Origin of the sequence: Paenibacillus sp. FSL R5-0912 (assembly GCF_000758605.1) — a bacterium.
Taxonomy (GTDB): Bacteria; Bacillota; Bacilli; order Paenibacillales; family Paenibacillaceae; genus Paenibacillus_AQ.
In genome coordinates, this window is sequence record NZ_CP009282.1 from 6,111,663 (window position 1) to 6,169,333 (window position 57,671).

The following is a 57,671-nucleotide window of genomic DNA, read 5'->3' on the forward strand; positions in this document are numbered from 1 at the left end:
AAACACCTGCGGATCCAAATGACATTTTATTCGCTGATTTTATGCTTGAATGGCTGGAAATTGTAAAGCCAAGTATCGAACTTACCACTTACATTTCTTACACCAATGCTGTTCGGGTTAGAATCGTTCCTTATTTCCAAGAGACAGGAGTCTCACTTTTAAGTCTCAAGCCATATCATATACAGGATTTTTATCAGTATGCCTTAAATGAATTGAACGTCAAAGCTAATACTGTTATTCATTATCATGCCAACATTCGTTCCGCACTTCAATATGCTTTTGTAACAGAACGAATCTTCTCTAATCCGGCGGATAAAGTACTTCGGCCAAAGAAAGAACTCTTCATCGGTAGCTCTTATACTGCTGCAGAAGTAAATCATCTATTGGAGATAGTGCAAGGCACCAAAATTGAGCTTTCAATAATCCTGGCCGCATTTTACGGAATGCGGAGAAGTGAAGCACTAGGAATAAAATGGGCAGCAATTGATATGGTTAACCGTACAATTACTGTTAAGCACACTGTAACCGCAGCGTCTCTTAATGGGAAGCTAATTACCATTGCAAAAGACAATACAAAGAACAAACCAAGTCGACGTACCCTTCCCCTTGTAGACGCGTTCTATGACCTCCTAGTGCGTCTTAAACGACAGCAAGAGGTAAATAGGCAGTTATGTGGTGGTTCATACTGTACAGAGTATCTTGACTATATTAACGTCGATGAGATGGGCTATCTTATCAAGCCAAATTATATAACTCAACACTTTGCACTAGTGCTTAGAAAGAATGGTCTGCGACATATTCGTTATCATGATCTTCGGCATAGTTGCGCAACACTATTGTTGGCCAATGGAGTTAGCATGAAAGAAGTACAAGAATGGCTAGGCCACAGTGATTACTCCACTACAGCAAATATTTATGCACACTTGGAGTACAGTTCGAAATTGTCTTCAGCCAATACTATGAACCAAATCATAAAAATAAAAGACAGTTCATTAGAATAATATCTAATGAACTGTCTCAGCTACAGTATACCGGCGAGAGGACTCGAACCTCCACGGTTTCCCAAACGATTTTGAGTCGTTCGCGTCTGCCATTCCGCCACGCCGGCAAATTATTAGTTCTCCATAACTCCTCTGGATAAAGGAGAGAACTGAAGGAGAGAACTTTCGAAACACCTTATAAAAAAATCAGTCATACCAAGACTTTAGCGGTAAATTCTTTGACCCACGTACTCGATTTTGAGTCGAGCGCGTCTGCCATTCCGCCACGCCGGCAAATTATAAGTATAAATCCATTACGGACACTTTGATTATTCAATAAGTAAATATGGCGCGCCCTGAGAGATTCGAACTCCCGACCTTTTGATTCGTAGTCAAACGCTCTATCCAGCTGAGCTAAGGGCGCAAAATATGGAGCGGACGACGGGAATCGAACCCGCGACCCTCGCCTTGGCAAGGCGATGCTCTACCGCTGAGCCACGTCCGCACACGGTATGTATTCAATATGTTACTTAAGTAATAATGGCGGAACCGACGGGATTCGAACCCGCGATCTCCTGCGTGACAGGCAGGCATGTTAGGCCAACTACACCACGGTTCCAAATTAATTGCGGGGGCAGGATTTGAACCTGCGGCCTTCGGGTTATGAGCCCGACGAGCTACCGGGCTGCTCCACCCCGCGTCAGTAATAAATGTATTCTCTTCTATCTTGCAAGTCTCCATGGTGGAGGCTGAGGGGTTCGAACCCCCGACCCTCTGCTTGTAAGGCAGATGCTCTCCCAGCTGAGCTAAGCCTCCATCGAAGAAGCAACTTAATGATCATAACACATTCTCATGAGATATACAATCATTATTTATTTCAACCTTAGAGATTGAAGAAGAATATGGTGACTCGTATGGGATTCGAACCCATGTTACCTCCGTGAAAGGGAGGTGTCTTAACCCCTTGACCAACGAGCCATATCAACAAACAATCTTTCGACAACAAAAAATATTATATCAAATATATTAGTATAGTGCAATAGAAAACACAATAATTATTAAAATCTATTATCCTTCCACTTCAACACTAATCTGAACCGCCATTGCAGATCCCCCTTTTCTATTCCCCGGTCTCCAACAGAGACATAATAATTCCAGCTACCCCTGGAATGGATATCTGCTCAGTGTCCACATAACACTCAAAGACCTTGTTCTCCAGCCCTGTAAGACATCTCTCCATCTGTACAGCAGCCCAGGATCCCCTGCCTTCACCACGGCCCTTCAGTCTGCTATGCAGGGCCTCAGGGGAAGCAGTCAACGTGAAATGACGAACTACTATCCCTTCGTTTCTTAGTCTGCCCACAATCTGCATAAAGTAGTCTGGATCTACTAGGGTCATAGGTACAATAATCGTTCCATTATACTCTGAATCTATGTATCTAAGCATTGAATACGTGAGCTCACGCCAGAGCGGATGGCTCTGAAAATCGTTTTTTGACATGCCTGCTGGAAGGTTCTCACGGATATAAAAGCCTGCATTCTCCGGATCGAAAATATACGAATGTGGAATACTCTGGTGGAGCTCAATTGCCGTTTGCGTTTATCCTGAACCAAAGGCTCCATTCAGCCAGATAATCACATAGATACCTCCCTGTTATATATCCCAACTATAGTCTATACACAAAAAACTATATAACCCTGAGCTCATAAGTTTCGTTTTTGTTTAGGATAAACTGTTGTACATATTACAACTTCACTTCTTGGATTCATAGGAGATCGTACAGATTGTTGTATGAAATACAACAATTGTTACGTTGAAGGTGCTTAGAGGAGGGAATATGCTGTTTTTCATACAACAATTTTGGATTATAGCTGAAATCATGAGGAGAATGTTGTATTATGTGCAGGATTATTGAAAGGCAATCAGATTTTCACCTTAAGACGCAAGCTAAAATCGTGAGCTTCTTGCATTCTCAACAGAAAAAAGTCCACTCTTTACCGTGATGAACGTTAAGTTTTATGTGAATCTTTTTGTTCGGCATATCTAAAACAAAAAACCACCGTTGCTAATCAACAGTGGTCTTAAGTGCTTGGCGGCGTCCTACTCTCCCAGGACCCTTCGGTCCAAGTACCATCGGCGCTGGAGGGCTTAACGGTCGTGTTCGGGATGGGTACGTGTGGAACCCCTCCGCTATCGCCACCAAACGGGCATTTGATATACAAATGCTATGATTCAGGTGTCAGCATCGCCAAATGCTGAAAACAAATTTTCTCTATAGAACTGCTTGAGCTCTATAAATTACAATTTGATTCCTGAAAACTGAATCCGAAACGAATCTGCGCTCTAAGAAATTTGGATAAGCCCTCGACCGATTAGTATTGGTCAGCTCCGTGCATTGCTGCACTTCCACCTCCAACCTATCTACCTCGTCGTCTTCAAGGGGTCTTACTAGTTGGGAAATCTCATCTTGAGGGGGGCTTCACGCTTAGATGCTTTCAGCGCTTATCCCGTCCGTACGTAGCTACTCAGCCATGCTCCTGGCGGAACAACTGATGCACCAGCGGTACGTCCATCCCGGTCCTCTCGTACTAAGGACAGCTCCTCTCAAATTTCCTGCGCCCACGACAGATAGGGACCGAACTGTCTCACGACGTTCTGAACCCAGCTCGCGTACCGCTTTAATGGGCGAACAGCCCAACCCTTGGGACCTACTTCAGCCCCAGGATGCGATGAGCCGACATCGAGGTGCCAAACCTCCCCGTCGATGTGGACTCTTGGGGGAGATAAGCCTGTTATCCCCAGGGTAGCTTTTATCCGTTGAGCGATGGCCCTTCCATGCGGTACCACCGGATCACTAAGTCCGACTTTCGTCCCTGCTCGACTTGTAGGTCTCGCAGTCAAGCTCCCTTATGCCTTTGCACTCTGCGAATGATTTCCAACCATTCTGAGGGAACCTTTGAACGCCTCCGTTACTCTTTAGGAGGCGACCGCCCCAGTCAAACTGCCCGCCTGACACGGTCCCCGTACCCGCTTAGGGTACTAGGTTAGAACCTAGATACGATCAGGGTGGTATCCCAACGGCGCCTCCGCAGAAGCTTGCGCTCCTGCCTCTACGGCTCCCACCTATCCTGTACAGATCGTACCCAAATTCAATATCAAGCTGCAGTAAAGCTCCATGGGGTCTTTCCGTCTTGTCGCGGGTAACCTGCATCTTCACAGGTATTAAAATTTCACCGGATCTCTCGTTGAGACAGCGCCCAAGTCGTTACGCCATTCGTGCGGGTCAGAATTTACCTGACAAGGAATTTCGCTACCTTAGGACCGTTATAGTTACGGCCGCCGTTTACTGGGGCTTCGGTTCACAGCTTCGGGTTGCCCCTAACCACTCCCCTTAACCTTCCAGCACCGGGCAGGCGTCAGCCCGTATACTTCGCCTTGCGGCTTCGCACAGACCTGTGTTTTTGCTAAACAGTCGCTTGGGCCTTTTCACTGCGGCCCCCTCGGGCTATTCACCCTACCGAGGCACCTCTTCTCCCGAAGTTACGAGGTCATTTTGCCGAGTTCCTTAACGAGAGTTCTTCCGCGCGCCTTAGAATTCTCTTCTCGCCTACCTGTGTCGGTTTGCGGTACGGGCACCTTCTCCTGGCTAGAGGCTTTTCTTGGCAGTGTGAGATCATGACCTTCGCTACTACAATTTTCGCTCCCCATCACAGCCCAGCCTTATTGATGTGCGGATTTGCCTACACATCAGCCTCACTGCTTAGACGGACATATCCATCAGTCCGCGTCACTACCCTCCTGCGTCACCCCATCGCTCATAGCGGATTACGGTGGTACAGTAATTTCAAACTGTTGTCCTTCGACTACGCCTTTCGGCCTCGCCTTAGGTCCCGACTTACCCTGAGCGGACGAGCCTTCCTCAGGAAACCTTGGGCTTTCGGCGGATCAGATTCTCACTGATCTTTTCGTTACTCATACCGGCATTCTCACTTGTATGCTGTCCAGCGCTCCTTACGGTACACCTTCAACCCACATACAACGCTCCCCTACCCCAGATACAAAGTATCTAGCCATAGCTTCGGTGGTGTGTTTAGCCCCGTTACATTTTCGGCGCAGAGTCACTCGACCAGTGAGCTATTACGCACTCTTTCAATGGTGGCTGCTTCTAAGCCAACATCCTGGTTGTCTGTGCAACTCCACATCCTTTCCCACTTAACACACACTTGGGGACCTTAGCTGATGGTCTGGGCTGTTTCCCTTTTGACAATGGATCTTAGCACTCACTGTCTGACTCCCGGCAAGAAGTTAATGGCATTCGGAGTTTGACTGAGCTTGGTAACCCTTGCGGGCCCCGCACCCAATCAGTGCTCTACCTCCACCACTCCATTCACCGAGGCTAGCCCTAAAGCTATTTCGGGGAGAACCAGCTATCTCCGAGTTCGATTGGAATTTCTCCGCTACCCCCACCTCATCCCCGCATTTTTCAACATGCGTGGGTTCGGGCCTCCAGTGCGTGTTACCGCACCTTCACCCTGGACAGGGGTAGATCACACGGTTTCGGGTCTACGTCCACATACTTAATCGCCCTATTCAGACTCGCTTTCGCTGCGGCTCCGTCTTCTCGACTTAACCTTGCATGTTAAACGTAACTCGCCGGTTCATTCTACAAAAGGCACGCCATCACCCAGTAATAGGGCTCTGACTTTTTGTAAGCACACGGTTTCAGGTTCTATTTCACTCCCCTTCCGGGGTGCTTTTCACCTTTCCCTCACGGTACTGTTTCACTATCGGTCGCCAGGTAGTATTTAGCCTTAGCAGATGGTCCTGCTGGATTCATACGGGGTTTCACGTGCCCCGCACTACTCGGGATCCGTCTCGGAGAGAACACAGTTTAGGCTACAGGGCTTTTACCTCTATCGCGGGCCTTTCCAGACCTCTTCACCTACCATATTCCTTTGTAACTCCATGTGAGACGTCCCACAACCCCAAGGGGCAAGCCCCTTGGTTTAGGCTGTTCCGCGTTCGCTCGCCGCTACTGACGGAATCACTATTGTTTTCTCTTCCTCAGGGTACTTAGATGTTTCAGTTCCCCTGGTCTGCCTCTGCGTATCCTATGTATTCAGATACGAGTAACTGCGAATTACCACAGCTGGGTTTCCCCATTCGGACACCCCCGGATCAAAGCTTGCTTACAGCTCCCCGAGGCAGTTTCGTTGTTCGCCACGTCCTTCGTCGGCTCCTGGCGCCTAGGCATCCTCCGTGTGCTCTTATTAGCTTAACCGTCACTCCGGTGTTTCGCTTGCTTGCTCATCTTGTTTTGAATGCTGCTCATGGATTACTCCATTCACCAACACATTCAAAGCCAAAGGTCGCTGCACAATCGAAAACCTTCGTTCTGCACTAATAACTATTTCAACTTGCTTACACAAGTTTCAGCTAAAAGATGTTCTAAAACGCAAATTCGTTTCGGTATCCAGTTTTCAAGGATCAAGGTGCTGAAATTTCGGGACAATCACGACTGTGATGTTCGAAAATTCAGACAGTTTAAAGATGAGAGCTTAAACTCTCAAAACTGACCAACGAGTGAGTGTTTGAACCCTAAGGTTCATTGTGGAAGCTTTAGCTTCCGATTTGAATGTTTCCGTTGCAGGAAACGATTCTCCATAGAAAGGAGGTGATCCAGCCGCACCTTCCGATACGGCTACCTTGTTACGACTTCACCCCAATCATCTACCCCACCTTCGGCGGCTGGCTCCCTTGCGGGTTACCCCACCGACTTCGGGTGTTGTAAACTCTCGTGGTGTGACGGGCGGTGTGTACAAGACCCGGGAACGTATTCACCGCGGCATGCTGATCCGCGATTACTAGCAATTCCGACTTCATGCAGGCGAGTTGCAGCCTGCAATCCGAACTGAGACCGGCTTTGCTGGGATTGGCTCCACCTCACGGTTTCGCTTCCCGTTGTACCGGCCATTGTAGTACGTGTGTAGCCCAGGTCATAAGGGGCATGATGATTTGACGTCATCCCCACCTTCCTCCGGTTTGTCACCGGCAGTCACTCTAGAGTGCCCAGCCTTACCTGCTGGCAACTAAAGTCAAGGGTTGCGCTCGTTGCGGGACTTAACCCAACATCTCACGACACGAGCTGACGACAACCATGCACCACCTGTCTCCGATGCTCCGAAGAGGGGCACTATCTCTAATGCTTTCATCGGGATGTCAAGACCTGGTAAGGTTCTTCGCGTTGCTTCGAATTAAACCACATACTCCACTGCTTGTGCGGGTCCCCGTCAATTCCTTTGAGTTTCAGTCTTGCGACCGTACTCCCCAGGCGGAGTGCTTACTGTGTTAACTTCGGCACCAAGGGTATCGAAACCCCTAACACCTAGCACTCATCGTTTACGGCGTGGACTACCAGGGTATCTAATCCTGTTTGCTCCCCACGCTTTCGCGCCTCAGCGTCAGTTACAGCCCAGAAAGTCGCCTTCGCCACTGGTGTTCCTCCACATATCTACGCATTTCACCGCTACACGTGGAATTCCACTTTCCTCTTCTGTACTCAAGTCACCCAGTTTCCAGTGCGACCCCAGGTTGAGCCCAAGGTTTAAACACCAGACTTAAATGACCGCCTGCGCGCGCTTTACGCCCAATAATTCCGGACAACGCTTGCCCCCTACGTATTACCGCGGCTGCTGGCACGTAGTTAGCCGGGGCTTTCTTCTCAGGTACCGTCACTCCGGCAGCAGTTACTCTACCGGACGTTCTTCCCTGGCAACAGAGCTTTACGATCCGAAAACCTTCATCACTCACGCGGCATTGCTCCGTCAGGCTTTCGCCCATTGCGGAAGATTCCCTACTGCTGCCTCCCGTAGGAGTCTGGGCCGTGTCTCAGTCCCAGTGTGGCCGTTCACCCTCTCAGGTCGGCTACGCATCGTCGCCTTGGTGAGCCATTACCCCACCAACTAGCTAATGCGCCGCAGGCCCATCCCCAAGTGGCAGATTGCTCCGCCTTTCATTCTCTCTTCAGGAGAGGAAAGAAATTATCCGGTATTAGCTACCGTTTCCGGTAGTTATCCCAGTCTTGAGGGCAGGTTGCCTACGTGTTACTCACCCGTCCGCCGCTAAATTCATTTAAAAGCAAGCTTTCAAATGAACTCCGCTCGACTTGCATGTATTAGGCATGCCGCCAGCGTTCGTCCTGAGCCAGGATCAAACTCTCCAAATTGGTTTTAGAAAGAGCCATTGCTCATTTTGAAACATCTGACGAGAATTTTCATTCTCTTTTTTGGATCTCGCCGAAGCGATCTCCCACTCACTCGTTGTTCAGTTTTCAAAGATCAAGCTCGTTGTCAGCGACGACTACCGCGTCACCAGCAACTCTTATAATATATCATATTCATCATCTGGATGCAACACTTATTTTTCAGAAGCTGTTTGCATACTCTTGAGAGAAATATGTCCAATCTTGTGAAAAGGCTTTCGCCCTGTGACTGGATTTATAATATACCACGCATTCATTACTAAAGACAACCCTCAATATTTACCATTTTGATGATGGTTCTATAGAACTCCATAGTTATACTATACGAGTCTTTGTACCTGCAAAACTCTAAAAAAGTGCAGCAAGCCCGCATCCTATGCGTGACCTGCATGCACTCCATAATCGATCGTTTCAGACTTAGTTAGATATCCATGGATTCTTTTTCTTTTTGGCTGTACTTGAACGTTCATTTGAGCTTGAACCTGTTTTGGAAGAAGTCTTAGCTTTGGCTGTGGTTGTCTGGCTGGAAGTTTTCACTTTTCCCCCTGCCGCTTTGGAAGCTCCGCCCTTGGAATTCTTAACCGACTGTGCTTCGGCGCGTCCTGCTTCAGGAGCCTCTGCCGCTTCCTGTCCTGCAAGCTCCGGCACCTGGATTTCCGGCACACGATTATGGGCATAGTTCTCCATACCAGGGTAGGACGGATAAGGTGGGATATTCGATACCATCGGCTGATCGTACATCGGCGACACTGCATTAGGCATTGAATTCATTCCCGCTGAATACGGTGAACCCATCATTCCCGGCTGCGGCATGCCATACATCGGATACATATTGTACATTGGCTGCATCGCCTGTTCATACGAATATGGCTGAATGGACATTCCGCCGCAGCCGCAGGAAGGCCAAGGAAGATTGACCGGCTGGCCGCTATACTGCGGAGAAACAAAAGTGGCATTATCACTGGCCGGACTCACTGCGGACATAACGGCGTTATTATAGTCTGGCGAAGCATTAGGGTACCAGCCTCCGGGATATTCATTCGCAGGATAGATACTGGCAGGATAAGCATAGGACGGCGGGCAATCCGGCATAAAAGCCGCAGGCTGAATGTAGTTAGGTGCAGCGTTTATATCCATCATCCCCATTGGCTCATACACAGGATACACTGGCGGACAATTCACGAAATACGGGTTCTCATTCAGACCGGGATAACCTTCGGTCTGGTCGCAGGGAGAGACTTTACCATCGTTCCATGCCGCTGGCTGAACCTCAGTTTTATGTGCTTCTTTGGGCATCTCATATGTGATGGCTTCTTGTGCCGGAACTGAGATCTGTACATATAAGCTTTGTTTCTCATGAACGATTTCCTGAATCGGCATCACTTCGGGGGCTTTATTGGGTGCAGGATTAGGTGCCGGTACATGAGCAGCAATGGGAACCGGGACTGCTTCTGCGGCAGGGGACACGACAGGAGCCGGCTTTTCTATGGGCCCAGTATAGGTTTTTCCGCCAATAGCTGTTTTGTCTACGACTGCAGGTGCTGTAGATTGTGCCTGAATGGGAGTAGTATTAGCTTTTGCCGGAGAGACAGACTGAGCCTGAATAGGAGAAGCAGCATTAGCTTTCTTAGGGATATTTACAACTTCCCCAGTCATCAGAACATTGGGATTCTTAAGCTGGGGGTTGGCATCAATCATGTCCTTCAGCGTAATTCCCCATGCTTTGGAGAGCTTCCACAAGGTGTCGCCTTGCTTGACGGTATGCTTGTAGTAGACCTCACTGTTATCTGGTACAGGTATCGGGGCTGCCGGTATTTTGACTTTATCTCCGACAGCAAGCACATCTGGATTCGTGATTTGCGGATTGGCCTCGATTATTTTTTGCAGCGGCACTCCATACTTCTGCGATAACGCAAACAGCGAATCGCCTTGCTTAACAATGTGTATTTTCACGCAGCATTTACCTCCTAATAATTATCTGTTATCGACGTTGCCCCTAGTTCAGGGATTACTGCACTCCAGCATGGTATATGCGGTACAGCCGCCTCCTTCGTTACTACATCTTATGCAGCCCATGGGCGAATGACATCCCTAATACAAAAAAAATCCTCCCATGGCTCCATGGGAGGATTGCTGCTATGTTCATTCATTGGTTTGCGGAATAACTATTAATGGACTATTCCCACACCTTATAACCGTCTTTATCCACAACATTGCGGAATTCTTCAAGCAGCTGCAGGGTAATCGGGCCGGCGTGACCAGAACCGATAATCCGGCCGTCGATTTCACGGGCTGCAATAACTTCGGCTGCAGTACCGGTGAAGAAGACTTCATCGGCAATATATACATCATGCATTGTGAACGGCTCTTCCTTCAGCGGCAAGCCCAATTTCTCACATAGCTCAATAATCGCCAGACGGGTAATTCCTTCAAGCGCGCCCAAATAGCAGGGAGGTGTGTAGACTACTCCTCTTTTGATAATGAAGATGTTGTCGCCTGATCCTTCGGTTACATATCCTTGCGCATTCATCATAATCGCTTCATCGGCTTCCGCCAGATTAGACTGGATCTTCACCAGAATGTTGTTGAGATAGTTCAGCGATTTGATCTTCGGATTCAGCGCATCCGGGATGTTACGGCGCTGGGATACCGATACGGCACGGAGTCCGTTCAGATAAGCCTGTTCCGGGTAGATCGCCAGCTGCTCTACAATAATAATGACACTCGCTTTGGGACAGCGGCGCGGATCAAGCCCCAGGTTACCAGGACCGCGCGAAACGATCAGACGGATATACCCGTTGCGCATTTCATTAAGACGGATTGTCTCAGCCATAGCCGCCAGCATCTCATCATAGGTCAGCGGAATCTCCAGCATAATCGATTTGGCCGAATCATACAGCCTGTCCAGATGGCCTTTGCATTTGAAAATGTTGCCGTTATATATACGGATTCCTTCGAAAATACCGTCTCCATATAAAAAGCCGTGATCAAATACCGATACCTTAGCATTGTCCTTCGTTACATGTTGTCCATCCAGATAGATCCATTGTTCAGCCATGAACTTACTGCACCTCCGCTTTCTCTTCCTCATAGGTGTATGTGGGATAGGACCCCAGAATCCGTACCTGACAGCCCAAGGCCTTGATCTCTTCAATTGCCCCCGGGAGCAGTACCGACTCTATCGGTTCCAGCACATCAATATAGAAATAATAAGTACCCAGTTTCTTCTTGGTCGGCCGTGATTCAATCCGCGACAGATTCAGCTTCCGCCAGGAAAATGCAGCCAGCACCTGATGCAGCGCACCAGGGAAATCCTCAGGCAGCGTCACAAGAATACTCGTCTTGTCTCCACTGCTCTCTAGCGGGAGCTCCAGCTTCTCCTGGCCAACAAGTACAAAACGCGTGTAATTGTTATTATGGTCTGTAACCTGCCGCTCCACAATCTCCAGCCCGTGCGTAGCTGCCCCCAGTGATGTACCGATGGCGGCCCAGCCCTTGCCGGGATTATTCTTTACAATTTCAACAGCTTCGGAAGTACTGCCTACCGATTCCAGCTCCGCCCACGGTGCGGCTTTGCGGATGAACTGCAGACATTGTGCCATAGCAACCGGATGGGACAGGATTTTGACAATCTTCGTATAATCCTTATGCCCGCTCCCATCCGTGAATTCCTGCGGATTACCGATCAGGTTCTGCACCGACGGAAAAATCCACTCCGCCTGCATCGGCAGATTCACCTCATTAATGAGCCAGTCAATATGCAGGCTGACCGAGCCTTCAATCGTATTCTCAATCGGAATCACACTGTAATCCGTAACTCCGTTCGCCGTAGACAGAAAGACATCGGATATCAGCTTATGATGCTCAATATTTACCGGGTTACCCCCAAATAAATGCAGCAGCGCTTCATGTGACACCGAGCCCTGCGGCAATACCGCTATTGATTTCATGACTGTAATTCTCCTTTTATCATATCCAAAAATGATCCGTTTTGCATCCCGTTTCTTTCAAGCAGCTCCGTAGTAACACCTGAAGTACATGGCGACAGCCATACAGTCCGGGAAGGAATCCCATTCTCCTGCATCGTCTCTGTCAGGAAATGCTCCAGCTCCTGCTTCTTATCGCTGCTGCGGTCCACCATACATAACAATGTAGGGCCTGCGCCGCTTAGCGCAATCCCCAGAGCACCACGCCCGGGCGCCTCAGCAAGCAGCTTCTCCATCCCAGGCACCATGGGTGCACGGTACGGCTGATGCAGGCGGTCCTGCATCGCTCTGCCAATCATATCGAGCCGGCCGGCGGATAGTGCTGCAGTTAACAGCGAGGTACGGCTGATATTATGGACTGCATCGCCCATTGTAACTTCGGCAGGCAGTAGTCCCCTTGCTTTGACTGTCTCCAGCTCAAATTCAGGAATAACCACCAGCACTTCCAGCGCCTGTGGAGGCTCTATCCGGATATAATCGGCATGTTGCCCATCCCATGCTGCTGTGATAATCCCCCCGAAGATGGAGGCTCCAACATTATCTGGATGCTTCTCAAGCGCTGTAGCCATATCAAACAGCTTCGCAGACCCAAGCGGTGAACCAATCATAGCATTCGCTGCGGCCAATGCGCCAACAATCGCGGAAGCACTGCTGCCGAGACCCCGGGTAAGCGGAATTTCTGAATACATCGAGATGGATAGTTCGGGGACCGAAACCCCGGCTTCTGCAAACACCATCTGAGCTACCTTGTACAGCAGATTGCTTTTGTCACAGGCGATACCCTTCATCTCATCACCATAAAGGTGAAAAACCGTTTCTGCCGCCTCTTCCATCTCAATCCAGGCATACAGTGACAGTGCCATGCCCAGTGTATCGAATCCCGGACCGAGATTGGCGGTGCTGGCAGGGACTTTTACTCTAGACCTTCCGTAAATACTCATGGCGTGGGAAATCTCCTTCGTTATATTTGCGCGCAGCCGATGAATCTCGGAATGCGGTACTCAGCCTTCTACACGATAATGGCTTTTGATGCGGTGAATGACATTCAATTGCTCTAAATGCCGCAATACTTTATTCATACTCGCCTTGCTGGCATTGTGCGTTACAATAATGATTTCTGCATCCGGGTTATTGGCATTAGCCTGCTGTACAACGGAATCCAGACTGACATCATATTCGGCAAACACTTGAGTAATCTTCGCCAGCACACCCGCTTTGTCATCTACGTGCAGGAGGAGGAAGTTCTTGTAGAAGATATCTTCATCGCTCTTCAGCTTCTTCTGCTTATAGGGGACAATCTGCTTGAGTCCGTTCACACCCAGCTTCAGATTCTTGATCACAGCTACAAGATCTGCCACAATCGAGGTTGCGGTAGGCATCGCGCCTGCTCCGGCACCATAAAACATCGTTTCCCCTACGGCTTGACCATACACATATACCGCATTATACACTCCGTTCACGGATGCAATCGGATGGCTCGCACGGATCATCGTAGGCTGCACACTGATGCTGAATTCTTCATCCTGCCGTTCGGCAATGCCGAGCAGCTTCATCTCGTATCCCAGCCGTTTGGCAAAAGCAATATCTTCTTTGCTCACGCCGGAAATGCCACTCACACTGACATCGCTCAGTTCAACGTTGGTCCGGAAGCCAAGGGTACCCAGGATAGCCATCTTACGTGCTGCATCCAGCCCCTCCACGTCTGAAGTAGGATCCGATTCAGCATACCCGAGTTCCTGCGCTTCCTTCAGCACATCCAGATAAGACGCGCCTTCCTGGCTCATTTTGCTAAGTATGTAGTTAGTTGTCCCGTTAACGATACCCATAATCTTCATAATCTTGTCGGAGGAGAATCCTTCAATCAGTGTACGGATAATCGGAATGCCTCCCGCCACGCTGGCCTCATAGAACACATCGCACTGCTTCTCCTGAGCTTTGGCGAGAATCTCCGAGCCATGCAGGGCCATCAGGTCCTTGTTGGCTGTAACGATATGTTTGCCGCGCTCCAGTGCCTCTAGAATGTACTCTTTCGTTCCCGCAATACCGCCCATGACCTCGACAATGACATCAATTTCCGGGTCGCGGATAACCTCCCAAGGGTCATCGGTGATCTTGGATGGATCGACTTCAATTTCCCGCGGCTTCTCCGTATTCTTCACGGCTATACGTTCAATCAGGATCGGCGAGCCTACCTGGCTGCTCAAATCCTCCTGATTCCCTTCAACGATACGGACTACACCCGTACCTACTGTACCTAAACCCAGTAATCCCACTTTAACCGGCTTCATTTGCATCCTCCTAAAAGTTTTGCGAGCGTCTGCTCCTTATATTCACTTCAAGCAAAACTCACTTCGTAAGCATAGGCTTAAGTTTTATGAAGCAATACTAGCCCTGTCCGATAATTAACGCCCGTTTCACACCCGAGATTGCCTTTAGACTATCCAGTAAATCGCCTAATTCTTCATTTAAATGAGAAATTTCGACAGAGATGACCACGTTGGCCCGCCCCTGCAGCGGAATACTCTGGTGAATCGTCAGCACGTTGGCCCCGTGGACAGCTACAGAACCCAGCACTTTAGAGAGCATACCTGATTCGTGCTCCAGATCTATCGAGATGGTTACTATACGCTCACGTTCCAGCTGATGAATTAAATGAATTCCATCTTTGTATTTATAAAAAGCGCTGCGGCTAAGTCCAACCTGCTCCACGCCCTCGTGTACCGTTTTGGCATCTCCTGCTTCCAGCAGCTGCTTGACCTGCATGGTCTTCAGTACAGCATCGGGCAATATGTCCTCCCGGACCAAATAATAGCGTTCTTTCACGAACGTCCTCACCCCAAAGACTTTTGTATGTACATAGTGGACATTATACGGGATTGAAGACTTAAATTGCAACACTTTTTCCTCTGAAGGCAAGTGACCTTCAATTTTCAAAAAAGGCTATTCCGCCCGTTAATCAGGAGGAACAGCCTTATCTTAACTGTAAGAGACGGTCGTACCGCAGTAGTCACAGCTCTTGGACTGGAGAGGGGAGACGGTATTCTGCGCACCACAGCCAGGGCAGCGTATGGCCTTCGGCTGCTGCTGCGGTCTTGGCGGCTGATACACCGTTTGTCCGCCCGGGGAAGAAAAGGGCGATGAGTCCGCTTGATTAACCGGAGCATCAGGCTCAGTATCCGCGCCCTCACTGAAGAGCAGCCCGGAGTCCAGCACCCCATACTTCTTGAGGTAGATCAGATCCCTAGTCACATCCCCCTCACTTTGCCCGGTACGGTCAGCCAGATTTCCAATATAACGCACTCTGCCGGCAGTGATTAGCTGCACATATTGATTGGCGAGCTGGGAGAAACGGAATCTGGCTTTGGCCGCCCTTTTGGCAAAAGCTGACGCGGGCAGGAGCAGAACAACAGCAAAGAGGATTAACAGTATAATTAGCGTCATGACATCGATCCCGTCGTCACTATATATCGAATAAAGGATAAAGCCCATCATCTGCACAAATCCCCCTACAAAAACATGATACAGCAGGCTGTAGTTGACGGGTTTGCGGTAATTTTTGTAATGTGTTCCAAAGAAGCGGATCAAAGCCAGCACAAGCCCGAGCGGCATCACAAGGTAGCCCACTCCGATAGTTACATAGTCAAATGTTGTTCGCTCATATTTGGGCAGACCGTCAGACGGCTGGCCTTCCCGGCCCGGCAGCAGTCCCTCTAGCTCATTCACGATACCCATTCCGTAATTTTCCTCCTATTTAAGTGCCGCCAGCTCCCGGTTACGCCGCTGGAGCGTGCCGGCAATACTATCCGCCAATTCCTGTGTTTCCGCTTTCCAGCCGGCTGGCAGCTCCTTCAGTACAAGCAATAAGGCAACATGATCATGAAGCAGAGAAATCTGCTGGCTTATCATATCCTCGGTTGCGGCCAATTCCGGATTCGAAACCGGATCACTGTACTGGAACTTATCCTCCAGGGAACCCACCAGTTCAGTCAAACGAATGGATTCCGGATGCTTCCAGCTCCCCGCAAGCGCTCTAATCTCACGCAGCTCCTGCCGGTAACTCCGCAGATTCCTTGAGGCATCGGCATCCCTCTGTTCCTGCGACGCTGCATTCCGGCCATATAACCTTATCGCTTCAAGAACAGACACAGCAGTAACTAACATGATTAGCTGCACTCCCGCATACCAGAGCGGGCTCAGTTCCAGAATCCAGTCAAGCAGCACAGCTAACGCAATTACCACAGATACATATAGGGCAATAATCCAAGCCCCGCTCAGGAGTAGCGGTGAAGTCCTGCTGACATCAGGAGCGGAACGCAGCCAAAATACGCAATAGCCATATACGGCAGTCTCAGCAATGCATACGGCAAGCAGGGTCACTATGAAACGCACCAGCGACTCAGAGAATCCAAGCATGAAGAAGGAGAAAACAGTGACCGCCAGAACAGCAACATAAATGACAGTGATAAGCCCTGTGTAAGACCTCTGTTTATTCATCCGGCTCACCCATTAGCCGCCCTTGTTCCGCATTCCGCGCAGAATTTCTGGCCGGGCTGCAGTTCATGCCCGCAACCCGTGCATTTGATGATCAGACTCTCCCCGCAATGCGGACAGAATTTGGCGCCGGGAATTACCGGCTTGCCGCAGCTGTGGCAAGTACTGCTAGCTGCTGCCGGCACCGGCTGCAGGCTCTGACCACAGCCGATACAGAACCGCGCATCTGCCGGGTTAAGCGTTCCACAGCCTGCACAGGATTTGGAACTTGCTCCCGGTGCTGCCGCCGTACCGCCGTCCAGTGACATGCCGCGTGTCATCCTGTTCATCATATCAGTCGCAGGTCCGGCAAGGCCAAAGCCCATACCGAGCCCCAGGCCGGTATTCATCATCCCGGCGCCTAAATTACCCGGATTTCCTGCGGCTTCCTCCATGGTATTGAAGCTGCGTTCCTGCTGATAAGTGAAGCCGATGATGTCCATCTCTGCTTTTTTGGCTAAAGCCTCTTTCAAGCGGAGTATGGCCGGATCATTATCAGGTATGTTAATGGAATCAATAAAGAAGTTATTCAGCTCGATCCCGCTATCCAGGAAGGACGACGCCAGACGGCCTTGGATATGCTTCGAAATTTCTACGACATAGGCATTGATCTCCAGAATGCTGATTTTTTTGTGCACCAGATAAGAAGAGATCAGTTCATTAATATTGGACATCAGCAGCCCGCGGAAATAACTCACCATAGTGTCCTGATCAAATAGCGGCAGCGTCCCCACCAGCTTCAGCAGGAATTTGCGGGGATCCTCAATCTTGACTCCGAATTGGCCGAAGGCGCGGACAGAGATCATGATTTGGTATTTGGGATCCTGTAGCTGCAGCGGCGAGCTTGTCCCCCACTTGACGTTCATAGAGTTCATCTTGTTCACGAACCATACTTCCGCTGTAAACGGTGATTTGCCGCCGAACGGCAGATTCACTACATTCGACAGAATCGGGATGTTCGCCGTGCTGAGCGTGTGACGTCCTGCTGTGAAGGAATCGAGTGCCTCACCGCCTTTGAACAGAATCGCCTCCTGGGATTCATTCACAATCAGCTGTGTCCATGTCCCCAGCTCCTGATTAGGATATTTCCAGGCGAAGACGCCTGCAGGCCCGTCATATTTGACTACTTCAATAATTGCCATCTGCCTATTCCCTCTTTCATGACAGGTATGTATTTATATTATCGGTTGGTTCAGCTGGAAATTAGTGCACACATATGATTGTAGTAAATTTAGCCAAATATTTAAAGCAGACTTTATACAAAGCCGTTCTTTTATGCCCTGTCTATTAAAAAAGCCGGCTGTGTCCCCTCACGGGAAACACAGCCGGCATATTCGAAGCTGCTTGACAACGCTCAGCAGCAAGCGCAGATATTTAATAGTAGCTGCTGTTCTCAACAAACTCGAATTCAAAATCAGCAATGCGCACAATGGTGCCTTCTACAGCACCGCGCTTGCGCAGTTCGGCATCCACACCCATGTGACGCAAGGTACGGGCCAGCTTGAGGATAGCATCATGTGTACTGAGCTGCATCCGCTTCAGCATCCGCTCAATACGCGGACTGGTGACCACAAATGCTTCATTGTCGCGGGTAATGGTGAAGGAATTATCTTCTTCCGCTTCCAGCTTATACACCTTGCGCTCAGTAGTTTCAGCCACTTCTTCAACGACCGGTGCGACAGGAATACTATCCAGTACGTCCGTTGCCCGGTAGAGCAGTTCCTGCACTCCCTGACGGGTAAGCGAGGAGATCGGCATGATTTCAAGATCCGGACGAAGCTCCGCCACACGCTCACGGAAGGCCGCAAGATTCTCTTCGGAATCAGGCATGTCCATCTTGTTCGCCGCAACAATCTGCGGACGGTCAATCAGGGCAGCGTTGTATTGCCTCAGCTCGTCATTAATCATCACCCAATCCTCGAAGGGATCACGACCTTCAGAACCGGACATATCCACGACATGAATGATGATACGTGTACGTTCAACGTGGCGCAGGAACTCATGTCCAAGCCCCACACCTTCACTCGCACCTTCAATCAGGCCCGGCAGATCCGCCATAACAAAGCTGCGGCCATCCCCAACGTCAACTACACCAAGGTTTGGTGTAATTGTTGTGAAGTGATAGGCACCAATCTTCGGCTGGGCAGCAGATACTACCGACAGCAATGTAGATTTACCCACACTCGGGAATCCTACCAGACCTACGTCTGCCATTACCTTCAGTTCCATTACGATATAACGCTCCTGGCCTTCTTCGCCGTTCTCGGCTAGCTCTGGCGCAGTATTGTTTGCCGTCGCAAACCGGGTATTCCCCCGGCCGCCACGACCGCCGCGTGCCACAACGACCTGTTGTCCATGACGGGTCATATCGGCAATGATCTCCTGGGTATCATCATCGATCAGCACAGTTCCCGGAGGAATGCGCACGATCATGTGATCGGCGTTAGCCCCGTGCTGGCTCTTATTGCGTCCCTTAATTCCCTTATCGGCCTTGAAATGTCGCTGATAACGGAAATCCATCAGTGTACGCAAGCCTTCATCTACCCGGAAAATCACATCTCCGCCGCGGCCGCCATCTCCGCCGGCAGGACCGCCCTCCGGCACATACTTCTCACGGCGAAACGCCACGAGACCATCTCCGCCGTCGCCGCCCTTAACATAAATCTTAGCTTTATCTACGAACATTAATGTTCACCTTCCTTACATCTCCAGCGGTAAACGCAGTTCTACAGAGCTTGTGCTCGGCTGAAACTGCTCCGCCTTCATGATTTTTCCTTGTACTATATTATAAATTTGCCCCTGCAGCAGTTCAGGATTGCCATGATCTCCTTCACCTTCGAAAGAGATAAGAATGTCTCTTCCCTCCTGTGAAAATCCGAGCCGAAGCTTCCGCGCTTCTCCTTGCGGAACAAGTCCGCTGTACTGATACGCCCTTATGGTCTGCATAATCACAGATGTCAGCTCATCACCTGTTTCGGGAGTCAGCTTGTCCTCCAGCTGCAGCCCTTCCTCCACTTCGATCTCCAGCTCCAGGCTGCTTCTGTAGGTACGGAAGGATTGCAGGTAGAATACCAGTGAAGGAACCCCCAGCTTGGCGATACGGCTGTCCAGCGCGATACGCTCCTTTATTCTTTCCACACATAACACGGATTTATCAGGCTTGCCCAGCTGGATATATCCGTAAAGTACTTGCAGATCGTTCATCCAATCATGACGATGGTGATTCAGTGTCCGGTTTGCCGCCTGCTGCAGAGTCTTCTCCTGTATACGCAGTTCCTCTTCATAATGACGCCGGTTGTAAAGAAAGCTGAATGCAAGCACTGCCGCTACCCATACACCGAGCAGCAGGCATGTGAAAAGGGAGGGTTGCCAATACACGAGACCTAAAGGAAGCACTGCGGATAACATGACAGCCCAGACGATACTTTTCCAGGATTTCATTCTTTCTCCCCGTCCCTCGGTTCGCAAAATTGATTCCAATGTCGCTATTGCTCATCTTGCTCGATATTTTCCATTTTCCAGTATAACACAGGCTTTCTCTGCAATCACCAGCATTCCTGCCGGGCGTTTGACTTGAATTCTATAGGTGCGAATATTTTCAAAAAAAGCCCCCGGCACTCATGCCGGAGGCTTCTCATCTAAATAGGTTCCGAAAGCTTACGCTTCCAGTGCCGCTGCTACCGGAGCGACATCAACCGGGTACACGCTCACTTTTTTGCGATCGCGGCCCCAACGTTCGAACTTCACTACGCCGTCCACAAGTGCGAACAGTGTATCATCCTTACCGATGCCCACGTTAGTGCCCGGGTGGATTTTTGTTCCGCGTTGACGAACCAAGATGTTGCCGCCGGTTACTGCTTGACCGTCAGCACGTTTCACGCCAAGACGTTTAGAGTGGGAATCACGTCCGTTCTTTGTGGAACCTACACCTTTTTTCGATGCGAATAATTGAAGATCCAATTTCAACATGTTGTCAACCTCCTTCTTCAAATAATGACTTCCTGTATCTGAACAAATTTTCTGTAAGATTTAGCGATATCTTTGAGCATCAGCACCATGGATTCCAGCAGAAGCTGCACCTTGGCGGAGACTTCAGGATCATTCACGGGAACCAGGGTTCCACTCAGAAATCCATCCTTCATCGAAGTATCCAGGACTACACCGGTCAGGCTTTCAATCGCATTCACTGTTCCAACCGTAACGGTCGAAACGCCCGCGCAGACGATGTCTTTACCATTCCTTGCGTATTCCGCATGCCCTTTGACGGCAAAACCGACAATGACACCTTGAGCAGAAGCCCGTGTAATCCGCACGTTAATCATTAACGCACCTTCTTACGCCTGAATCTTCTCGATAGTTACTTTGGTGTACGGTTGACGATGGCCTTGTTTCTTGTGGTAGTTCTTCTTAGGTTTGTATTTGTAAACTACAACCTTATGACCTTTACCATGTTTCTCGACTTTGGCTGTTACAGACGCGCCGCTTACCAGCGGAGTTCCTGCAGTCAAACCACCTTCGTTAGAAACAGCCAAGACACGGTCAAACGTTACGCTTGCGCCGTCTTCAGCTTCCAGCTTCTCAATGAACAACACGTCGCCCTCTTGGACTTTGTATTGTTTACCGCCAGTTTCGATAATTGCATACATTGTACTTGCACCTCCTCATGTCTCAGACTCGCCTAGTCTAGGTGGCAACCCCCGGAGGAATTACACTTGATATACCCGATCGGAGCGGTTACAGCATGTGCAGGAATATAATAACCAAACACATACTTGAAGATATTATCATACTTATTAGTCCAAGTCAAGTAGAAAGCGGCTTTATCATCCTTTTAACAGACGGTACCCTCTTAGCGTGAAAAACTGGCCTACTCCAGCCATGTCCCTACTTTGCCAGTCCCGCCGCAGCATTGACAGATCACCGGAGCAAATCCGGCCGAATCATGCCTTGCCTTCTTGCGGGTCATTTCCAGCAGGCCCAGATGGGTCCAGCCGAGAATATGCGTCTTGGTGCGGTCACGGCTGATGATGCTCTCCAGCTTCGCGATGACCTGCTTCCGGTGTTCCTCCCGCTCCATGTCAATGAAATCAACGATAATAATGCCGCCCGTATCCCGCAGACGGACAAGCCGCCCGATCTCTTCCGCCGCCAGCAGATTGGTCCGTGTTACCGTATCCTCGAGGTTTGTCCCGCCGGTGTACTGAGCCGTATTCACATCAATAACGGTGAGCGCCTCTGTCTCATCCCAAATGAGCGTAGCCCCGCCTTCAAGGATGATTTTGCGGCTGAAGCTCTTATGGAGCTGATCCCCTACACCATATGCCGAGAAGATGGACTCTTGTCCACGGTAGAATCCTACAGGCTTGTACCCTTCGGGAGCCATATCTGTAAGGAATGCTTCCGCCTCTTTAACCGCCTTGCCCGAATCAATCATCAGCTCATCACGCTGCGGGTTGAAGGCATCCCGGATAAACCGCTGAACGATGCTCAGATCACAATGCAGCAACGCCGGCGCTTCCAGTTCCTTGACCCGCCGGGTAATTACTTCCCACTGGGCCCGCAAAAAGGCCAGATCCCCTTCAACAGCCTCCACAGGCTCGTCCTCGGAGACTGTACGCATAATGATTCCTTCTTCACCCTGACGCAACCGTTCGCCGATTCCTTTAAGCCGGCTGCGCTCGGATTCGCGGCTAATTTTTTTGGAAACCCCGACATACTCGGCAAAAGGCATATACACCATCCAGCGTCCGGGCAAGGTATAATGAGTAGTCACCCGCGCTCCCTTGCCGCCACGCGGCTCTTTTCTCACCTGGACAACGATCTCCTGGCCGGGCTGCAGCAGCGTCTCAATAGAGGGCTTCACCTCCGGCTGCTTCTCCAGATGGGGATGCAGTACATCGTCTACATATAGAAAGGCATTCTTTTTCTGTCCGATATCTACAAAAGCCGCCTGCATACCCGGCAGCACATTCATAACCCGACCTTTATAATAACTCCCGACCAGACCTTGCTGCTGATCGCGTTCAGCCGCATATTCCACCAGCCTCCCGTTCTCCAGAAGTGCCATACGAGTAATATGTTGTGTGCAGTGAACGATCATTTGTTTCATGGCTTCACCTCTGGTTTGAATCATTCTAGCTTTATATTCCGAAATAAGAAGAAATCAGACGCTGCTCAGGGAGAACAGCCACTATATCCCTGTCATCGTTCATTACATAGATAAAATGATAATGGTTACGTTTAAATAGACGCAATATATCATCCAAAGGTTTCGCAGAGAACGCAACTATTGGCCGGGCAGCGCCCTCTGAATGCAGATACCGCTCATAGATCTGTTCCCTGTTCATCAAAAAAGCAACAAACCGGTAAGGCAGGTTGCGCTGGTCCGTTATATTGGAATAGAGCAGAAAGGCACCAATCATCAGCAGGTTAAGACGGAGTCCGCCGCCGGTTCCCAGCGGAAGCAGGGCGAACACCACAACAAGCAGACTGGCTGCAATACTGACTCTGCCGATCCACAGCAGGGTGTAATAATACGGAAGCAGCAGGCTTAGAGCGGCCTGCAGGATTTTGCCTCCGTCGAGCGGAAGCACCGGCAGCAGATTGAACAGCGCGATCATGGCATTGGCCCCGATGAAATAATCCAGATAAGCGCTGCTGCCATACTCCGCTTGCTTGAGGGCCAGCGCCATCAGGATCATAATTCCGTTCTGAAGCGGTCCGGCCAAGGCAATCCCCATTTCACGTCCGGCTGTCAGCCGCCCATGATCCTCAATGACCGCAACTCCCCCGAACGGCAGCAGTTGCACGGACTTGACGGTAACCCCGGTCAATAGTGCCGCACATACATGTCCGAGTTCATGGATAAATACAATCGAAAACAGAGTAATAATTTCAAGGAACTGTCCGGTAAGCACGGAGAGAAAAAGAATCAGCACGAAGAGCGGATGCAGTGACAGTTCAACACCGAAGATCCTAATCAAACGATACCACTTCAGCAGGATCAATATAAGACTTGTCTTTCATAATCGCAAAAAAAAGCATCGGAATCTGTGCATCCTCTGTCCCCTGAATCCAGCCCACCGTCTCTCCGCTCTGTACCCAGTCATCCACCGCGAGCCGCGTCCCGCTCAAATGACCGTATTCCGCCGTTATATTTCCGGTATGGCGGACGGTGATCCGGATGCCTCCCTGGGCTTCTTTGGACACGGACAATACCCGGCCCGTATCTACACTATCCACCGTGACACTTGAGCCTGAATCATCTGCCGGTATTATTTCTACCCCCTTAAGGGATTCGGCAAAGGGACGCGCAATGCTTCCCTCCAAGGGGGCGCTCAGTTCATGAACGGCTGTCACTTTCTCTGCCGGCACCTCTTTATCTCCGAAGATCGGAATGAACGAAGGGGCTCCATTGAAATGCTCCTCATACCATACCTGCACTGCGGCGAAATCCATATCATTACTAAGGGCGCCAGTAATGAAATACTGCGACTTCACTGCCCATGGCTCACTCACTGCGAAGATTCCCCACACCGCTCCAAAGACAAGCAGGCTGGCTACGGTCCGCCGCATGAAGCCTGCGCCAAAGCGCGGCCCATCCCCGCCTTCGTCCTCCCAGCTGCTGCGCTGCTTCTTCCACATTACCTCAGGGTCAGGTTCCGTTGAAGCAGTGAATTCATTTCGGGAACTAGCCCCCCATTCCCTGAATGGAATAGTGTTGTCAGGCAGAGTGAAAAGCGCTGGCGCTGATCCCGCTTCGGTCTGATCCTCTAATAAGCTCTGTATACGTTTCTTACGGCGATTTTTGATATCTCTCTCGTATTCCATATTGATCCCTCCGGGCGGGCTTGTTTTACTTCCATTTTATGAGTAGCGGAAGGTGCTTTAGAACAAGCCCTGTGGGGAGATAGCTATCAAGCAGAAGTGGTGTACCGGCCTTATTTCGTATATTCGCACAAAAAAACCCGCCAAGCATTTCTCAGCAGGCGGGTCAAAACGAAAGATCGCTATAAATAAGTGCCTGGCCACGGTTCAGCCCATTCCAAAAAATTTCTTGAACTTCTTAAAAGCACCCGGTTTCTGGTCCAGCTGCATGAGCGGCACCGCATCGCCAAGAATACGCCGGGCAATATTGCGGTAAGCAATTGCTGCTGAAGAATTCGGATTCATCACGGTAGGTTCACCGCTGTTCGCCGCCTTGATGACCAGCTCATCATCAGGTACAATCCCGATCAGATCAATATTGAGCACCTGCAGAATATCCTCGATATCCAGCATATCGCCGGATCTCACCATTCCCGGACGGATACGGTTGACCACCAGCTTCGGTGATTCCACATGTGACTGCTCCAGCAGACCGATGATCCGGTCCGCATCCCGCACCGCAGCATGCTCCGGAGTAGTGACCACAATAGCTTTGTCGGCCCCTGCAATGGCATTGCGGAAGCCGTGTTCAATCCCGGCCGGACAATCGATCAGAATATATTCGTATTCCTTCTTGAGTTCAAGAATAATATCCTTGACCTGCTCCGGTGTGACTGAGGTTTTGTCTTTGGTCTGGGCTGCAGGCAGCATATACAGCTCTTCAAAACGCTTGTCTTTGACCAGCGCCTGATTCAGACGGCAGCGGCCTTCCGCCACATCCACAAGATCGTAAATGATCCGGTTCTCCAGCCCCATGACTACATCCAAATTCCGCAGTCCAATGTCAGTATCTACTAGACATACTTTTTTGCCCTGCAATGCAAGTGCGGTCCCAATGTTGGCTGTTGTGGTTGTTTTGCCAACTCCGCCTTTGCCCGAGGTTACGACAATCGCTTCTCCCATGGAGGCTACACCCCTTTAAACACATTTAAATCCTGACGTAATTTGACTATATTATGAATTTTGTCGATTTGCATAGCACCACCTGATAAATAGGCAAATTCCATGCTGCTCTCCCGCGTTCCCCATTCATCCGGCGGCCTGCTGATAATATCAGCAATCCGGAGCTGGGTAGGAGCCAGCAGCGAAGCCGCAATAATCGCTTCCTGATTGCCGTTGATTCCGGCGTGTGCCATCCCTTTAAGCGCTCCAAGAATATAGATATCCCCCGAGCAGGTAATGGTTCCTCCCGGATTCACATCGCCGAGAAACAGCAGATTGCCCTCATGATGCAGCACCTGGCCGGAACGGAGCATTCCGCTCATCATAAATAACGCTTCCGTATCCTTCTCTTCAGGGTCCTCCAAGGCTTCAACGGAACGGATTAATAAGTTCCCCTGGCTTTTGAGAATCTCCAGAACTGCCTCTTTATCTTCTTCGGTAACAGGACGGTTGCCCAGCTTGATGTCCACATGCACAATCGGTCCGGTCAGGATATTTTGATGGCTGTGCTCCAGCTTATAGCGAAGCTCGCTTAAGAGATCTTCAAAGGGACACTTGTCGTCTAGCAGGAATACCAGGCCATCCTTGATGCCCTTAATCCTTACATGCTTGGATTTAACTGTCATATGCCTGTCCCCCCATCCTCATTCATTCGTGCCGGGCCGGGCAAATTCCTTCTTTATAGGATAAGAAAATGCAGCAGCGGCTTAAGCAGCTTCTTCTTTGCGGGTCTCTTTCTTCAGCAGCTCCAGCTGGCGCCGGAGCGGGATGTAGAGAAGCAAGCCGATAGCAAAATGAAACAGCATAGTAGGCAGCATATGGTGCAGAAGCGCCCAGTTATAGGGTTCTTTACTCAGATTAAAGACGCTGTAGATGGCAAAAAGCATGCTGTCCTCCAGCAGACTGCCCAGCAGTACCACCGTCATCATCAGCGGCAGCGGTGCACGCGGAATCTGGAATATCAGACCAATCAGATATGCGGATAATCCCATTGCAAAAGAATGTGCCCCAAGAATGCGGCCATAGAACACCACATCATGCAGCATTCCGAAGGATAAACCAAGAATAAGTGCCGTATGCCGGTGATGGTATACCGTCACAAACAGGATTACGATGAACACGAGATCAGGGATAATCCGCATCTCCCAGGCATTCGGAATCAGCCAGGGGAGAATAGTGTCTTCAAGGATAAATAAGAGTAACAGCAATAAAACAAGCACGGATCTGCGCATATTCACTATTCTCCACGCTCCTCCGTAAAGACAACGAAGAGTTCCTTCCAGTCCTGGAATCCTGCCGCCGGCTTGATGATCGCTGTAGAAGTCAACCCAAACTCCCCGGTCTTCACTTCTTCAACCGTACCGATAGTCATTCCACGCGGATACAGTCCTCCAATGCCGGACGAGATGATGAGATCTTCCTTGGCAATCGGATTACCCGCGGGAATTTTATTCATCATGAGCATTCCGGTCTGCTGGTCGTAACTCTCTATCATCCCAAAGGTCTCACCTTCCTTATTGAAGGCAGTAGCCGAAATCGGCGGCTGGGAGTTGGGATCATTGATATCCATCATCGTCATCAGCTTAACGGTAGAGGTGAAATTACTCACATTACTAATTACCCCGACGAGCCCTTCGACAGAAGTTACAGACATGTTCAGCTTAATTCCATCCTTCGCTCCGAGATCAATAACAAGCGTGTTGTTACCCGGCTCTGTCGTCAGACTGACTACATTAGCGATATGATATTCATAGTTATATAGATTCGTTTGTGCCTTAGTAAATTCAAGATCTTTTTTATAGCCTTCATTCTCGGACTTGATAAAATTATACTGCGCCTTATCCCGGGCGTATTGCGCTGCCAGGATTTTGAGCTGCTTATTCTCTTCAGCCAAATCATGCAGGTTCCCGATATCTTGGAACAAGCCCGCTACGTATCCAGCGGGCTTGTAGAACAAATTCTGCACGAAACCGGTCGTATCTCTGAGGAAGTTCTCCGGCCAGGACAAGTTTTTCCTTTGTCCCAGGCTGAAGCCCATCACCACGATAAACATAACCAGTGTAATCAGCAATATAAATAAACGTTTATTATTAAACAGCTTAAACAGTTTCAACACCCTCTAACAACCGAATTTCTCCCACATCAGGGGTTGACGTTCACAGGTCAGAATTGTCTTAGCGTTTGGAACGGAGACTCGAACTGCTGCGGCTCTTGAACAAATGAATATTCTCGAGTGCCTTACCTGTACCAATAGCTACACAGTCCAGCGGATTCTCGGCAACGATAACCGGCATTCCGGTCTCACGCGCCAGCAGCTTGTCCAGGTTACGCAAAAGCGCACCGCCGCCTGTAAGCACAATACCGCGGTCCATAATGTCGGCAGCAAGCTCAGGCGGACATTTCTCCAGCGTTACTTTTACAGCTTCAACAATAGCATTCACTGTATCCGACAAAGCTTCACAGATCTCATCAGAGGTGATAGTCAGCGTCTTCGGAAGTCCCGTTACCAGATCGCGGCCGCGGATTTCCATCGTTTCGGCTTTCTCGAGCGGCAGAGCAGAACCCACATCCATCTTCAGCTGCTCCGAAGTGCGTTCCCCGATCATGAGATTATACTGGCGTTTGATATATTGGATGATGGACTCATCCGCTTCATCGCCGGCTACACGGACAGAACGGCTTGTTACGATACCGCCGAGTGAGATGACCGCCACTTCGGTAGTTCCGCCGCCGATATCCACAACCATGCTTCCTGTAGGTTCCCATACCGGGAGATCCGCTCCGATGGCAGCGGCAAAAGGCTCTTCAATGATATAGGCCTCACGCGCTCCCGCCTGCTTCGTTGCATCTTCAACGGCGCGTTGTTCAACAGCCGTAATTCCGGATGGTACACAGACCATGACATTCGGGTGGCGCTGGAACATCGAGCGCTGCTTCTGTGCCTGGCGGATAAAATATTTAATCATTGTTGCCGTAGTATCAAAATCTGCAATGACCCCGTCCTTCATCGGACGAATGGCACGAATGTTGCCCGGTGTGCGTCCGATCATTTTTTTGGCGGACTCCCCTACAGCTTCAATCGTCTTTGTATCAGTGTTAATGGCTACCACGGAAGGCTCTCTTACAACAATCCCTTTACCGCGCACGTAGACAAGCGTATTCGCTGTCCCCAAGTCAATTCCTAAATCTTTCGTAAAACCACCTAACATCTTGTATGCTCCTTTTCCTTGTGGATCTAGACAATTGTATTACATATAACCTTTTTCTTTCAAACTTACAAAGCTGCTGTCACCAATAACCAGGTGATCCAGCACGTCGATGCCGACGATTTCACCTGCCTGCATCAGCCTTGAGGTCAAGGAGATGTCTTCAGGACTCGGTGTCGGATCACCGCTCGGATGATTATGTGCGCATATAATAGCTGCGCTGCTGCATTTCATGGCTGCCCGGAACACCTCGCGGGGATGCACAATGGAGGCGTTAAGGCTGCCCATGGACAATGTTTCCTGCGCAATAACATGATTCTTCGTATTCAGAAACAAGCAGATAAAATGCTCCTTCTGCAAATAACGCAGCTGCTCGGTCAGAATCTCCGCCGCGTCCTGGGGACTGCGGATGATAACCGGTTCTGTAAGCCGGGAGTTCGCCATGCGTCTTCCCAGCTCTATGCCTGCTTTCAGTTGCACGGCCTTGGCAGGGCCAATGCCTTTGATTGTTGTCAGTTCTTCAATGCTCAGGTCCGCCAGCCCGCGGAGGCCGCCTGTAATCCCCAGCAACCGCTGGGCGATATGAATAGCCGATTCATTCTGCGCACCTGTGCGCAGCAGAATAGCCAGCAGCTCCGCCTGACTTAATGATTCCGCCCCATAATGCATCATGCGCTCTCGTGGTCGTTCTTCATGGGGGAGGTCACGCAGCATAAATGATTGCGACTCCATCCCTAACCCTCTTTCTTCCGCTATCCTTGCCGGTTCAGTACAGAAATGCCGAACCCGGACAACATGCCGCTTAGCAGCGACAACGGCAGACCAACCACGTTAAAATAACAGCCTTCAATTTCGTCCACCAGGGTGGCACCAAGCCCTTGTATTGCATAAGAGCCGGCTTTGTCGGCAGGCTCCCCGGTCGCGATGTAGGCGCAGATTTCATCTTCGCTCATTGCTCTCATAGTTACAGAGGTTACCCTGTGATCTACCAGGGTCCGACCCTCTGCAAGACCGATACAGGCCGCCCCGGTATATACCTGATGTGTTCTTCCTTGCAGCATGGCCAGCATCTTAGCGCTGTCCTGCTCGTCCACCGGCTTGCCGAGCACCTTATCATCAAGCACGACAATCGTGTCGCTGCCGACAATAACAGCATCCCGGTCTCCGGCTGCAGGGATTACTGCCTCCGCTTTGCGCACGGCCAGATTACGCACGATGGTCTCAGGCGTCCATTCCGGCGGCGTACTCTCATCAGCTTCACTGACCAGAACCTCGAAAGGCAGGCCAAGCGAGGCTAACAGTTCACGCCGCCGCGGCGAACCCGAAGCAAGAATAATGTATCGCGTGTTGTCATGCTCCACTGTAATAAACGTCCCTTCTAGATGCCGGCAGCGAACGCTACAGTCTGCGGTACAGCCATACAGCTGTTATCATTCCGGCAAGACTGAGCAGGCACAATTTCAAATGGATAGTGATGTCATAGGTTATGATGTCCAAATCAGCTTGCGGCGACCACTTGAGTACAGTCGAGGTTGTAAGAAAAGACAGAGCTTGCACAGGTTCCAGCAGCTTGGCAATCCAGGCTCCGGCCAGCCAGCCCAGAATTAGAAATAACAGCAGTGTTCCTACATTTTTCTTCTTCATTTTGGTCTTCCCTCGCCATTTTTTGACACCCTAATTATTATACGGTGAAACGGAGTTCAATACAAACGCAAAATCCGTTCAGGGAATGTTTACCACAGCCTTGCCGCATAAAGCCCGATTTCACCGTCTCCGCCGGGTGTGGTCCACTAACATTATCCGACTCCGGCACAATAGGCAACTGATTTATCATGAAGCAGCTATACTGGCGAGCCACACAGCAATCCCCCGTCCGGCAAACAGCCGGTACGGGGGATGGGCAACACCTTATACAATTGGGTGGATGTTCAGCTTATCGCAGACAGCAGACTTTTCTGGCCGGTCAAAAAGCTCATCATAGCCTCCTGCACTTCCCAGAGCAGGCCCTCTGCCTTATTCTTGCCGTACTCGTTCAGTGCGGATATTCCCCGGCTCATGGATTTCTCCAGCCCGGCGGCAAAATTCTTCCCTTCCGTCGACAGCCCCGACTCCAGCTGCTTGACGGCTTGGGTCCACTGCATATGAAGATCACTTACCGCTGAGCTGTCGGTACTGCTGGCCGCACCGCTCAGCAGCGAAGCAGACAGGCCGCTCAGCTCACTCAACAACTGGCTGCTGACCGCAAAATAGCTGTCCACCACTTCCGCCGTTCCGTTAAAGCTGACCTGATCTACAGCGGGTAAGGCCACTTCCCTTACATACAGCTCGATCCCCTGATTCTTCAGACCGCTGCTGAGCAGCTTGGCCTGCTCACGCTCAGGCGACATCCCGGCGTACACCCGGTTGCCGTCCGCCGGGTCCAGACCTGCGGCAAGCCCTGCGGCCAGCAGCTCCTGCTGAGCCTGCGCAGCACCAGCCGGTGTGCTGAATACGCCGTATTGGAGCAGATAATAGCTTTGCGCCGCAATCTGTACCGGAACATGCGCTGCGACCGCCTCACTGGTTCCTTCAACCGGCACGCCGGTGATATCTGCTTCCACTCCACCGCCAGTATCATTCTGGCTCTGAACGGCCCCCGTCTGAACAGCAGAACTGCCGCTTCCATTCCCGGTGCCCGTCCCTCCGCCACTGATGAAGGACAGCGCTGCATAGCCGAGCAGGATTCCCGTGCCTAATGCTCCCGCTACTGACAAAGCAAACTTCCACCAATAAGATGGGCGGCGGGTATGGTAGGAGCCTCCATACAGATTCCCGTGCGTGCTGAACTGCCCAAACCGCTCCTGCTCAGCGCCCCGCTCATCCTCAAACAGCGGGTAGTTCTCACCTGGCGGTGCATTATCATCGTCCCTGTAAACCTCCGCATAAACTGGAATTGTGCGTGTTCTTGAGTCTGGAAGATATGGATACTGTCCAGTATCATACTCTCCATCTGAATCATCCCAGTTCCGGCGGCGCGGACCAGAGGATTTCATATAAGATACTTCAGCTGCACGGGGGATTTCCACCCGCTCCAGATCAACGATGTATTCAGCTGCACGGAGATCGAGGGCCGCTCTGATCTCCTCACGCTGTTCCCTGTCCTCAACTTCCAGAGTTCTAACAGGTTCTCTTACTATACGGCGGTCTGCCATTTCTGCCTTACGTTCTGCCGTCTCCTCATCAAACCGGAATGTCATTCTTCCGCTATTCAATGCTCACACCTCGCTATCTTCAGTTCTATACTGAAACATATGATAGAGGTGAGATAGATATGCTATATTAATATATTTATACCAGACTAAGTACTTTCTCCCTAACCCCTTCCGCCGCGTAGTGCTTGAGCAGTGTCCGGTAAGCCTGATCCGCAATAATGTAGCCGAGCTCCGGCGTTGTCAGCAGCTTCACCAGCTGGCCCGCAAAGACTGCACTCGTGCCTGCGAGCAGAATATCCCGTCCCGTCTCACAGATTAATTCCTCCGAACCGCTCAGGCTGCAGACGACCGGCGTCCGCAGCGCCCAGGCTTCCAGGATCTTAATCTGCCCCCCGCAGCCTTCGCGCAAAAAAGCTGCCACAGCGCTGGCCCGCCGGATGTAATCGGCTGTATGTTCATATTCCCTGACAATTTCAATAGAAGCATCATTAAGGGCTAAGGCGGCAACCTCCGGATGGACTTCCTCACTGATCAGATAACACCGGAAATCCGGCACCTCGGCTTTGACCAGAGGGTATATCTTCTTTAAGAACAATAAGGCCACATTCTTGCCCTGGCTGGTATTCATATTCCAATGAAGGACAATGGATTTCTCTTTGTTTACTGTCTCACCGGAGGCATAAGCAGGCTCCTTCAGGTCAATATAAGGCGGAATTACATGAACCTTGCCTGCATCCGCAAAGGATAACGCCTTAAAGGAAAGGGCATCCCATTCTGTAGCGGTCAGCAGCAGACTGGTCTTGTTCATTAATCTCCGCTCTTCCCGGCGGATCAGTGCAGCATTCAGCTTATGATAGCTTTTGCTAATTCCGCGTTTGCCGGCCGCCCTATTCTCCAGCATTCCGCTCCCGAAACGGTGGGCATCTGTAATAATGACTGCCTCCGGAAGCAATGAGGATACAATATCCAGGCAATTACTCAGCATATAATAGGAAATAAACACATGACTGTATGTATTCAAGCGGCACATCTCCGTGATTTCAGACCGCAAAGACTTATCATTACCGATCAGCGGAGAGTGTGAGCGCAGCTTGCTCAGCGGGTGCAGCAGTGACCTCTGTGAAGCAGAAGACCTCTTCACCTGGTGCACCGTAAGTGCAGGCCCAGGCTCTACCGCCAGCTCACGGCGGCAATGACAATATTCGAGCAGATCAATATCAAACCGCTCCAGCAGAATATCAAGAAAATTCTCTGTTCTTATTTCTCCTTCTAAATCTTCGGGATAACGACTCTGGGCTGATAGGAACAGCATTTTCTCTCTCATGGCTATAGCTCCTTGGTTCTATGTAAATGGTTATTGTTGTATACAAAGAAAAATAGGCCGGATTACATCCAGCCTTCATTTATGAATCTTTAGATGTAGATCAATAGTAACGCAGTTCCCGGAAAAAGATTGTCGATTTATGGGATGAAATAATTTTTTTTTGTATTCCCCTTACAATTAGACAAGACTTAGCAGCTTTTCCCGGACACTTTCCGCCTCATAGTTAGCCAGCAGGGTCTGGTAGGCACGGTCCGCAAGCACTACTCCCTTTTCGTGATCCTGAAGTAATTGAGTCACGCTTTCGGCAAACGTAACCGCATCATCGGCAATCATAATATTCGCGGAATGCTCATACAGCAGCCCTTCTGCTCCTTTGGTGGTTGAAACGACAGGAGTCTTGAGCGCCCAGGCCTCCAGTATCTTCAGGCGTGTTCCGCTGCCCTCCTGCAGAGGGGCGATCACAACCTGCGCCTTCCGTATATAGTCCGCCACACTGTCGACATATCCGGTGATGATGATGGAAGGGTCCTGGTCCGCCAGAGCGGCAACTTCCGGATGCACATCCCGGCCGACGATATACCATTTGATGCCCGGAATCTTGGCTTTGATGAGCGGATAGATCTGACGATAGAAATAGGTAGCTGCATTAATGTTCGGGAAGTAGTTCATATTGCCCGGGAGGATAATCCACGGCTCTTTCGGAAAAAGCGTATTTGTCCGATAATCGCCCATCCGGATGAAGTTAGGGATTACGTGGACCTTGATAGAATTTGTAAAAGAAAGTGCCTTAAAGCTCAGCCCATCCTGTTCGGATGTTGTAAGCAGCAGATTGGTCTTGTCCATCAGCTTAAGCTCATCTCTGCGCGTCCATACCGCATTAAGGGAATAAAAGAGTTTGGCGATCCCCCTCTTCCTGCGGGCAAGCTGTGCAGATAATCCGCTCTCAAAGTTATGCGCGTCTGTAATAATAACTGTGCCAGGCAGGGAACGGCGCACAATGTCAATGCAGCAGCCGAGCAGACTATGGGAAATAAAGACATGGCTGTATGCATGCTGTCCGCAGAGCTCTGTAATCTTCTCTTTCATATCCACATCTACATGGCTCATATAAGAGCAATTGCGCCATTTGTACAAGGAGCGAAGCATCGCCTTGCGGTAATTCATTGTGCGCTTCACCTCATGCACGGTAAGGGACGGTATGGCCTCCGTATCTTTGGAACCTGAATACGTTAAGAGATCCACATCGTATTTGGCGAGTAAAATATTCAGAATATTGCCCGTTCTCAGCTTGCCACCGCTATCCTGCGGAAATGGATTCTCTGCAGATATGAACAGCAATTTTTCCCTCATGGCTTCTTCTCCTACTCTCCATTTATCTATCTGTCTCTGGCAATGCCAGGTATCTAGCATATATTACCCCAAAGTTCTAAGAAGTTTTGTCGTTTCTTGGCTAATGCAAAAATAATTTCAAAAAACTGTAATTTTACGAAGCCCGGACGCAAAACAGCGCTGCTCCAATAACAGGAGAAGCGCTGCGCTGCTTAGATATGTTGTTCTATATAAAACGCATTTTAGATGACAACTAATCAAAAATGTTGTAATAGCGGGTTGAACCCGTGAAACCCTTGCACATTCAGGAATGTGCTTCAAACTCCCTCGCTGCATAGCCATGGCTACGGACCACACAATTGCGTCCGCGCTGCTTCGCCTGGTACAGGGCGGTATCGCTCAGCTTGTACAAAGTATTGAGCGGGACGCGCTCGCCCGAGACAATCGTAATCAGACCGATGCTCACGGTATAAGAGAGTGTTATGCCATCAATGGTGGCGTCCAGCACGGACCGGCGCAGCCGCTCAGCCACCTCCTCACTGGCTTCCTCATCCGACCGGTGCAGCAGCACAGCGAATTCTTCGCCGCCGAACCGTCCGAACAGGTCCCCGTTGCCGAGCTGACGCTCAATTCTGCGGGCAAAGTCGCGCAGCACCTTGTCGCCTGTATCATGGCCATAAGTATCATTCACCTGTTTGAAATGGTCCACATCCAGCAGCAGGAAAGAGAAGGGCGCCATCTCCTTGGCAGCCGCAGCAATCAGAGGCCGGACACGCAGCACGAATGCTCTGCGGTTAAGGATGCCGGTGAGTTCATCGTATGTGGCTGCACGCTCCAGTTCCGCATAGGACTGCTCCCTGGAGAGCAGCATGAAGCCGGCAGTTCCGAGAAACATCAGCAGGTATATTCCAATATAGAAAAAGACTTGAATCCACTCACCAACGGGTGAGCCCTCAGGCGGAAGATATACCAGTCTGCTTGCATAGCAGAGCATCGAGAGAATAACAATTCCGTATAGCAGGCCCATAATTTCCTGAAGCGGTGTTTTTTTCATTTTCCAGCATAGTATATACGCAGGATAACTCAGCAGCAGTGCCCCAGCAAGCGAGGCAGACGCAATTAGCCGCGGCTCGTCCGGAGACAGCAGATACTGTAGAAGCAGACCAAGCGCGGCACATCCGGTTAGTGTATAATAAATCCGTTTTATCCGTTCGGAATAGTCCTCCAGCATCTTGAGCAGCGCGAAGATTTCTGCGGTTCCTCCGGCCAGATTCAAGAGAAGAATGCAGGGGAGCACAGTCATAAATACACGATATTCCCTTAACAACAGAAGGATCATAATCACCAGCTGCAGAATTTTGGCGGTCAGGAACAGCAGGGATGTACCATCTTTCGGAGAATGCGACCGGTAAGCCAGAGTAAGCATAACCGTAAAGAAATTACCAAAAAAGAGACACGCCAGCAGTGTCTTGAAATCCAAACTGGCAACCATAGCGTCGCACCCCCATGCTCATCGATGTCATATGTATGATGTGTATAATCCCATTCTTTTACCCGGCTCTGACCACACGGTCCCGTCCGTCCTGCTTCGCCTGATACAGGGCTCTGTCACTAAGCTTGTACAGAGTATTCAAGGCGGTCTGCTGTTCAGGAAGTATTGTAATCATTCCGATGCTTACGGTATACCCGCCGGCAAGACTGTCTCCCGAAGCTGCCTTGACGGCTTGGCGCAGTTCTTCCGCCTTGCGGCTGCTGTTCTCCACATCCTGCCCATAGAGCATAATGGCAAATTCTTCGCCGCCAACCCGGCCGAACAAGTCACCGATTCCCAGCTGGCTCTCAATGGTAAGCGCGAAATCCTGGAGTACTACATCGCCCTTGTCATGTCCATATGTATCATTCACTATTTTGAAATGGTCCAGATCCAGCAGCAGCATTGAGCAGTATTCACGCTTTCTTGCTGCCATTGCCAGCTTCAGCTCAGCTTCTATCAGGAAAGCCCTGCGGCCAAGGATTCCGGTAAGGCTGTCATAAGCGGCTATGCGCTTCAGCTTCTCATAAGAATGCTCATTGGAGAGCAGGATGAACGCTGCAATTCCCACGATCAGCATCAAAAACATCCCCAGGTAATACAAGTACTGTGCCGGATTACCTGTCAGCGGTCCCATCTCCGGCTCCAGAATCAGCGCGACAAAGGACCGCAACAGCATCACGGCAGCAATGGTATAAAATACGCTTCCCATTATTCGCTGGAGCGGAGAACGTTCTTTACCCGCTGTCAAACGGTAACCAGGGTAGATCACAAACAGCATTACCCATAGCGAGGTCGTGGCCACCCTCAGGTTCGCATGGTTGAAGAATAGCGCGACGATAGAAAAGCTCAGAACACTGCCCACAACCAGCCCCCAATAATAGAGCTTCGCCTTACGGTCCATCATCCCCATCATCATCAGCAGGGCCGAAATTTCCAGACCTCCTCCAGCCAGAATGAGTGCATTGCTCACAGGTATGACGATCCAATGGGGAATATAATCCCATAGCAGAATAGAGCCCCAGAACACGACCTGAAGCCACTTTGCAGTAATAAACAGGACCGAGGCGGTATCCTTGGCGAAATGGTAGCGGTAAAAGGTAATCAGCAGACCGGAAAACAAGTTTCCCAAGATGAACAAGTACAACAGTGTATTAATATCAAGCTGAAAGCTCATGAGTACACCACCAAATATACGGGAATACCTTCTCTTTTATGGAGGAACATATCATTCACAAGCTATATCGGCAAAATGGCGGTTAATTTTCACTTCTAATTTTCCAGACGGGCCAGATGCCTCCAGACATAAAAAGAAGAAACGGCTTCGCTGTCCTTATTCAAGGAACGGAAACCGTTTCTGTTAAAATACCTACCTATCCTATTAACGATTCTTCAGATCATCCGCCAGAGCATACCCGACCTTCCAGATATCACCCGCACCCATTGTAATCACCAGATCACCGGGAGCAATGCGGTTCTGCAGGTCAGCCAGCACAGCTTCCTTCGTCGGCAGATGCCGTGCACCGGCGTTGCTGTTCTGCACAATCAGCTCTACCAGCTTCGCAGAGGTGACTCCCTCGATCTGTTTCTCTCCGGCAGGCGAGTAGATATCGGTAATAATCACTTCATCCGCTTCGCTGAACGCACGGCTGAACGCATCCAGCAGGAAGAAGGTACGCGTGTAGCGCTGCGGCTGGAACACGGCGATAATCCGTTTGCCTGTAGCCTTGGCAGCACTAATGGTAGCCTGAATCTCCGTTGGATGATGCGCATAATCATCAATGACGAGAATCTCGTTGATCTCTCCCAGCACCTGGAAGCGCCGCTTGGCACCGTGGAATTTCACGATTGCTGCAGCGATCGCTTCAAAGGCAATGCCGGATTTCAGACAGGAAATTACCGCCGCCATTGAATTATACAGATTGTACTGCCCCGGAATAGAAAGCTCAATACGGCCCAAAACCTCTGTACCGCGATTCATCGTGTACGACACCTGGCGGTCGCCCAGAACGATGTCGGTCGCCGTGTAATCTGCAGTCTCCGAATGAATTCCGTAGGTGATAACCGTACCTTTTACTTGAGGCAGCAGAGATTTCACATTCTCATCATCCGCACACACAATAGCCGTTCCGTCCTCACGCAGCTGGTTCATAAACTGCACATAAGCTTTCTTCAGTTGGCCGAAATCACCGCCGTAGTTCTCCAAATGGTCGGCTTCAATATTCGTTACAATCCCCAGCCAAGGATGATACTGCAGGAATGAGCCATCACTCTCATCCGCTTCGGCTACAACGAATTCCCCTTGTCCTGCCTTGGCATTCGTACCGACGTTCATGATCTCCCCGCCAATAATATACGTAGGGTCCACTCCACAGTCTTCCATAACCAGAGCAATCATCGACGAGGTAGTCGTCTTGCCGTGCGCACCCGCAACAGCTACACCCTTGCGCTCATTCAGCAGGCGGGCAAGCATCTGCGAACGGTGAAGAATCGGTATTTTGAGACGCTCCGCTTCTACCCATTCTACGTTATCCGACGCAAGCGCCGTAGAATATACGACCAGATCCGCGCCTTTGACCTGTTCGGCCGTATGTCCGATGTAGACCTTGGCACCCTTAGCAATCAATTTCTCCGTTAACTCTTGGGCAGCTACGTCAGAACCCGTAACTGTATATCCCATCTCCAGCATCACCCGGGCAATCGCGCTCATACCGTAGCCGCCGATCCCTATAAAATGCACACGTTCAGTAGTATCCAACAGTTCGTCACCAGCCTTTTTCAGAATCGGGTTGCCGTAAAAGCGTACTGCGTACATCAGAAATCAAATACAGCGTTCCGGACACGACCGCAAGGTCATCGTCCGCTGTGATCGTCTGCAGCAGATGCAGCGCTTGGCCCCAATTACGTTCTACTATGATTTCCAAGTTTTCCTTGGCATATTTATTCCGCAGACTTTCTGCGATGGCCTGCAGATCTTCCGCGTCCATTTTCTTCCGGAAATCCGGTTCGGTCAGGATGAGCGTATCCACTATAGGCAGTATATGCTTGAGATACGACTCGTGATGCTTATTTGCCAGCATCCCCATGAGCAAATTTAATTTACCGTATGGCCCAAACTGCGGAAGACTCTTGGCCAGGCTCTCTGCACCTTCCGGATTATGCGCTCCGTCCAGAATAATTCTGGGCGAAGTGCCTACTTCCTCCAGCCTGCCGGCCCAGAATGTACCGCGGAATCCCTCCAGCACATCCTCGTCCTCCAGCATGAAGGCCATATACTGCCGCAGCACCTCAAGGACCATCATAGCTCCCGCTGCATTCTCCAGCTGATGTTCGCCTTTCATAGCGATTTCCAGTTCAAGCGAGCGGAATGGACCCACGAAGGTGAAATGCTGGTGGCCGTCCCTGAGCTCTACGCCACTATAGCTGAAATCTTCTCCAGCCAAATATAGAGTAGAACGGGTAGACGCCGCTTTAGCCTTCAATACAGCAATGGCTTCCGGCTGGCTCACGCAGCTGACTGCAGGAACGCCCGGCTTAATGATTCCGGCCTTCTCACCGGCGATCAGCTCCAGTGTATCCCCGAGTACATCGGTATGATCATGTCCGACATTCGTGATTACAGACACTACCGGAGTAACAATATTCGTTACATCCAGCCTTCCCCCAAGACCTGTCTCCCATACGACTACATCCGGATAACAGACTTCGCCATAATAGAGAATGGCCAGTGCCGTCGACACCTCGAACATGGTCGGCGAACCCAGTTCGCCGCCTGCGATCTCCTGAACCAGCGGACGAAGTTTATTAACGAGTTCCAGCAAAGTCTCTTCAGGTATATCGATCCCGTTGTACTGGAAACGGTTGGTGAATTTCGTGATATAAGGAGACGTAAAGGTCCCCACCGTGTACCCGCTCTGAATCAGTACACGGGTCAGAAATGCACAGGTAGAGCCTTTGCCGTTCGTCCCCGCCACGTGAATGAACTTGAGCTTGCGGTGCGGATGACCCAGCTTCTCCATCAGAAGCTCTATCCGCTCCAGCCCTGGCCGGATACCGAAAGGAATCAGGCTGTTGATCCAGTCTACCGCTTCTGTATAAGAACTTAAGGGAGCGGTACTGCCGCTCCGGGTGATCTCTTCCATATCCCTTATCCTCTCAGCTCTGCGATACGGGCGAGCACTTTCTCGCGTCTATCCGAATAGTCCGCCTGCTTCGCCCGCTCCTCTTCGATGACTTTCGCTGGCGCCTTGGCTACAAAGCCCTGATTGCCGAGCTTTTTCTCCACGCGTTCAACTTCGCTGTTCAGTGTCTGGACTTCTTTTTCCAGACGGGCAATTTCCTGTTCAATGTCGATCAGTCCTGACAACGGCAGAAGCAGCTCGGCTCCTGCAACCACAGCGGACATCACTTTATCCGGTGTCTGCGGCGCAAGGCCTGCTTCGAAGGAAGAGGTGTTGCAGAAGCGCCCGATGTAATTGTCGTTGCGGGAAATAATGTCCAGGGTTTCTTGACCCCCGGCTTTGATAATCAGTTCTACCTTCTTGCTCATTGGCACGTTCACTTCCGCACGGATATTACGAACGGCACGGATAACATCCATCAGGAGATTCATCTCTGCCACTGCCTGCGGATTCTCAAGCGCAGGTTCATACTTCGGCCATTCGGCCAGCGTGATTGTGTCGCCCTGATGCGGCAGATGCTGCCAGATCTCTTCCGTAATGAACGGCATGAACGGATGAATCAGGCGCAGCGTGCGGTCCAGTACATAGGCCAGAACCGATTGTGTCTTGGCCTTGGCAGCCGCATCCGCTCCGTACAGCGAGAGCTTGGCGAATTCGATATACCAGTCGCACAGATCATCCCAGATGAAGTTGTACAGCAGCCGGCCGGTCTCGCCGAACTCGTACGAGTCAATTAGACGCGTAATATCGCGGGAAGTTTCGTTCAGGCGGTGTAGAATCCAGTGATCTGCCGTGCTGAGCTCACCGGTAATGTCGATATCCTCAAAAGAAACACCTTCGAGATTCATCAGTGCAAACCGTGAAGCATTCCAGATCTTGTTGGCAAAATTGCGCGCCTGCTCTACCTTTTCCATCCGGAACCGCAGATCCTGGCCGGCCGTGCTGCCTGTAGAAATCATGTAGCGCATGGCGTCCGCACCATACTGTTCAATAACATCCAGCGGGTCGATCCCGTTGCCGAGCGATTTGGACATTTTGCGTCCTTCCGCATCGCGTACGAGACCATGCATCAGCACATCAGAGAATGGCTTCTCCCCGGTGAATTCCAGCGCCGAGAAGATCATGCGGGCTACCCAGAAGTAGATGATATCGTAGCCGGTAACCAGCACATTGTTCGGATAGTAACGCTGATAGTCGCTGCTGCTCTCATCAGGCCAGCCCAGCGTGGCGAACGGCCAGAGGTTCGAGCTGAACCAGGTATCCAGAACATCCTCATCCTGCTTCAGGTCCGTTAGACCGCTGATTCTGCGCGCTTCTTCTTCATCATTCGCAACAACGATCTCACCGGTAGATTCGGAGTACCAGGCCGGGATGCGGTGGCCCCACCACAATTGGCGGGAAATACACCAGTCGCGTACGTTCTCGATCCAGTTCAGGTAAGTCTTCTCAAAGCGGTCCGGTACGAAGTTAACACCGCTGCCATCCTTCTGCGCTGCGATGGCCGCTTCTGCCAGCGGCTGCATCTTTACGAACCACTGGGTGGACAGGTAAGGCTCAACTACGGCTCCCGAACGCTCGCTGTGTCCAACCTGATGTACGTGGTCCTCAATGGATACAAGTACGCCCTGCTCTTTCAGGTCAGCAATGATCGCCTTGCGGCAGTCGCTGCGGTCCAGTCCCTGGTATTTGCCTGCTTCCGCATTCATAATTCCGCCTTCATCCATCACATTAATCTGCGGAAGATTATGGCGCACGCCCATCTCAAAGTCGTTCGGATCATGTGCCGGGGTAATCTTCACCGCGCCGCTGCCGAAGTCCTTATCTACATAGTCATCAGCGATAACCGGAATTTCCCGCAAGGTAATCGGCAGGATCAGCGTTTTGCCGATAAGATCCTTGTAACGGTCATCCTCCGGATGTACTGCAACCGCTGTATCGCCCAGCATCGTTTCCGGGCGGGTTGTAGCTACCGTAAGGTAACCGCTGCCGTCCTTAAGCGGATAGCGCAGATGATACAGATGACCGTTCACTTCTTTATATTCAACCTCGATGTCCGACAGAGCCGTGCGTGCAGCCGGATCCCAGTTAATGATGCGTTTGCCGCGGTAGATCAAACCTTTCTTATACAGCTGAATGAATACCTGGCGGACGCCGCTGGACATTCCCTCATCCAGGGTGAACCGTTCACGCGAGTAGTCCAGCGACAAGCCCATCTTGGCCCATTGCCCGTGAATCGTCTCCGCATATTGCTCCTTCCAGGCCCATACCTGCTCCAGGAACTTCTCGCGTCCCAGATCATGGCGGGAGATGCCCTGCTGGCGCAGCTTCTGCTCTACCTTGGTCTGCGTGGCGATACCCGCATGGTCCGTTCCCGGCAGCCACAGCGTGTCAAAGCCCTGCATCCGTTTGGTACGGATCAGAACATCCTGCAGTGTGAAATCCAGCGCATGACCAATATGCAGCATTCCTGTTACATTCGGCGGAGGAATAACAATGCTGTAAGGCTGCGCATCCGGACGTTTGCCTGCTTCGAAGAAGCCGTTCTCCATCCAGTAAGCATACCATTTCTTCTCCGCTGACCCCGGATCATAGGTAGTCGGCATATCGCTTTGCTTGTGATGCGCAGTAGCGGTGTCTTCTGCCGCTTCCAGCTGGTTCGTCAGCTCTGCTGCTGTATTGTTGTTATCAGCCATTGTGAACCCTCCATTAGAGAAAATGATGAGAAGCTTTTTGTATTCTGTAACGATCTGACAAGAGGAAACGGCTTTGCCGTCCTTACTACAGACGGTACCGTTTCAGCGAGAAATATAAGGATGATTGATCGAGTGAAACATACAAATCCTTATATTTAAATACAAAAAGACCCTTCGTCTCAAAGGACGAAAGGCCATTCTTTCGCGGTACCACCTTTGTTTCGCGCTAATCAGGTGTAAACGGCTGCGCCGTCCTTCATGGGACGGTATCCGTTTCAGAGGAAATACAAGGATAATGTATAATGTAAAACCTATACTTTCTTGTATTTCAAAAATAACCCCCTGCCTCAGGGCCCTTTTACAGGTCCGGAAGCTTAGCGCGACACTCATGCAGATAACGGCTGCGTCCGGCCACATCCTAACCTGGTCTCCATAAATGTGGAGGCAAGCTCAGAAGGGCGACTCCGGGGCGACTTCGGGGGCTGCATCCTGCGGAAATTCACAGCAACTACAATTCCGCTCTCTGAAGGGCTGACCGCCTACTCTTCCCGTTCCCAGTCTTTATGCTAGTTATTACTTATTTCAATAATACATTCAGTCCTAATCCTAGTCAACCAGCATACACACAAAGGGCAGAGTTTATACCACCCGGTTCAAAAAACTGTCTAAAGGAGTTGTAGGCTTCCAGCTTAACGGAGAATGTGCTTTCTTGGCATCGATAATACCCTATGTAAAAATAAGGCTGCCCCAAACAGCCATGTACATGGCTTGTGGGACAGCCCCCCGCAACTTCCTGCTAGCATCCCCCGGTCCATCTTAGGGAATATACAAAACCTGGCCTTCTTCTACATTCTGTCCGGAGAGCCGGTTGTACATGGACAGCTCTCTGGTACTAAGCTGATATTTCTCGGCAATCGTATCCAGTGTTTCTTCCCGCTGAACGATACAGAGCCGAACTTTGCGGAACAGCTCTGTACCGCCAAGGCCGCCGATGAACCGGCTTTTCCATTCGGTATCATTCCCTGCCTCAGGAATAACCGCCGCTTTGGAGGCCACCTCCTCGGAATGGAGAATCTCCTGCTCTTTGCGCGCGCGGCTGGAGCTGAGCAGCGAAGAGAAGGTCAATGGCTCCTGTTCGGCAATTGCCGGATCTTTTTTGCTGCCCAGCGCAATCTTGAGATCCTGCTTCTCCTCCTGTGGAGGTAAGAATTCCTCGGACACGAAGCTCTCATTGTCTATAGCCTGAACCTCTTCAGGCACTTCTTCATTCTCGGCCAGCACCGCAGCATCGTCACTGGCTGCGGATGTGAATACCGGCTCTGCCTGATTGGCTGCATGAAGATTGGCAGTACCCCAATGATCAACGGTATTCAAGGCGGTTGTCCCTGCCGGGAGCCCTGCTTCCTCCGTACCTGCCTTGAACGAATCATTCACCGCAGCAGGCTCTTCTGTCTTCTCGCGGGTAGGAAGAAAGTGACTGGAGACCGGTTCAGCCGCAGATTTGCTGTGATTCTCCCCGGAATCCGCTATTCCGGATAGAGCGGTTGCGGGCGAGGAATCCAGGCTATGCGTCCTCACCTTGGCTTCCTTGTCCTTCAACTGGGCGGATACTGAGGCCGAAGGCTGAGTGTACAAAGAGCCTTCCAGGAATAGCGGATTACCTGCAGCTTCCACGGATTCCGCATATTCCTGATCCTCCACAGAAACCTCCGCGACACCTTCCCCGTAGGTCCAGAGCGAATTTTCATATAGCGCATCATTCTCCGGCCCGCGGTTACCCTCTTCCGCCTTGTGGTCTTCAGCCTCAGGGGAATAGGCTACTGTATACTCCTCCTGCTGCCAGGCCGGCTGGGTATCCGCGTTTCCGATTCCGCGCAGCGAGAGCACCCCTGTTATGTTGACGGTTCGCATCGTAAGCAGGTCAATATCGAAATTCTCGATCTCAACCCCTATGTCTTCAAGTGAGCTGACCCGGGTCAGCGGGACTGTAATTTCAACAGGAATCGCGTGCTCCAGACGCTGTGTACGATCATCTTCCCCCCGGTAGAGTCCGGTGAGCAGCAGTTGCCCGTGCAATTCCGCCCGGTCCTCCCGCTGGATTACCTGGATGTCGGGAATCAGCTCGACTTCCTCCAGTTCAGCTATTCCCGGAAGCTCTTCCGAAAGGTGAATGCGTTCATAAATATCAAACCGCAAGCCGTGTGACTGGTCAAACACGGGAAATGTCCTCCTTCTTGGCATAATCTATCCCTGAGACAAGCCCAGAGCATAAGCCCAAAATGTTACTCCACTCATGTATATGCTTCAATCAGGAAGGCATGACAAACTTTGCCGCCTACTTCGGCGGACAGGAGATTATTTCGGATCGGTGAGTACTGTAAGAGGGTCCGGAATGGAATAATCGTGCGGGAGCCTAGCCCGCATGCTCGCTGCCAGCGGAATGCCGGGATACATCGCATTCAGCACATCGGCTGGATGGAAGGCTCCGGGAACCGGTCCGGCCGCCGGCTCTGCTCCCAAGATTGAACGGACAGCCGGGCTTTGTACGCTCTCACGCATACTTATGGCTTTACGGTATACATTCAGCGTTCCGGCCGCCATGACATCCAGTGAACGGCTACGCTGCGCCCACTCCCTTGCCTGGAAGCCGGTACGTACTCTCAGCTCCTCATTATCCAGCAGCTGCTCCAGCAGCCGGGCCAGCAGGGTGGCATCACCGGGAGGAATAATAAGCCTCCCGGGACAGTGCCCCGTGCACACTGGAGACGAGAGGAACCGCACGGCGCATAATCCGCCGCAGCGCATAGGAGGCAATGGGGTCCTGGGCATGAATGACATCGTAATTCTCCAGACCCAGAACCGCCGCTCCACCCTCAAATACATAACGCCCCAGCTCAAAGCTGAATATGCCATGCTCCAGATGCAGATGCGGGAATAAGGTAATATCGAGGTGCGGGAGCAGCAGGGTATAGAAGGCTTTTTTATCAAAAGAAGCATTCTGCCCCAGCAAGTACAAGGTGTTGTTCTCCACATGGCTTCCCATGAGTGTAACGGAGTGTCCCTGTTCGCTCAGCTTATCGGCAAGCTGTCTCATATACGTCCAGATCCCGCCCATATTGGTAAGGCCCCAGTAGGTAACCAGCAATATTCTCATAACTTCCTCTCCCCGGCTAATAGATTCACTTCTGCACGAGAGCAGACGGCTCCACTTTAACAAAGTATTATATGAGCGCTGCCGGATATAGGACATGGGTGTATGGTTCAATCTATAATAATTTCAAAATAACTTTATAATCAAAAAACGTCTTTTCGGTTATAATCGGTATACATCCTGAAAGGAAAACTTCTGTCATGTCTAAAGCACGGGTATTTGACCTTTCCCTGTTTGCCGCTTCCGTTGCTATAGCTTTCATTCCCAAACATGCTATAGTTCTGGACGATACATATATCAAGGCGCTGGTGCTCTATACGATCTTCTCCAGCTTCTACTTTCAACTGCGCATCGTGACCCGGAGCGGGAATTCTACGATAGATTATGCTATAAGCTATACCTCTTCGTTCGGAATTTTTGCCGGACCGCTAGGCACCCTTCTGTTCGAAACCGTATACCGCTTCATTGTATTTTTCTATAAAAAGTTGACAAAAACCGCCGATCCGGGCGAATTTCTGGATACGTTCTACAACATTGGGTCCTTTACACTGGGCGGTTCGGCCGCGTATTATCTGTACACTGTGCTTCACCCTTTTGCGGAGAGATTTCCGCTCGGATACTGGCTCCTGTTTCTCCTGGTCGTCTGTGTCACCACATTGCTGTCCTCCACTTTCCTGATCATAACCTTCGCGCTCTCAGGAGACATCAAGACACGTAAGGAAGCCCGTCACCTGCTGTTCCGGAGCCGTAACCTGCTTGATTTCAGCAAGGTAGCTCTGACCAATGCACTGCTCCTGCGCCTGCTGCAAATGGAGAAATGGGAAATGCTGATTGCCCTCTTCCTGCTCAATTACATCGTCAGCCTCTCCTTCTATTCCAAATCGCAGAGCGCCCAGCACAAATATGAACGCGACAAGTTCGAGCAGATGGCTTACCGTGACTTCCTGACAGGAACTTATAACCGGGCTCACATGGATAAGATGATGAAGGAGCTGAACCAGAGCGGGGAATATATCGGAATTGTAGTGGCGGATATCGACCGTTTCAAAAAAATCAATGACTCCTTCAACCACGCCGTCGGTGACCGCGTCATTATTGATTTTGCCGATACACTGAAGCAATTCCTGCAGGAGGAAGACATCCTGTTCCGCAGCGGCGGGGAAGAATTCACTGTGTTTCTCAGGAACCGAACCTTTGAGGAATGCCAGTTACAGATTCAGGCAATCCTGGACAGCCTTCACGGACACTGCGTAACCGCAGAATTCGAGGAACAGATGATCCGCGTGCCATATTCCGCCTCGTTCGGACTATATTATTACAAGGCAGACCCCGGCCAAAAAACTTCTATGGAAAAAGGGTATGTCTACGCCGACCAGCTTCTGCTTGAATCCAAAAAACTCGGCCGGAACCGGCTCTCGTACCGCAATGACCTTCGTCCGTAGCCGGACTTTAGAACGGTGAAGATCAGGTACGGGAGCGCTGTGCATTGCAACAAAAGAACAAAAACGCAAAGCAGCGATCCTCCAATAATAAGAGAATCGCTGCTTTATTGACATTTAAAGCTTTTGAGAGGATAAAGGGCCTGTCTTCGCCAGTATAAACCAACATCGGGACGGATACCGCTTGCCTCTACAGCTCAGTGGCATTAAAGGTATCTCCGCCTTCAATAGTGCCGGAGTTGAACCCTTTGTAGAACCAGCGTTTGCGCTGCTCGGAGGTACCGTGAGTGAAGCTGTCGGGCACCACATAGCCTTGTGCCCGCTTCTGGATCGTGTCGTCACCCACCGCGCTCGCCGCGGTTAAGGCTTCCTCCAGATCCCCTTCCTCCAGCAGGTTCATTCCTTGGGCATGCTTCGCCCATACCCCGGCATAATAATCGGCCTGCAGCTCAAATCGGACCTGATATTTGTTAAATTCGGTCTCGCTCAGGCTCTGGCGCAGCGAATTTAGCTGCTCGGAAGCCCCCAGCAGTGTCTGCACATGATGACCCACCTCATGGGCAATTACATAAGCCATGGCGAAATCGCCCGGCGCATTGAATTGCTGCTGCAGCTCGTCGTAGAAGCTGAGATCGATATACAGCTTGGCGTCCCCGGGGCAATAGAACGGCCCGACTGCCGAACTGGCGGTTCCGCAGGCAGAGTCCACACTGCCGCTATAGAGTACCAGCGTAGGATCCTGGTACGTTTTTCCCTGCTCCTGGAAGACCTCAGACCAGACATCCTCGGTATCGGCCAATACTACGGAGACAAATTCCGACAACTCCTTCTCCTGTGCGGTCTGCTCGTAAGGAACATTAGAGCTGGTACTGGAGCCTGTGGAAGTCAGATTGCCCATAATGTCACCGATATTCCCGCCGCTCAGCAGCGTAACAATCACCACAATAATAATCCCGCTAATTCCGCCGCCAATCAGCTTGCCGCCTCCGCCTCTGCTTCCTCTGCGGTCTTCTACATTCGAGCTGCCTCTTCTGCCCTGCCATTTCATGGCCCAACCCCCAGTTATGAATTCCGGTTTACAGGATGTATTTCATCTTAATACTGTTATACCCATAAACGCAGGGGTCCCACTCGCCGGGGTATAAATTGCTTGAAAAAAAAGACCCCTCCGCAGCCGCAGCCGTGAAGAAGTCTTCTAATCGGATTATTAAAAAGGCAGCCTATTTCGCAGCTTTAGCAGCTTCCAAAATGGCTTTCAGGTAACCTTGGGTATCCACCAGAGTAGCACCGCTTACAGCATCAACTACTTGCTCAGCGGTCTTGTGTGTAAGAGTCATTTCAAGAGACTTGATAGTTTTGCCTGTAGCGAATTTCTCAACGGCAGCCAGGTTCTTGTCATAAGAAACTGTGGAGCCTGCGGCTTCAGCCATATGCTCGCTGTAGTATTTAGTGTTAGCTTTCTTGGAAGCCAGAACCACGTTAGGGTCTTTGTAGCCGTTCAGACCAAATTCTTTATCCGAGTTAGGAACGCCAGTTGCTACATCTGTACCCAGGAATTGATAATCATCCAGCGAAGCTGCAACGATTACGCCGTTCTGTACTACAGCAACAGCTACTGTGAAGCATTTGGTACCATGGGCAGCCGCTTCCACCCGGCCTACCTTAAGTGGTGCGCTCGCTGCAGATGTTACACTGTTCAGGGCGCCGCTGTTGCCTACCCCTACAAGTGCCAAAGAGATGCCAGCTACGAGCATTAGTTTTGTTACTTTTTTCACAAATATTCCCCCAGTTAATGTTATGAGATACGCTTACATACTATATTTATCAATATATTGGATACACGTCTATTACAAATGTTACTAGTTAACTGCAAATAATTGGGATATGTATTTTTAACAGGGAAATGAAGGGATAAATGGAGGTGAAACGCAATAAAAGACAAATTCCCCTCCATCAAATCAGCAACAATGTCAGCTGCAATTCTCTTTCACAGTCACTTTATTATTTGTTATCGTAACCTTGGAATATCCGGATAAAGATTCGGTGTAGGAGCATACCCCTATGGTCTGAAGGACATCCGGCGCTCTGGGATCTGTATATTTCAGATAAATGCCCCCTTCACCGCTTAAGCTAAGCCGGGGTCTAATTTTGATTGTTTTTCCGCTGCTGAGCGTTTTCCCGAGTTCATCTGTGGAAGCGCCGGCAGCTGCGCCCGTAACCACACCAGTCTCAAGGATGCTCAGATCAAAATCGGACTCATTGTTTACTGTCACCCTGAAGCTCTGGAACTGGGCAGCCATACTCAAAATGCCGTATTTGCTGTTCACCTGTGCGGCCATTATAAATACGGCGGCAATAACCGCTGTACCCAGTGCTGTTGCCAGGACTACTCTGCGATTGCTTCTCATAAACTCATCTCCTTTACAGTAAGACGAACTGCATCGCGGAAATGTATCAGCCGCCCTGCGCTCCGCAAGAATATTTACAGCCGGATAGGCCTGGGTAACAGAACAGCAAGAGCTTGAAAAGAAATAGCAGCGTTGGCCTTATTCAGCCAATCTCTGTCGCTTCTATCAAACTGTTCTGCAGAAAGCAAAAAAAAGCAGCGCCCCTCCTATGAGAGAATCGCTGCTTTGCTTAATTTACATAGCTTCGCGGATGGAGATTAGCTGCTATATGAAATTCCATTTCAAATGGAAACTCGGAAACCTTCTATAACCGGCAGTTTAATTGCACGAAATACAACAAAAAGGGTAACCAGTTGCTAATCAGACGATTTAGTTGTACAAAGTACAATTAAGCCATACTGCGTACCTTAGGCATTATACTAGTTCAGCGGCTCCCCGCCTAATTGCACGCGAAGCTTCCGCATATCCTCCGGCCACGGATCAGATACTTCGACCCTGCTCCGGGTCCAGGGGTGAGCAAAAATAAGCTTCTCGCCATGCAGCGCCTGCCGGTCTGCACCTTCCGGCTTCGCCTTAGCCTTAAGCTTAACCTCCGGCCTGCCCGGACCAGCCAGCTTACCTGGCTCCAACAGTCCCGGTGTAATGCCCGCCTTCTCCTGCTCTTCGAACCAGGCTGTAATGGCCGACTTCACCTTACCCGGCTCTGTACGCAGCGGCAGCTTATCGTTCTTGCTGCCACCCGCACGGACACTGGCCGTATGCCAGCCGGGTCCGCCGTAGAGGTCATCCCCGTACAGCGGATGGCCCGCATGACTGAGGTGGACACGGATCTGGTGCGTGCGCCCCGTCTCCAGCTGCACCTTCAGCACAGTTCCGCCAGGCAGCGCTTCCCGCCCTATGATTCGCGTGACCGCCGCCTGTCCTCCCGGCGAGACCCGCCGGCGCGCCGCATGATGGCGATCACGGCCGATCGGGGCATCAATCACGGTAAGCTCAGGCGGCACACTGCCTTCCACAATCGCCGCGTAAAGGCGGGATACGGTTTTGTCGCGCATATCCTCGTCCAGTACAAGCTGGGCGTATTCGTTCTTCGCATAGAGCACAGGTCCTGTTGTATCCTTATCCAGCCGGTGAATATGGCGGACGGCTACCCCTCCACCGGAAGCGGCATAATGTGCTGCGACGATATGATCCAGCGTTACGCCTGCTCCGCTGCCATCCGGATGAACCGCCATGCCCGCCGGTTTATGGACCACGAGGCAGAAGTCATCTTCGTACAGTACTACAAGCTCCTGCCATACCGGCTCAATACCCGCTTCCCGGTAAGGGAACAGGGATAGCATCAGCCGGTCGCCCTTCCACTGGATGCCGCCTTCGCGGCGCAGCCGCGCATGCAGCTTCTCCGGCATCCCGGCCGTGCCGAGCAGCCAGGCGTCAATGGCTGCCTGCCTGTCGGCCGCAGCCGTAATCACCCGGCCTGGCATGACTTGAAGCCACTCTCCGCGCCGGATCCATTTGCCGCCGCCGGTGATGTTCCTGATGACCGCGCCAGTATTCCCTGTATCTGCAGCCGCTCCACCAGGGATATTTGTGCCGGACAACTCCTCCGGCCCGCCTGTCATAGCGACTTCAGGGCATTATAATGGCCCTCAATCGTATCATCAATATCCTGCTCGCTGTGCACAGCGGATACGAACATGCCTTCAAACTGGGATGGGGGAACGCTGATGCCCTGATCAAGCATTTTGCCGAAATAACGCTTGAACAGATCCAGGTTGCTGGTCTTGGCCGTCTCGAAGTTGACCACCGGTCCTTCAGTGAAGAACGGGCAGACCATAGAGCCCACACGGTTAATGGTGAGAGGGATGCCAGTTTCCTGCGCGTTACGCTTAAGGCCGGCTTCCAGACGTGCACCCAGCACCTCCAGACGGGTATACACTTCAGGTGTCAGCAGCTTCAGCGTGCTGTAACCCGCCGCCATGGCCAGCGGATTCCCGCTGAGTGTGCCTGCCTGGTAGATCGGACCAGAGGGGGCGATTTGCTCCATAATCTCTCTTTTACCGCCATAAGCACCTACCGGGAGACCGCCGCCGATAACCTTGCCGAAGCAGGTCAGATCAGGGTCCAGCCCGAAGAGCCCTTGCGCACAGCCGCGGTCCACCCGGAAACCGGTCATTACTTCATCAAAAATCAGCAGCGCGCCGTACCCCGTCGTCACCTTGCGCAGACCCTCCAGAAAGCCCGGAAGCGGAGGCACTACACCCATATTCCCGGCAATCGGCTCAACAATCACAGCGGCAATCTCATTGCCGTAACGTTCGAACGCGATTTTGACCCCTTCCAGATCATTGTATGGCACCGTAATGGTGTTAATGGCTACGCCCTCCGGCACACCGGGGCTATCCGGCAGACCCAAAGTAGCTACCCCGGAACCGGCTTTGATCAGCAGGCTGTCGGCGTGGCCGTGGTAGGAGCCCTCGAACTTGAGGATTTTGCTGCGTCCTGTATATCCGCGGGCCAGCCTGATGGCGCTCATCGTAGCTTCCGTTCCCGAGTTCACCATGCGCACAATGTCCACCGATGCTACACGTTCCACCACGGTTTTGGCCATTTCCGTCTCCAGCAGTGTGGGTGCGCCGAAGCTTGTCCCTTTAACCGCAGTCTCCTGCAGCGCCTTCACCACTTCCGGATGGGCATGGCCCATAATCAGCGGTCCCCACGAGCAGACGTAGTCGATGAAGCTGTTGCCGTCGATATCGTAGATGCGTGAGCCTTCGCCTCTGTCTACATAAACCGGGGTCAATCCTACGGATTTGAATGCCCGGACCGGGCTGTTCACTCCTCCCGGGATATACTGTTTTGCTTCTTCAAAAGCTATGCGGGAAGCCTCTTCCCTGCGTGTAAGCGGCACATTGCCCATACTTCTTCACTCCTGCTCTGCTGAATTTATACAGCTGAATATAGTCTAGCCGCGCAGCCAGCGCGCTGCATCCTTGGCGAAATACGTAATAATAATATCTGCTCCGGCGCGCTTCATGCCGGTCAGCATTTCCAGGACAACTGCCTGCTCATCGATCCAGCCCTGCTGTGCGGCCGCTTTTACCATTGAATATTCACCACTCACGTTGTACGCCACCAGCGGCAGATCGAACTGGTCGCGGATCGTCCGGATGACATCCAGATAAGCCAGCGCCGGCTTAACCATCAGCATATCAGCGCCTTCCAGCACATCTGAATCGGCCTCACGGATCGCTTCCCGCAGATTGGCCGGGTCCATCTGGTATGTCTTGCGGTTACCGAACTGCGGCGCAGAATCCGCTGCTTCCCGGAAGGGGCCGTAGAAGGCGGATGCGTATTTTACCGAATAGGACATAATCGGCACATGCTCAAATCCATTCTCGTCAAGGCCGCTGCGGATCGCCTGCACGAACCCGTCCATCATATTGGAAGGCGCGATAATATCCGCACCGGCCCGGGCCTGGGATACCGCCGTGCGGGTCAGCAGCTCCAGCGAAGCATCGTTGATCACATCGCCATGTACTACGCCGTCAACTGTATGGGTATGTACCATACCGCAGTGGCCGTGGTCGGTGAATTCACACAGACAGGTGTCGGCGACAACCAGCAGCTCGGGGTACCACTGCTTAATCAGCCGGGTAGCCTCCTGCACAATGCCATCCTCAGCGAAACCGGAGGAGCCGATGGCGTCCTTCGTTTCGGGAATGCCGAACAGCAATACGGCCGGAATTCCCAGGGAGGCAATCTCATCCACTTCCGCCTTCAGGGTATCCAGCGAGAAGTGGTACACGCCGGGCATGGAGCCGATCTCATTCTTCACACCGGTACCGTAGGTTACAAATATCGGCTGGATAAAGTCCAGCACGTTCAGGACGGTCTCCCGTACCATTCCGCGGATTCCGGCTGTACCGCGCAAGCGGCGGTGTCTAGTCATTGGAAAGCTCATTGCTGTTTCCTCCTGTACAGTAAGTATTTAAACACATCTATCTGTCTCAAGCATTATTCGAATATGAAGTCACAAAATGCAGCGTTGAAATGCAGTGTTCAAAATTGCAGAGCCCAGATTGCATTAGCGGAATAGCGGAAAACAGGCCGATGCTATCTGAGCCTCGTTGTTTCATTCCAGCGGCAGAGCTCCTGCACCAGCCCTTCGATCGTCGCTTCGTCCGGGAGCAATCCTGGAGTCAACCCGGCCTCCACAGCAGTCTGTTCGGTTACCGGACCTATGCAGGCGATTTTGACCCCCGCCAGCAGCGTCAGCGGATCTTCCAGGCCCATCCGTTTCAGGATAGAGATGAAGTTGCGCACCGTGGAAGAGCTGGTGAAGGTGACCGCATGAATCCGTTTCTCTTCGAGCAGCTTCACCAGTTCCATATCATCTTCACCAGTAACCACAGTCTCATACGTATCCACTTCAGTCACTTCCAGCTCCAGCTCCCTCAGCTTGCCGGGCAGCCACTCGCGCGCCAGATCGCCGCGCGGCAGCAGCACCTTCTGCCCCGGCTGCAGCTGATCGCTGAAGGCTTCAATCAGCCCTTCTGCCTGGAACCGTCCAGGCAGCTCTTCGGCGAGCAGCCCGCGCGCGGCAAGCGCCTCAGCCGTAGCCGGTCCCACCGCGCAGATCCGCGCGCGGTGCAGACCGCGCAGATCCGTCTTCAGCTGCGTCAGATGCCGCATGAAGTAGTCCACGCCGTTCGGACTGGTGAAGAACACCCAGTCGTACTCTGGAAGCCGGCCAAGCGCTGAAGCAATCTCTGCCTGCTTGTCCGCATCACGCTGCATAACCGTCTCAATGACAGGGAACTCATACGGTTCGCCGCCAAGCTCCTCGATCCGGTCTACCAGTTCGCTGGCCTGGCTGCGGGCCCGCGTCACTACAATCCGCTTGCCGAACAGCGGCATCGCTTCAACCCACATGAGATGCTCCCGCTGGAGCACTACATCGCCGACAACGATAACGGCCGGCGGCTGGAAATCGGCCGCCTTGACCTTCGCTTCAATGTCGGCAAGCGTGCCGGTCAGTGTCTCCTGATCGGCACGTGTCCCCCAGCGCACCAGCGCCACCGGCGTTTCCGGCGGACGCCCGTGCTTCATCAGCTGGGCGCTGATATATCCGATTTTGGCGACGCCCATCAGGAACACCAGGGTTCCTGTGGCGTTCGTCACCTTATCCCAATGAATGGAATGATCCAGCTTATCCGGGCTCTCATGTCCGGTAATGATCGACAGGGAAGACGCAGCCTCCCGGTGGGTTACCGGAATACCGGCGTACGCCGGGACGCTGATAGCCGAGGTAATACCCGGCACAATCTCGTAGTAGACGCCATGCCGGCGCAGCAGCTCCGCTTCTTCACCTACCCGGCCAAAAATCACCGGGTCCCCGCCCTTCAGACGCACTACCGTTTTGCCCTCCAGAGCGAGATCAACCAGCAGCTGATTAATGTCCTCCTGCTTCATCGTATGGCGGTCCGGCAGCTTGCCTACGTATATTTTCTCCCCGCCCGGCTTCATCCACTTCAACAGCCTTGGACTCGCCAGCCGGTCATAGACCACCACATCTGCCTTCTGGATACACTCCAGACCTTTGACCGTAATCAGCTTGGCATCCCCCGGACCTGCACCTACAAGATAAACCTTCCCCGCCATCTCCGTCATCCCCTTATCCCCTTATCCCTGAACATCCTGTCCCTTTACATCCGCCAAAATCTTCTCTGCGCCCCTGGCAATCAGCTTGCGTGCAACCTCCGCACCGAGCTGCACCGGATCCTTCCCGGTACAGGTTTCTTTAAGGATTACCGACCCGTCCGGTGTTCCCACCATTCCGGTTAAAGTGATTAACAGGCCGCGGTCTTCAGAAGTCCCGCCGGAATGAATAGTCCCGATTGTTCCCGTTGTCCCGGCCTTCTCCGTCTCCAGCACAGCGTAGGCGCCGATCGGCACCTGACAGCCGCCGTTCAGGGCGCCGAGGAATGTGCGCTCCGCCGTCACCGTAAGAGCGGTGCGCTCATCATTGTAGAGCGCGAGCAGCTTGCGCAGCTCCTCATCGTCCTCACGGCATTCGATGCCGAGAGCTCCCTGGCCCACAGCGGGCAGACAGATTTCCGGCGGCAGATACGCCGTTGCCCTGTCCTGCCAGCCCATCCGCGACAAGCCAGCCGCTGCCAGCAGAATCGCGTCGTATTCGCCGCTCTCCAGCTTCTTCAGCCGCGAGTCAATATTGCCGCGTACCGGCTCAATAACCAGATCCGGCCGGAGCGCCGCCAGCTGGCTGGAGCGCCGCAGGCTGCTTGTGCCTACCCGCGCGCCCTGCGGCAGATCCTCAAGGCCGGCTCCGCTGCTTGAGATCAGGCAGTCACGTGGATCGACACGCTTCGGCACTGCACCGTTAATCAAGCCTTCCGGCAATTCGGAAGGCATATCCTTCATACTATGTACTGCCATATCGATTTCTTTGACCAGCATGGCCTGCTCAATTTCCTTCACAAAAAGACCCTTACCGCCCACCTTGGACAGGGTGACATCAAGAATCCGGTCGCCTTTGGTAACAATCTTATGCACCTCAAAAGTAAAATCAAAGCCATGCTCCCCGCTAAGCCGCTCCAGATCGGCAATTACATGCCCTGTCTGCGTCAGCGCCAGCGCACTCTGTCTGCTGCCCACAATAATCTTCCGCATGAACCATTCCCCCTGTTCAAGTTACCTGCACCTGCACCTGCACCTGCACCTGCCCGCCCTGTTTCCTGCACCATACCTCTCATTCGCTCATCCACGCCAATTTTGCCGAAATCAAGGGCACTTTTGCCCTTCATTTGCTCATCTGAGCCAATTTTTCTGGAATCAAGGGCACTTTTGCCCTTCATTTGCTCATCTGAGCCAATTTTTCTGGAATCAAGGGCACTTTTGCCCTTCATTTGCTCATCTGAGCCAATTTTGCTGAAATCAAGGGCACTTTTGCCCTTCATTTGCTCATCTGAGCCACTATTGCTGGAATCAAGGGCACTTTTGCCCTTCATTTGCTCATCTGAGCCACTATTGCTGGAATCAAGGGCACTTTTGCCCTTCATTTGCTCATTCGCGCCAATTTTGCTGAAATCAAGGGGATTTATACCACTAATTTGCTCATTTCGGCGGATTTGACCGACTCAAAGGGATATATACCTTTAATTCACTGCACAACAGTAGGCTTTTGCCATTCCAGTCACATTCCAGCGAATCCGTCCTGTTCAACGTTATAAACACATTCAATTAGTCCACTTATTCGTCCATAAGTTTTATCATTCGGCCGTTCGTCCATTCAATCGTCGATTCGATATGTGGGCTGTCAGCATCGACATTTCGTTAGGGAACACTTCAGTAGCACGATTCAATCGACAACTTGAGTCAATTTCTGCCGCTGCTTATGTCTTTGCAGACTTAGTTTGAAGCAGTCTTAATGATTGCCGAATTCGTTTTAAAGCAGCCAGAGCAGATGCAAACTAATCCGAAATCGCAGCAGTTATACTTGTTGCCTGCTCCATCTGCTGGTTTGATCTACGCCGTTTACCTACTCCATCCGCTCGTTCCATCTACGCCTC

Annotated in this window: 47 protein-coding genes, 7 tRNA genes, 3 rRNA genes, 1 pseudogene and 1 other annotated feature (1 of these 59 only partly in view); of the genes and pseudogenes, 2 read left to right on the forward strand and 56 right to left on the reverse strand. The window is 51.3% G+C overall.

Going from position 1 to position 57,671, the window contains the following annotated elements; translation table 11 throughout:
* Window positions 1–1,001: the 3' portion of a tyrosine-type recombinase/integrase gene (locus R50912_RS25750; protein WP_042238829.1), read on the forward strand. Its footprint begins 256 nt before the window's first position; the window shows 1,001 of its 1,257 coding nt (coding positions 257–1,257); its start codon lies off the left edge, out of view; the stop codon is at window positions 999–1,001.
* Window positions 1,002–1,029: 28 nt separating this feature from the next.
* On the opposite strand, the gene R50912_RS25755 is transcribed toward R50912_RS25750, so the two are convergent.
* The 47 genes from R50912_RS25755 to R50912_RS25985 form a co-directional block, all read right to left on the reverse strand.
* Window positions 1,030–1,108 (reverse strand) — tRNA-Leu (locus R50912_RS25755).
* Between the two features lie 219 nt (window positions 1,109–1,327).
* A tRNA-Arg gene (locus R50912_RS25760) sits at window positions 1,328–1,404 on the reverse strand.
* Between the two features lie 6 nt (window positions 1,405–1,410).
* Window positions 1,411–1,485: transfer RNA gene (locus R50912_RS25765), tRNA-Gly, on the reverse strand.
* Between the two features lie 36 nt (window positions 1,486–1,521).
* A tRNA-Asp gene (locus R50912_RS25770) sits at window positions 1,522–1,599 on the reverse strand.
* 7 nt (window positions 1,600–1,606) lie between these two features.
* Window positions 1,607–1,680: transfer RNA gene (locus R50912_RS25775), tRNA-Met, on the reverse strand.
* A 40-nt stretch (window positions 1,681–1,720) separates the two neighbouring features.
* A tRNA-Val gene (locus R50912_RS25780) sits at window positions 1,721–1,796 on the reverse strand.
* Between the two features lie 87 nt (window positions 1,797–1,883).
* Window positions 1,884–1,958 (reverse strand) — tRNA-Glu (locus tag R50912_RS25785).
* A gap of 142 nt (window positions 1,959–2,100) precedes the next feature.
* Window positions 2,101–2,481: a hypothetical protein gene (locus R50912_RS25790; RefSeq protein ID WP_052416695.1), complete on the reverse strand. Its 381-nt coding sequence runs from the start codon at window positions 2,479–2,481 to the stop codon at window positions 2,101–2,103.
* 587 nt (window positions 2,482–3,068) lie between these two features.
* Window positions 3,069–3,185, reverse strand: a 5S ribosomal RNA gene (gene rrf, locus R50912_RS25795).
* A gap of 148 nt (window positions 3,186–3,333) precedes the next feature.
* Window positions 3,334–6,262 (reverse strand): 23S ribosomal RNA (locus tag R50912_RS25800).
* A 386-nt stretch (window positions 6,263–6,648) separates the two neighbouring features.
* Window positions 6,649–8,206: ribosomal RNA gene (locus tag R50912_RS25805) — 16S ribosomal RNA — on the reverse strand.
* The 16S, 23S and 5S rRNA genes sit together here, the layout of an rRNA operon.
* A gap of 453 nt (window positions 8,207–8,659) precedes the next feature.
* Window positions 8,660–10,195 carry a LysM peptidoglycan-binding domain-containing protein gene (locus tag R50912_RS33570; RefSeq protein WP_052416696.1) on the reverse strand — a complete coding sequence of 512 codons (1,536 nt, stop codon included), beginning with the start codon at window positions 10,193–10,195 and terminating at the stop codon, window positions 8,660–8,662.
* Between the two features lie 223 nt (window positions 10,196–10,418).
* Complete coding sequence (gene ilvE, locus R50912_RS25815) at window positions 10,419–11,300, reverse strand: branched-chain-amino-acid transaminase (RefSeq protein WP_042238830.1); 882 nt, start codon at window positions 11,298–11,300, stop codon at window positions 10,419–10,421.
* A 4-nt stretch (window positions 11,301–11,304) separates the two neighbouring features.
* A complete protein-coding gene (gene pheA / locus R50912_RS25820; RefSeq protein WP_042139574.1) occupies window positions 11,305–12,192 on the reverse strand; it encodes a prephenate dehydratase in 888 nt (295 codons plus the stop codon).
* On the reverse strand, window positions 12,189–13,169 hold the full coding sequence (thrB, locus tag R50912_RS25825; RefSeq protein ID WP_042238832.1) for a homoserine kinase: 981 nt from the start codon (window positions 13,167–13,169) through the stop codon (window positions 12,189–12,191). The genes pheA and thrB overlap by 4 nt, the downstream gene beginning before the upstream one ends.
* Window positions 13,170–13,229: 60 nt before the next feature.
* Complete coding sequence (locus R50912_RS25830) at window positions 13,230–14,516, reverse strand: homoserine dehydrogenase (RefSeq protein ID WP_042238834.1); 1,287 nt, start codon at window positions 14,514–14,516, stop codon at window positions 13,230–13,232.
* 97 nt (window positions 14,517–14,613) lie between these two features.
* On the reverse strand, window positions 14,614–15,051 hold the full coding sequence (locus tag R50912_RS25835) for an ACT domain-containing protein (protein WP_039300484.1): 438 nt from the start codon (window positions 15,049–15,051) through the stop codon (window positions 14,614–14,616).
* 153 nt (window positions 15,052–15,204) lie between these two features.
* On the reverse strand, window positions 15,205–15,960 hold the full coding sequence (locus R50912_RS25840) for a hypothetical protein (RefSeq protein WP_042238837.1): 756 nt from the start codon (window positions 15,958–15,960) through the stop codon (window positions 15,205–15,207).
* A 15-nt stretch (window positions 15,961–15,975) separates the two neighbouring features.
* Window positions 15,976–16,722 carry a hypothetical protein gene (locus R50912_RS25845; RefSeq protein WP_156123334.1) on the reverse strand — a complete coding sequence of 249 codons (747 nt, stop codon included), beginning with the start codon at window positions 16,720–16,722 and terminating at the stop codon, window positions 15,976–15,978.
* Window positions 16,723–16,727: 5 nt separating this feature from the next.
* A complete protein-coding gene (locus R50912_RS25850) occupies window positions 16,728–17,900 on the reverse strand; it encodes an SPFH domain-containing protein (protein ID WP_042238841.1) in 1,173 nt (390 codons plus the stop codon).
* 232 nt (window positions 17,901–18,132) lie between these two features.
* Window positions 18,133–19,443 (reverse strand): GTPase ObgE, encoded by a 1,311-nt coding sequence (obgE, locus tag R50912_RS25855; RefSeq protein WP_042139579.1) that lies wholly within the window; start codon window positions 19,441–19,443, stop codon window positions 18,133–18,135.
* A gap of 15 nt (window positions 19,444–19,458) precedes the next feature.
* Window positions 19,459–20,199, reverse strand: a complete 741-nt coding sequence (locus R50912_RS33900; RefSeq protein WP_042238843.1) for a Spo0B domain-containing protein — start codon at window positions 20,197–20,199, stop codon at window positions 19,459–19,461.
* Between the two features lie 216 nt (window positions 20,200–20,415).
* Entirely contained in the window at window positions 20,416–20,727 is a 312-nt protein-coding gene (gene rpmA, locus R50912_RS25865) for a 50S ribosomal protein L27 (RefSeq protein ID WP_020429282.1), read from the reverse strand.
* A 17-nt stretch (window positions 20,728–20,744) separates the two neighbouring features.
* The gene (locus tag R50912_RS25870) at window positions 20,745–21,080 is read right to left on the reverse strand and encodes a ribosomal-processing cysteine protease Prp (RefSeq protein WP_042139581.1); all 336 of its coding nucleotides are present in this window, start codon (window positions 21,078–21,080) and stop codon (window positions 20,745–20,747) included.
* A 12-nt stretch (window positions 21,081–21,092) separates the two neighbouring features.
* A complete protein-coding gene (gene rplU, locus R50912_RS25875; protein ID WP_036698983.1) occupies window positions 21,093–21,404 on the reverse strand; it encodes a 50S ribosomal protein L21 in 312 nt (103 codons plus the stop codon).
* Between the two features lie 14 nt (window positions 21,405–21,418).
* Window positions 21,419–21,504, reverse strand: a sequence feature (ribosomal protein L21 leader region).
* 121 nt (window positions 21,505–21,625) lie between these two features.
* Window positions 21,626–22,867 carry an Rne/Rng family ribonuclease gene (locus tag R50912_RS25880; protein WP_042238846.1) on the reverse strand — a complete coding sequence of 414 codons (1,242 nt, stop codon included), beginning with the start codon at window positions 22,865–22,867 and terminating at the stop codon, window positions 21,626–21,628.
* Between the two features lie 31 nt (window positions 22,868–22,898).
* Window positions 22,899–23,741 carry a M50 family metallopeptidase gene (locus R50912_RS25885; protein WP_042238848.1) on the reverse strand — a complete coding sequence of 281 codons (843 nt, stop codon included), beginning with the start codon at window positions 23,739–23,741 and terminating at the stop codon, window positions 22,899–22,901.
* The gene (locus R50912_RS25890) at window positions 23,734–24,588 is read right to left on the reverse strand and encodes a M23 family metallopeptidase (RefSeq protein WP_042238850.1); all 855 of its coding nucleotides are present in this window, start codon (window positions 24,586–24,588) and stop codon (window positions 23,734–23,736) included. The genes R50912_RS25885 and R50912_RS25890 overlap by 8 nt, the downstream gene beginning before the upstream one ends.
* Window positions 24,589–24,792: 204 nt before the next feature.
* Entirely contained in the window at window positions 24,793–25,587 is a 795-nt protein-coding gene (minD, locus tag R50912_RS25895) for a septum site-determining protein MinD (RefSeq protein ID WP_042139584.1), read from the reverse strand.
* A gap of 5 nt (window positions 25,588–25,592) precedes the next feature.
* Window positions 25,593–26,252, reverse strand: a complete 660-nt coding sequence (minC, locus tag R50912_RS25900) for a septum site-determining protein MinC (protein WP_039300519.1) — start codon at window positions 26,250–26,252, stop codon at window positions 25,593–25,595.
* Window positions 26,253–26,333: 81 nt separating this feature from the next.
* Window positions 26,334–26,864 (reverse strand): rod shape-determining protein MreD, encoded by a 531-nt coding sequence (mreD, locus tag R50912_RS25905; protein ID WP_081956655.1) that lies wholly within the window; start codon window positions 26,862–26,864, stop codon window positions 26,334–26,336.
* Complete coding sequence (gene mreC, locus R50912_RS25910) at window positions 26,864–27,742, reverse strand: rod shape-determining protein MreC (RefSeq protein WP_042238852.1); 879 nt, start codon at window positions 27,740–27,742, stop codon at window positions 26,864–26,866. The genes mreD and mreC overlap by 1 nt, the downstream gene beginning before the upstream one ends.
* A 58-nt stretch (window positions 27,743–27,800) precedes the next feature.
* Window positions 27,801–28,835 carry a rod shape-determining protein gene (locus R50912_RS25915; protein WP_039300524.1) on the reverse strand — a complete coding sequence of 345 codons (1,035 nt, stop codon included), beginning with the start codon at window positions 28,833–28,835 and terminating at the stop codon, window positions 27,801–27,803.
* 39 nt (window positions 28,836–28,874) lie between these two features.
* Entirely contained in the window at window positions 28,875–29,564 is a 690-nt protein-coding gene (radC, locus tag R50912_RS25920) for a RadC family protein (protein ID WP_042238855.1), read from the reverse strand.
* A gap of 20 nt (window positions 29,565–29,584) precedes the next feature.
* Window positions 29,585–30,193: a Maf family protein gene (locus R50912_RS25925; RefSeq protein WP_042238858.1), complete on the reverse strand. Its 609-nt coding sequence runs from the start codon at window positions 30,191–30,193 to the stop codon at window positions 29,585–29,587.
* 37 nt (window positions 30,194–30,230) lie between these two features.
* On the reverse strand, window positions 30,231–30,476 hold the full coding sequence (locus R50912_RS25930) for a DUF4321 domain-containing protein (RefSeq protein ID WP_042238860.1): 246 nt from the start codon (window positions 30,474–30,476) through the stop codon (window positions 30,231–30,233).
* A 284-nt stretch (window positions 30,477–30,760) separates the two neighbouring features.
* On the reverse strand, window positions 30,761–32,083 hold the full coding sequence (locus R50912_RS25935) for a hypothetical protein (RefSeq protein ID WP_197072983.1): 1,323 nt from the start codon (window positions 32,081–32,083) through the stop codon (window positions 30,761–30,763).
* A 76-nt stretch (window positions 32,084–32,159) separates the two neighbouring features.
* Complete coding sequence (locus R50912_RS25940) at window positions 32,160–33,347, reverse strand: glycosyltransferase (RefSeq protein ID WP_042238862.1); 1,188 nt, start codon at window positions 33,345–33,347, stop codon at window positions 32,160–32,162.
* Between the two features lie 177 nt (window positions 33,348–33,524).
* The gene (locus tag R50912_RS25945; protein ID WP_042238864.1) at window positions 33,525–34,697 is read right to left on the reverse strand and encodes a glycosyltransferase family 4 protein; all 1,173 of its coding nucleotides are present in this window, start codon (window positions 34,695–34,697) and stop codon (window positions 33,525–33,527) included.
* A 283-nt stretch (window positions 34,698–34,980) separates the two neighbouring features.
* Complete coding sequence (locus tag R50912_RS33580) at window positions 34,981–36,168, reverse strand: GGDEF domain-containing protein (protein ID WP_052416698.1); 1,188 nt, start codon at window positions 36,166–36,168, stop codon at window positions 34,981–34,983.
* Window positions 36,169–36,226: 58 nt separating this feature from the next.
* On the reverse strand, window positions 36,227–37,384 hold the full coding sequence (locus R50912_RS25955; RefSeq protein ID WP_042238867.1) for a GGDEF domain-containing protein: 1,158 nt from the start codon (window positions 37,382–37,384) through the stop codon (window positions 36,227–36,229).
* Window positions 37,385–37,588: 204 nt separating this feature from the next.
* Complete coding sequence (murC, locus tag R50912_RS25960) at window positions 37,589–38,965, reverse strand: UDP-N-acetylmuramate--L-alanine ligase (protein ID WP_042238869.1); 1,377 nt, start codon at window positions 38,963–38,965, stop codon at window positions 37,589–37,591.
* Window positions 38,966–38,972: 7 nt separating this feature from the next.
* On the reverse strand, window positions 38,973–40,349 hold the full coding sequence (locus tag R50912_RS25965) for a bifunctional folylpolyglutamate synthase/dihydrofolate synthase (protein ID WP_042238870.1): 1,377 nt from the start codon (window positions 40,347–40,349) through the stop codon (window positions 38,973–38,975).
* A 5-nt stretch (window positions 40,350–40,354) separates the two neighbouring features.
* Window positions 40,355–42,991, reverse strand: a complete 2,637-nt coding sequence (locus R50912_RS25970; RefSeq protein WP_042243305.1) for a valine--tRNA ligase — start codon at window positions 42,989–42,991, stop codon at window positions 40,355–40,357.
* Window positions 42,992–43,897: 906 nt separating this feature from the next.
* Complete coding sequence (locus tag R50912_RS25975) at window positions 43,898–45,298, reverse strand: LysM peptidoglycan-binding domain-containing protein (RefSeq protein WP_042238871.1); 1,401 nt, start codon at window positions 45,296–45,298, stop codon at window positions 43,898–43,900.
* A 138-nt stretch (window positions 45,299–45,436) separates the two neighbouring features.
* Window positions 45,437–45,862, reverse strand: coding sequence for a glycosyltransferase (locus tag R50912_RS25980; RefSeq protein WP_197072984.1), 426 nt, complete (start codon window positions 45,860–45,862; stop codon window positions 45,437–45,439).
* A complete protein-coding gene (locus R50912_RS25985; protein ID WP_042238876.1) occupies window positions 45,795–46,235 on the reverse strand; it encodes a glycosyltransferase in 441 nt (146 codons plus the stop codon). Before R50912_RS25985 ends, R50912_RS25980 begins: the two co-directional genes overlap by 68 nt.
* Before the next feature lie 197 nt (window positions 46,236–46,432).
* On the opposite strand from R50912_RS25985, the gene R50912_RS25990 reads away from it, so the two are divergent.
* Window positions 46,433–47,674 carry a GGDEF domain-containing protein gene (locus R50912_RS25990; RefSeq protein WP_042238877.1) on the forward strand — a complete coding sequence of 414 codons (1,242 nt, stop codon included), beginning with the start codon at window positions 46,433–46,435 and terminating at the stop codon, window positions 47,672–47,674.
* A 187-nt stretch (window positions 47,675–47,861) separates the two neighbouring features.
* Here R50912_RS25990 and ypfJ read toward each other — a convergent pair whose 3' ends face one another.
* The 9 genes and pseudogenes from ypfJ to R50912_RS26035 form a co-directional block, all read right to left on the reverse strand.
* A complete protein-coding gene (gene ypfJ / locus R50912_RS25995; RefSeq protein WP_042238879.1) occupies window positions 47,862–48,719 on the reverse strand; it encodes a KPN_02809 family neutral zinc metallopeptidase in 858 nt (285 codons plus the stop codon).
* Between the two features lie 172 nt (window positions 48,720–48,891).
* Window positions 48,892–49,446: a hypothetical protein gene (locus R50912_RS26000; RefSeq protein WP_042238882.1), complete on the reverse strand. Its 555-nt coding sequence runs from the start codon at window positions 49,444–49,446 to the stop codon at window positions 48,892–48,894.
* A gap of 195 nt (window positions 49,447–49,641) precedes the next feature.
* Window positions 49,642–50,079 carry a hypothetical protein gene (locus R50912_RS26005; RefSeq protein WP_042238885.1) on the reverse strand — a complete coding sequence of 146 codons (438 nt, stop codon included), beginning with the start codon at window positions 50,077–50,079 and terminating at the stop codon, window positions 49,642–49,644.
* Window positions 50,080–50,849: 770 nt separating this feature from the next.
* Window positions 50,850–51,611 (reverse strand): annotated as a pseudogene (locus R50912_RS26010) (RluA family pseudouridine synthase); the annotation flags it as partial.
* An 86-nt stretch (window positions 51,612–51,697) separates the two neighbouring features.
* Complete coding sequence (gene hemL / locus R50912_RS26015) at window positions 51,698–52,999, reverse strand: glutamate-1-semialdehyde 2,1-aminomutase (protein WP_042238888.1); 1,302 nt, start codon at window positions 52,997–52,999, stop codon at window positions 51,698–51,700.
* Between the two features lie 45 nt (window positions 53,000–53,044).
* Window positions 53,045–54,043, reverse strand: a complete 999-nt coding sequence (gene hemB / locus R50912_RS26020) for a porphobilinogen synthase (protein ID WP_042238890.1) — start codon at window positions 54,041–54,043, stop codon at window positions 53,045–53,047.
* 152 nt (window positions 54,044–54,195) lie between these two features.
* Window positions 54,196–55,743 carry a uroporphyrinogen-III C-methyltransferase gene (cobA, locus tag R50912_RS26025; RefSeq protein WP_042243309.1) on the reverse strand — a complete coding sequence of 516 codons (1,548 nt, stop codon included), beginning with the start codon at window positions 55,741–55,743 and terminating at the stop codon, window positions 54,196–54,198.
* 21 nt (window positions 55,744–55,764) lie between these two features.
* Window positions 55,765–56,772, reverse strand: a complete 1,008-nt coding sequence (gene hemC, locus R50912_RS26030; protein WP_042238893.1) for a hydroxymethylbilane synthase — start codon at window positions 56,770–56,772, stop codon at window positions 55,765–55,767.
* Complete coding sequence (locus R50912_RS26035; RefSeq protein WP_042238895.1) at window positions 56,727–57,161, reverse strand: hypothetical protein; 435 nt, start codon at window positions 57,159–57,161, stop codon at window positions 56,727–56,729. The genes hemC and R50912_RS26035 overlap by 46 nt, the downstream gene beginning before the upstream one ends.
* Window positions 57,162–57,671: the final 510 nt, after the last annotated feature.

Excerpts from the sequence above, each read along its gene's own strand:
- R50912_RS25790 (WP_052416695.1), bottom strand. The coding sequence starts at position 2,481 with ATGTCAAAAAACGATTTTCAGAGCCATCCGCTCTGGCGTGAGCTCACG.
- ilvE (WP_042238830.1), bottom strand. The coding sequence starts at position 11,300 with ATGGCTGAACAATGGATCTATCTGGATGGACAACATGTAACGAAGGAC.
- pheA (WP_042139574.1), bottom strand. The coding sequence starts at position 12,192 with ATGAAATCAATAGCGGTATTGCCGCAGGGCTCGGTGTCACATGAAGCG.
- thrB (WP_042238832.1), bottom strand. The coding sequence starts at position 13,169 with ATGAGTATTTACGGAAGGTCTAGAGTAAAAGTCCCTGCCAGCACCGCC.
- R50912_RS25830 (WP_042238834.1), bottom strand. The coding sequence starts at position 14,516 with ATGAAGCCGGTTAAAGTGGGATTACTGGGTTTAGGTACAGTAGGTACG.
- R50912_RS25840 (WP_042238837.1), bottom strand. The coding sequence starts at position 15,960 with ATGGGTATCGTGAATGAGCTAGAGGGACTGCTGCCGGGCCGGGAAGGC.
- R50912_RS25845 (WP_156123334.1), bottom strand. The coding sequence starts at position 16,722 with ATGAATAAACAGAGGTCTTACACAGGGCTTATCACTGTCATTTATGTT.
- R50912_RS25850 (WP_042238841.1), bottom strand. The coding sequence starts at position 17,900 with ATGGCAATTATTGAAGTAGTCAAATATGACGGGCCTGCAGGCGTCTTC.
- obgE (WP_042139579.1), bottom strand. The coding sequence starts at position 19,443 with ATGTTCGTAGATAAAGCTAAGATTTATGTTAAGGGCGGCGACGGCGGA.
- R50912_RS33900 (WP_042238843.1), bottom strand. The coding sequence starts at position 20,199 with ATGAAATCCTGGAAAAGTATCGTCTGGGCTGTCATGTTATCCGCAGTG.
- rpmA (WP_020429282.1), bottom strand. The coding sequence starts at position 20,727 with ATGTTGAAATTGGATCTTCAATTATTCGCATCGAAAAAAGGTGTAGGT.
- R50912_RS25870 (WP_042139581.1), bottom strand. The coding sequence starts at position 21,080 with ATGATTAACGTGCGGATTACACGGGCTTCTGCTCAAGGTGTCATTGTC.
- rplU (WP_036698983.1), bottom strand. The coding sequence starts at position 21,404 with ATGTATGCAATTATCGAAACTGGCGGTAAACAATACAAAGTCCAAGAG.
- R50912_RS25880 (WP_042238846.1), bottom strand. The coding sequence starts at position 22,867 with ATGAAACAAATGATCGTTCACTGCACACAACATATTACTCGTATGGCA.
- R50912_RS25890 (WP_042238850.1), bottom strand. The coding sequence starts at position 24,588 with ATGGAATACGAGAGAGATATCAAAAATCGCCGTAAGAAACGTATACAG.
- minD (WP_042139584.1), bottom strand. The coding sequence starts at position 25,587 with ATGGGAGAAGCGATTGTCGTAACCTCGGGCAAAGGCGGAGTTGGCAAA.
- minC (WP_039300519.1), bottom strand. The coding sequence starts at position 26,252 with ATGACAGTTAAATCCAAGCATGTAAGGATTAAGGGCATCAAGGATGGC.
- R50912_RS25915 (WP_039300524.1), bottom strand. The coding sequence starts at position 28,835 with ATGTTAGGTGGTTTTACGAAAGATTTAGGAATTGACTTGGGGACAGCG.
- radC (WP_042238855.1), bottom strand. The coding sequence starts at position 29,564 with ATGGAGTCGCAATCATTTATGCTGCGTGACCTCCCCCATGAAGAACGA.
- R50912_RS25930 (WP_042238860.1), bottom strand. The coding sequence starts at position 30,476 with ATGAAGAAGAAAAATGTAGGAACACTGCTGTTATTTCTAATTCTGGGC.
- R50912_RS25940 (WP_042238862.1), bottom strand. The coding sequence starts at position 33,347 with ATGAGAGAGAAAATGCTGTTCCTATCAGCCCAGAGTCGTTATCCCGAA.
- R50912_RS25945 (WP_042238864.1), bottom strand. The coding sequence starts at position 34,697 with ATGAGGGAAAAATTGCTGTTCATATCTGCAGAGAATCCATTTCCGCAG.
- R50912_RS33580 (WP_052416698.1), bottom strand. The coding sequence starts at position 36,168 with ATGGTTGCCAGTTTGGATTTCAAGACACTGCTGGCGTGTCTCTTTTTT.
- R50912_RS25955 (WP_042238867.1), bottom strand. The coding sequence starts at position 37,384 with ATGAGCTTTCAGCTTGATATTAATACACTGTTGTACTTGTTCATCTTG.
- R50912_RS25965 (WP_042238870.1), bottom strand. The coding sequence starts at position 40,349 with ATGGAAGAGATCACCCGGAGCGGCAGTACCGCTCCCTTAAGTTCTTAT.
- R50912_RS25970 (WP_042243305.1), bottom strand. The coding sequence starts at position 42,991 with ATGCCGACTACCTATGATCCGGGGTCAGCGGAGAAGAAATGGTATGCT.
- R50912_RS25985 (WP_042238876.1), bottom strand. The coding sequence starts at position 46,235 with ATGAGAATATTGCTGGTTACCTACTGGGGCCTTACCAATATGGGCGGG.
- R50912_RS25990 (WP_042238877.1), top strand. The coding sequence starts at position 46,433 with ATGTCTAAAGCACGGGTATTTGACCTTTCCCTGTTTGCCGCTTCCGTT.
- ypfJ (WP_042238879.1), bottom strand. The coding sequence starts at position 48,719 with ATGAAATGGCAGGGCAGAAGAGGCAGCTCGAATGTAGAAGACCGCAGA.
- R50912_RS26005 (WP_042238885.1), bottom strand. The coding sequence starts at position 50,079 with ATGAGAAGCAATCGCAGAGTAGTCCTGGCAACAGCACTGGGTACAGCG.
- hemL (WP_042238888.1), bottom strand. The coding sequence starts at position 52,999 with ATGGGCAATGTGCCGCTTACACGCAGGGAAGAGGCTTCCCGCATAGCT.
- hemB (WP_042238890.1), bottom strand. The coding sequence starts at position 54,043 with ATGAGCTTTCCAATGACTAGACACCGCCGCTTGCGCGGTACAGCCGGA.
- cobA (WP_042243309.1), bottom strand. The coding sequence starts at position 55,743 with ATGGCGGGGAAGGTTTATCTTGTAGGTGCAGGTCCGGGGGATGCCAAG.
- hemC (WP_042238893.1), bottom strand. The coding sequence starts at position 56,772 with ATGCGGAAGATTATTGTGGGCAGCAGACAGAGTGCGCTGGCGCTGACG.
- R50912_RS26035 (WP_042238895.1), bottom strand. The coding sequence starts at position 57,161 with ATGAAGGGCAAAAGTGCCCTTGATTCCAGCAATAGTGGCTCAGATGAG.